A 57,671-nucleotide genomic window follows, 5' to 3' on the forward strand; every position below is an offset into this window, starting at 1 on the left:
GCGGATCATGGCGCGCACATTGAGGTTGAATGCGAAGGCGAGGTCCTCGTCCTTCATCTCCAGGATCGAGCCGGAGTGGACGAAGCCGGCGCAGTTGAAAAGCACATCGATGCGGCCGATTTTGGCGAAGGCGGCCTGCACGGCGTCGTCGTTCAGCACGTCGAGCTTGCGAGTCTTGATGACCGAGGTGTTGCCGAGCTCGGCCAGCGCCGCTTCATTTACGTCGGTGGCGTGGACGATCGCGCCAGCCTTGGCGAAAGCCAACGCGCTAGCCCGGCCGATGCCTTGCGCAGCGGCCGTTACGACCACCACCTTGCCTGTCAGATCAGCCATGTTGTTTTGTCTCCGTCTTCAGCCGAGCCGGGGGCGCCGCTCGACGATATAGATGTGATCGGCGGCCAGCACGACTTCGTCCCGCTGGTTCAAAACCTCGACGCGTTCGATGACGCGCCCGGAGTCCGGCCGCTTCGGATCGTCTTCCTTCGCGGCGATCGTCGTGCGCGTGCGGATCGTGTCGCCGATAAAGACCGGCTTGATGAAGCGCAGCCTGTCATAACCGTAGGAGAAGGCGACCGGGTTGATGACGCTCGCGGTCAGGCCGACGCCGACCGAGAACACCAGCGTGCCATGCGCGATGCGCTGGCCGAAGGGCGTCGTCTTCATGAACTCGGCGTCCATGTGGTGCGGAAAGAAATCGCCGGTGTGGCCGGCATGGACGACAAAGTCGGTCTCGGTGATGGTGCGGCCGCTGGTCAGCCGCGACGAGCCGATCTCGTAGTCGTCGAAATAGGTGACCTGTTCCATGCCGTTCCTTACGGTTTTGCGGTGAGCGGCGTCGCCGGCGCGGCGCTCGAATGATAGGCGGCTTCCACCAGTGCCATGGTGTTCCAGGCATCTTCGACGGAGCTGACCAGCTCTTTGTCTTCCCCGGAGGCGAAGCGCTGCACATTGGCCATGCGCCCGACAAAGGCGTCGGGGAACCATTCGCCGGTGAGCGGCACGCCGACCCAATCGGAGCCGCCTTTAGGGTGGATTTCCAGCACGTCGGGCTCACCGCGCGGATAGTCGAGATTGAGGCCAAGCTTGACGTAGGCGGCGCCCTCGGTGCCGCAGATACGGAACTCGCAGGCCTGATGCCGCCGTCCGAACTTATGATCGTGGTTGATCGAGAGCGCGCAGCGCACCGTGTCGCCATAGTCGAGGATGGCGCTTGTCCGGGTCTGCGCTACCTTGTGATTGGGATTGCCGAGCGTCTTGGCATGCACGCCCCTCGGGTCGCCGAGAAGCTGCCGGATCAGGTCGAGATAGTGGATCGAATGCATGGCGATCTCGACACGCGGCGCCGTAAGCAGGAATTCCCAGAGCTGCCACGGCGTTGCGAGCGCCAGCCAGGCATCGAAGTCGACGACCTCGCCAAGCCAGCCCTTGGCGATCGCGTCCTTCAGCGCCAGCATCATCGGCGCGAAGCGAAGCTGGAAATTCACTGCAGCCTTGAGCTTCTTGGCGCGACAGATTTCAAGGATCTCGGTTGCCTCGCCAAGGTAGTTGCCCATCGGCTTCTGGATCAATGCGACCGCGTCGTCGGGCAGGGCCTTCAGCACCTCGGCGTGCCGGCCGGGCGGCGTTGCGAGATCGAAGATCGCATCCTTGACGGCGGCCGCCTCGTCCACCGAGCCGAATGCCGTCACGCCCCATTGTTCGGCCAGTTTCCGAGCCTTGGCCTGGTCCGGATCGTAGAGACCCACCATTGGAAAACCAGCCTTGCGATAGGCCGGGAAATGCGCATCGCCGACGATCGAGCCGGCGCCAAAGGTGACGATCGGACGCGGCTTTGCAGGCCTTGGCCAGGATTGCGCCAGCGAGGCGGGATCGAAGGCATCAGTCATGGTGGAAGACTTCATCCATCGTCGCCCACCACTCGCCCTCCTGCCTTGTCGGCAAGGGTTCCTGGCATGGCATGCAGACCGACCACCATTCCTGGGTCTTCGGATCGGCGGCCATCTTGGCCATGTCGGCGGCATAGTCGGTGCCGTGATACTCGAAATAGGAGAACAGCAGGTTCTCCGGCCGCTTGAGGTAGATCGAGTAGTTCTTGATGTTGCAGGCGGAGATCATCTCGAGCACGTCCGGCCAGACGGCGGCGTGCAGGCGCACGTATTCCTCGACCTTTTCCGGCTTCAGGCCAAGCACCATGCCAATTCGCTGCATTCTCAGTTCCTCCGTTCCGTGACGGTGATGCTGAATTCGGCGATGCTCAGGGCCCTGATCGCATCGAAATCCCAGTCGATGCCGAGGCCCGGCTCGTCCGGCGCCAGCGCGTGGCCGTTTTCGATCACCATCTTCTTGCCCGTCAACTCATCCAGCTGCGAAATATATTCCACATATTTGCCGTTCGGCACCGCGCAGGCCAGGCTGACATGCAGTTCCATCAGGAAATGCGGGCAGATCGGCATGTCGAAGGCTTCCGCCATATGCGCCACCTTCAGCCAAGGCGTGACGCCGCCGATACGGCCGACATCGACCTGGACGATGTTGCAGCCGCCCTTCTGCATATATTCGCGGAAATGGCGGATCGAATAGAGTGACTCGCCGACGGCGATCGGCGTCGCGGTCGAATTCGATAGCCGCACATGGCCGTCTATGTCGTCGGCCGGCAGAGGTTCCTCCATCCAGGCGAGATCGAGATCGCGCAGCCGCTCGGCGCGCCGGATGGCTTCGTCGACAGTAAAACCCTGGTTGCAGTCGGTCATGATCTCATAGCCGTCGCCGACCGCCTTGCGCACGGCCGACAACCGGGCAAAATCCTCGGCGCCGTGCGGCTTGCCGATCTTGACCTTCGAGCCGGTGAAGCCTTTCGCCTTGGCGGCCAGCGCATCTTCGACAAGCGCTTCAGTCTCGATGTGCAGCCAGCCGCCTTCGGTGGTGTAAAGCGGACAGCGGTCCTTGGCGCCGCCCGCGAGCTTCCAGAGCGGCAGCTTCTGCTTCTTCGCCCGAAGGTCCCAGAGCGCAGTGTCGATGGCGGCGAGCGCGATGGCCGTGATGGCGCCGATGGTGGTGGCGTGCGTGGCGAATTCGAGATCGTGCCAGATCGCCTCGATCCGGTCGGCATCCTCACCGATCAGGCGGGGCGCGAGGTGGTCGGCCAGAAGCCGCATCACCGAAGAGCCGCCGGTGCCGATCGTGTAGCTGTAGCCCACGCCGACCGCGCCGTCGGCGTCGGTGATGGTGACGATCGGCGTCTCCTGGCTGACGAAACTCTGGATGGCGTCGGTGCGCTTCACCTTCGGCACCAGATCGACCATTGCAAGCTCGACTTTCTCGATCGTCGCCATCGTCAGACCCTCAATGATTTGCCGGTTTCCGCGGAGAAGAGATGCGCCTGCGACAGGTCGAAGCTCATCGCCACACGATCGCCCGCCCGCAAGGGCCTCGGGTTGAGCATCCGCGAAACCCAGTCGCGGCGATCGAATTCGGCGAACACCAGCGTCTCGTTGCCGAGCGGCTCGGTCACCGTCACCGGCAGCTCGATCTCGTGGACGTCAGCGGCATCGCCCGAATGCAGGCCGTGACCCACGGGGTAGAGGTCATCGGGACGCAGGCCGAACACTACCTTGTCGCCGGCTTTCACCTTGGCCTTGAAGCGGCCGGGCAGCGGCAGGCTCTGTCCGCCGGAAAAGACGATCTTGCCGTCGTCCACGGTCGCCTCCTGCAGGTTCATCGGGGGCGAGCCGATGAAGCCCGCCACGAAGCGTGTCGCCGGTCGCTGGAAGACCTCGTCCGGCGTGCCGACCTGCTCGATGTTGCCGTCGCGCATGATGACGATGCGGTCGGCGAGCGTCATCGCCTCGACCTGGTCGTGGGTGACGTAGATAACCGTGGACTTCACCTTGGCGTGCAGCTTCTTGATCTCGGTGCGCATCTGCGTGCGCAGCTTGGCGTCGAGGTTGCTGAGCGGCTCGTCGAACAGGAAGACGTCCGGATCGCGCACGATGGCGCGGCCCATGGCGACGCGCTGGCGCTGGCCGCCGGAAAGCTGGGAGGGGCGGCGCTCGAGCAGCGCATCGAGGCCGAGAATGGCCGAGGCCTCGGCGACGCGACGGTCGATCTCTTCCTTGGGCGCGCCGGCGATCTTCAGCGAGAAGCCGAGATTTTCGCGCACCGTCATGTGCGGATAGAGCGCGTAGGATTGGAACACCATCGAGATGTTGCGCGAACGGGGCGGCAGGTCGTTGACGATGCGGTCGCCGATCTCGATCGTGCCGCCGGAGATGTCTTCCAGCCCGGCGATCATGCGCAGCGTGGTCGACTTGCCGCAGCCGGACGGCCCGACCAGCGCGATGAATTCGCGGTCGGCGACATCGAGGTCGATGCCGTGCACGATCTCCATGTTGCCGTAACGCTTGGTCAGTTTCTTGAGCGAGACAATCGCCATCGGATCAACCTTTCACCGCGCCGGAAGTCAGGCCGCCGACGAGGTGTTTCTGGACGATGAAGGTAAGGAGCAGCGCCGGGATGATCATCACCACCGCCAGCGCGCACATGCCGCGCCAGTCGATGGTGAATTCGGCGGTGTAGTCGAGCAGCCCGACGGGGAGCGTCTTGGAATTGATCGAGCGCGTCAGCTGCGAGGCGAGCGCGAATTCGTTCCAGGAGGTAAGGAAGGCGAAGATGCCGGCCGACGCGATGCCTGGCCCGGCGAGTGGAAACTCGACCTGCCAGAAGGCCTGCCAGCGCGTGCAGCCGTCGATTTGCGCGGCCTCGGCGAGATCCTTCGGCACCTGGCGGAAGAAGCCGTCGATCAGCCAGATGGTGAACGGCACATTGAGCGCGACATAGGCGAGGATCAGGCCGAAATGCGTGTCGATGATGTCGAGCCGCGCATAGACGAAAAACAGCGGCAGCGACAGCGCGATGCCGGGCACGGTGCGGGTCAGCATCAGGCCGAGGAACATCGCCGACTTGCCACGAAACCGGTAGCGAGCGAAAGCGTAGCCACCGGCCATACCGATGGCGATGGCAATGACGGTCGAGGTCACCGAGATGATCAGGGAATTGCGGAAATAGTCGAAGACGGGAATGCCGCCCTTGCCGACACCGCTGAACATGGCGACGTAGGCATCGAGCGAGACCTGCTGCGGGATCCAGACCGGCGGCTTGGCCAGGATCTCGACCGTCGGCCGCAGCGAGGACAGCACGATCCAGATGCCGGGCAGGCAGATCAAAAGCATGGCGAGGAACAGGCCGACGCGGTGGGCGACGACGCCGGCGCGGCGCTGCAGACGGGCGGATGCGTTGGCGTCCATCCTCACCACTCCGCGCCGATCTGGGTCCGCGCCGCGGCGAGCTTCTTGAAGAAATAGACGGTGAAGACGATCGACAGCAGGATCGAAAAATAGGCCATCGCATTGGCCACGCCCATGCGCGCGTCACTGTATGCGGTGCGCGCAACCAGCGTCCACAACAGTTCCGTGCGACCGGCCGGGCCGCCATCGGTCATGATCTTGACGATGTCGTAGGCGCGCGCAACGTCGAGCGAGCGGATGGTCATGGCGATATAGGCGAAGGGCATGATGAAGGGCCAGGTCACATAGCGGAAGGTTTGCCACGGCGTGCAGCCGTCGACGCGCGCCGCTTCGACCGGCTCCTTCGGCATGGCGAGCAGGCCGGCGAGGATCAGGATCGCGAAGATCGAGGTCGACGACCAGATCTCCGCGACTGAAATGGCGATGAAGGCGAGATGGCCTTCGATCAGCCAGGGAATGGCGTCCCGCGTGATGCCTAGCGACTGCAGCGCGTTGTTCACCAAACCGATGTTGTCGTTGAACATGAACTTGAACTGGAAGCCGACCAGGATCGGCGAGAACATCATCGGGAACATCATGATGGTGCGCAGCAGCCGCTGGCCGCGGCTCGCCTTCTCGACCAGCAACGCGAGGCCGAGACCGAGCAGCATTTCGAGATTGAGCGCGATGGTGAGCAGGAGCACGGTGCGGCCGAAGGCCCACCAGAAATTCGCGTCGGACAGAATGTTGCGATAGTTGCGCAGGCCGATGAAGGTGAAGAAGGTTTCCGGCCGCGTCAGCCTGAACGGCGTGAAGCTCGAATAGAATGACAGGCAGAGCGGCACGACCACCACGGCCGCCAGAACGAGCACGGCCGGCAGCAGAAGAAGCGTTGGCGCGGAAAGCCGCTTAGCCCTCATGCAAAGTCCCAAAATTGTTTGCACGGCCGGCGATCCAATCGCAGGGCGGCCGCCTCGGTCAAAGCGGCGCCGGTCGCGACGACCGGCGCCGCTGGGAGGATAGTCCTTAGAGCTTGCCGGCGTCCTCGAGGATCTGCGTCGCCTTGGCGGCAGCGTCGTCGAGCGCCTGCTTGGAGGTCTTGTCGCCGAGGATGGCGGCCTGAAGTTCGGGATAGACCGCGTTGGAGATCTCGATCCATTCCGGCGTCTGCGGCACCGGGAAGGCGTTCTTGGCGGCTTCCTGGAAGGCCTGCAGCACTTCGGTTTTGTAAGGATCGGACTTGGCCTGCTCGAGGTCCCATTCCCACACCTTGGTGCGGGTGGGCAGCGGGCCGGCCGCGGCTTCCAGCTTCTGGCTGTCCTCGTTGGTCAGCCACCAGACGAGCGAGGCGGCGGCCTCCTTGTTGGCGCAGCTTTCGGTCACCGAGAAGCCATGCGCGCCGGACCAGCCCGAGCGCTTGCCGGACGAGCCCTTCGGCTGCACCTTGACGCCGACATTGCCGGCGACCTTGGACGACTTCGGGTCGTTGAAGAAGCCGGCCCAGCCCGGCCAGTCGAGGTTGAGCGCCACCGTGCCGGACGCGAACCCCTGGCCGAGATCATCCCACAAATAGTTGGTCGTGCCGGCGGGCACAGCCTTGGCCTTGTAGAGCTTGACGAACCAGTCGAGCGCCTTGACGCCGGCCTCGGAGTTGAAGGCAGGCTTGCCGTCCTTGTCGAGATATTCGCCGCCGTCGGCGATCAGCATCTCGTAAAAGCGGCCGTTGATCGCCTCTTCCTTGCCGGCATATTGCGTGCCGTAGAAGTCGGGCGGGCTGGCGAAGAATTCCGCCTGCTGGGCCATCTCGTCGAAGGTGTCCGGCGGGGCGAGCTCCTCGCCGTATTTCTCCTTGTAGGCCTTCTTCTTGGCTTCGTCCTGGTAGAGGCTCTTCTGGTAGTAGAGCGCCGAGACGTCGAACTGCGCGCGCGGCAGCATCACCAGCTTGCCGTCGAGCGTGCCGGCGGCGATGTTGGCCGGGACGAAAGCGTCGATCTCCTCCTTCGGCAGCAGCTTGGCGAGGTCGGTGTAGATGCCCGGATATTGCGGCGCGAACGAGGTGTGGTTGGAGCCGACGCACCAGGTGATCGAGTTGGAGGCGATGTCCGACTTGATCTCCTTGTCGAGATCGAAGTGGTTCTTCTTGGATACGACGTTGACCTTGGCGCCAGTCGCTTTCTCCCACTCGCCGATGCGCGCGTAGAGTTTTTCGTATTGCTGGCCGCCGATCAGCTTGGCGTCGATCGTGACGCCGGTGAACTTGCCCGGCAGGTCGGCCGCAAAGACCGCACCCGATGCCATGAGCAATGCGCCGGCGGCGACGCCGGAAAGCAGTCTGTTCATGAATATCCTCCCTGGAACGGCTGTAGGCCGTCGTGGCTGAAGCTCCATGCTTCATTCATATGCAAACAAATTATTCATAGGTCGTCAAGCCGAAACTTCTTCCCTATGAAGGCTGTCTTGCGTATATGAAGATCAGAATTCACCAGAGGGCATCGGGTGCAGGACGACGAGGAAGACCGCTATCGCGCGCCGGCACTGGACAAGGGGCTGGACATTCTGGAACTGCTCGCCAGCGTCGATGGCGGCCTGACCCAGGCCGAGATAGCCAAGCGGCTCGACCGCAGCCCGAACGAATTTTACCGGATGCTCGACCGTCTGGTGAAACGCGGCTACGTCACCCGGTCAGACGGCGACCGCTATTCGCTGACGCTGAAGCTCTTCGGGCTTGGCCAGCTGCATGCACCGGTGCGCAGGCTGGTCTCCTACGCCACCTCGATCATGCGCGAGCTGGCCGAGACCTCCTGGCAGGCAAACCAGCTCGTCGTGTTCGACCGTGGCAGCGCCGTGGTCATTGCCCAGCAGGAAGCGCCGCGATACTGGGGCATCTCGATCCGCGTCGGCTCGCATATCAGCCTGTTCGACACCGGCTCGGGACATGTGCTGCTGGCCTTCCGCTCGCCGGAAGAGCGCGAGATGATGATCGCCGAGCATTTGCGCAGCAACGAGGAGATGAAGTTGTCGCCCGACTTCTTCGCCCGCCTCGACCAGGTGCGCGATCGTGGCTACGAGATGATGGCTTCGTTGCAGACGGCCGGCGTCTACAATCTGTCGGCGCCGGTGCTCGGTTCCGACGGGCACGGCATCGCCGCGCTCACCATACCCTATATCACTCTGGTCAACGCGCCGGCAGCGCCCGATATCACCAGGACCATCACGCTGCTCCAGGCAGCAGCGGCCCGCCTGTCGCAACTCGCCGGGTCGGATGTCAGGTCAAAGGAATAATTCTTATTTGAATGGCGAATTCTCCGGTGAGATGATCGAGTCCATGTCTGAAGCATGTCGTTTGCGCAAAAGCCGCTGCGCAATTCGGGCCACGTGGATAGCGCGACAAGGGAGGAAGCCATGATCGTCGATACCCACCTGCATCTCATCGACAGGGCGGCGCTACGCTATCCCTGGCTGTCCGGCGTGCCGGCCCTCGACCGCGATTTTTCCCACGACGAATACGCCACCGAGGCGCGCCGCGCGGGCATAGAATTGGCGCTCCATATGGAGGTCGACGTCCACCCGGCAGATATCGCGGCTGAGACAGCCCTTGTCGAAGGACTGTCGAAGAAGCCGGGCAGCCTGGTGCGGGGCGCGATCGTGTCGTGCCGGCCGGAAGAACCTGGCTTCGCCGCCTGGCTGGACAAGGTGAAGGCCGATCCATTTGTCAAAGGATTCCGCCGCGTGCTGCATGTCGTGCCCGACGACGTCTCCGAGGGCGCCCTGTTCCGCGAGAACATCAGGCGCATCGCCGGCAGCGGGCTGACCTTCGATCTTTGCGTCCTGCCGCGACAGATGAGCCAAGCGATCGCGCTGGTCGATCTGGCGCCTGACGTGCAATTCGTTCTCGATCATTGCGGCGTGCCCGACATCCAGGGCAAGGCCGAGCATCCCTGGCGCGAGCAGATCGCCGAGATCGCCCGGCGCCCCAATGTCGTCGGCAAGATCTCCGGCGTCGTCGCCTATGCCGATCCGGCGAGCTGGACCGTCGAGACCCTGCGGCCTTATGTCGAGCACACGATCGGCAGCTTCGGCTGGGATCGCGTCGTGTGGGGCAGCGACTGGCCGGTCTGCACGCTCGGTGGCGGGCTGCTCGGCTGGGTAGCGGCGACGCACGCGCTCCTTGCCGGGGCGAGCGAAACCGAGCGCGCGAAACTGCTCTCCGGCAACGCGAAGAAGCTCTGGCGGCTGTGAGCCGCAAGGCCGATGCCCGACTGTATTAGCGGGGCGCCGCGAAGCTCTGCCGGAACAGGCGATTGATGTCGGCGACGACGCGGGGGGCGTCCTGCCGGCCGGCAAGACCCTCGTTGAGGCGATCGGACGCCGCCTGCTGAAACGCCATGTAGCCGTAGTGGCGCGGGCGCACCCAGGCGCCTTCCAGCGTCGCCCGCGTGCCGCGGTAGAAGTCGCCCGTCGCGACATTGACGGCTTCGTCCTCCCAGGCGGCGGCATGGCCGGGCTGGCCGCCGGCGGCGGCATAGAGGCCGCGCTGCACGTCGCCGCTGGCGATCCAGTAGGCGAAGTCGATCGCTTCCTCGCCGGCAGCGGAAAAGGCGGAGACGGCGATGCCGGTGCCGCCGAGCGCGGAGCCGACCGGGCCGTTGCCGCCCACAGTCGGCATGTCGCAAAAGAAGAGCCGGTTCGGCCGGAAGCCTGCAGTGGCATAGGGCACGTAGCCATAGATCAGCGGCGCGCAGGCGATGCGCGAGCCGGCCTCGGCCATCTTTTCGAACACCGCAATCGGATCCATCGTCAGGCACTCGGGATCGAGGAGTGCCGCGATCTCACGCAGCATTTCGAAGACGGTCTCGCCGGTATCGGGATCGATCAGATCGCTCGGGCTTTCGACTGCACATGGCCGGCCGAGATCGGCGGCAAGCGTGAAGAAGCACATCAGCGAGTGCGGCGGCCTGAGCGGCAAGAGCACGCGGCTACGCTGGGCAAGCTCCAGCACTTCGGTCCAGATCTTCGGCGCGGCGTCTATCAAATCGGGTCGCCAGGCCTGCACCTGCGTCGCGGCGTCGATCGGAAAGGCCCATTGCCGGTCCTGCCAAGTGTAGCTCGGATAGGACCGGCCGACGCTTGCCTTCGCCAGCGCTTCGCGCTCCGCCTCGCGGCCGGGCACGTCGAGCGGGGCCAGGCACTTCTCGGCGGTGATCTGGCCGACATGCGGATGATCGATGACGATCAGGTCGTAGGCGCGGGCGAGTTCTTCGACAGAGAAGGACTCGAAGTCCTGCAGCGAGCGCTTCTCCCACTCGATAGAGACTCCGGTCTTTTCCCGCCAAAGCCGGGAGCAGGCGACCATCGGATCATAGCCGCGCGGATGGTTCCAGGTCATGCCCTTGAGTGTCGTCACAGGCCGAACTCCTTGCGGATTTTTGCGCTGTGCTCGCCGACGCGCGGCGCCGCATGCTCGACTTTGGCACGCATGCCGTCGATCCTGAGCGGTGACCGGGTGGTGTCGATCGAAACACCGTCCTCGCGCGTCACGGTCTGCAGCAGGTCGAGCGCCTTGAAGCCGTCGCTTTCCAGCACCTCTTTCCAGTTCAGCACCTTCGCGCACCAGATGTCGGCGGGCTCGAGGATCGCCAGCCATTCGTCGACCGACTTCTGCGCGATGCGCTGCGCGATGATCGCCTTGATCTCGTCGCGCGCCGTGAACCAGGTCGCCGGCTGGTCGCGATAGGGCGCCAGCGCCTCGATCTCGAGCAGGTCGGCGAGCTTCGGGATCGGCGTCATGGCGATCGCCAGGAAGCCGTCCTTGGCCGGATAGACTCCGTAGGGCGCCGCCAGATAGGCGTGGGCGCTATGGAACGACGAACGGCGCGGCAGCCGCCGGCCGTCATTGAGATGCGTCGTCAGCACCTCGAACTGGAGGTCGATCAGCGCTTCGAAGAGGCTGGTCTCGATATGGCCGCCCGCGCCGGTGGTGCCGCGCCGGACCAGTGCTGCAAGGATGCCTTGCGCACAGGCGGCGCCGGCCAGCATGTCGGCGATTGCCAGGCCGAACGGCACCGGACCCTGATCTTCGTCGCCGTTCAGCCACATGACGCCGGAGCGCGCCTGGGCAAGCAGGTCCTGACCCGGACGCTTTACCCACGGGCCTTCCTCGCCATAGCCGCTGATCGAGGCGTAGACCAGGCGCGGATTGAGCGTCCGCACATGCTCGTAATCGAGGCCGAGCCGCTCGATGACGCCGGGCCGGAAGTTCTGGATCAGCACGTCGGCCTTGGCGAGCAGCCCGCGCAGCGCTTTAAGGTCGTCCTCGTTCTTCAGATCGACCGCAAAGCTTTCCTTGGCACGGTTGATGGCGTGGAAGATGGTGGAATCACCACCGATCTCGGTGTCGCTGAGATAGAGCCGGCGCGACAGGTCGCCACCATCGGGCCGCTCGATCTTGATGACGCGGGCACCGAGGTCGAGGAGCCTCAGCGAGCAGTAAGGTCCCGACAGGAACTGGCTCATGTCGACGACGACAAGGCCGGACAGCGGCAGGTCGGCGGCCATCATTGCTTCTCCGTCTTGCCGGCGAAGTCGGCCGGGTCCTTGTATTTCACCGTCTGCAGATGCTCGCAGTAGAGCACCAGCTCGCCTTCGCCCTTGAACACTTCATAGCTGGCGCGGATCAGCCCCATTTCCTTGTAGCGGGGCTTCTTTTCCATGTTGGTGCGGATCGAATAGATGGTGTCGCCGATGAAGACCGGCTTTATGAAGCGGAGCTTGTCATAGCCGTAGGAAAAGGCATTGACGCAGTTGGTGGCGACTAGACCGAGCCCGGCCGAGAAAACGAACGCGCCCGCCACGAGGCGCTTGCCGAAGATACCTTCGCGCTCGGCGAACATCTGGTCCTGCACATAAGGGTGGATGTCGAGCACCAGGGTGTTGAAGAGATGACTGTCGCCTTCGGCCATAGTGCGCCGGAGCGAGCGGATTTTCTGGCCGATTGGCCAATCTTCATAGAACCAGTTTTCGGCATTCCATACCGGCAGCAAGGCGTGATCGGGCGGCATGTCGGCAGGGCAGGTCGAAGCGACGCCGACGGTGGGCGGGAAGCTGGTCATTGCGCTGTTCGTCCGCTCCGGGAGAATGGCCGCACCGCTCCGGCAAGCCGGAGTCGGACGCGATCGATCCTCCAAATCTTCTTTTGTGAATACTATATTCACATATGAGATCTGCGCACAAGCCGGTCAGGTGAAATTTTGCCTGCACGATCGAACTGGGAGTTGCCTTGGATGCAGCAGGCACAGCGCCAGGCGCGGCTACTTCCGGCAGTTGCCAGCGGACTTCCGGGTCACGGCGAACGCCGCTGTGCCGGCCGGGATGGCGAGGCGCTTCTGCCAGGAAGGACCGCCACCGGCCCGAATCATACAAAACCAATGATTGTTTTAGTCAATTCTACAATTGTAACCCGCCTAAGGGTAATGCGACGATCAATTGTAGGCGGAGGAGCACTGCACGATCCCGTCAAATCCGGCCAATAAAATTAGCTTCGATAGCGGTGTAATTCGTTAGTAATCGATCGTCAGGATACCCCGGACCTCGACATATTTGGTGCCTTTTTCTTGAGTCGATTATGGCGGTTCTCGGCGCATTCCCTCCCGGTATCGGTTGCCGGCCCTTCGACGAGAGGGATTGGGGAGGCGTGGCGGATTGCCTGCACCGGGGGTTTCCGGAGCGCAGCAGGAGCTATTGGATAGAAGCGCTGACCCGCCTGGCGCAGCGGCCAGCGGTCGTCGATTTTCCGCGATATGGGTTCGTCCTGGAGAAGTCGGGCCGGATCGTCGGCGCGGTGCTTACGCTCTATGCCAAGCACAGAAGCCTGGAAGGCGATGAAATCCGCTGCAATCTCTCGAGCTGGTCCGTGGACGCGGAATTCCGGCCCTATGCCAGCCGGATGATCGCGACGGTTATCCTGCGCAAGGATGTGGTCTACACCAATATTTCTCCATCGCCCGGGACAGTGAGGCTCAACAAAGCCTTCGGTTTTCGCCTGTTTTCCGGCGGACAGATCGCCTTCTTGCCCATTCTGAATGGTATGCCGCGTCCGGACCGGGTGTTGGAAGCCCATGCGGACCTCGCCGAAATGGCTGAACTCACCGACAACGAAAGATACATATTGCTCGAGCACGCCGCGTTGGGCTGTCTTTCGCTGATCTGCGTCTGCGACGGTCTGGCGTTGCCGCTTGTGCTGAAGCCGCGCCGGATATTGCATGGGCTCGTGTCGTGCTGCCAGGTCGTCTACTGCCGATCCCACGCGGATCTGGTCAGGTGCGCCGGGGTCGTAGGCCGCTTTCTCCTGCGGCGCGGACAGCTGCTTTGCCTCGTCGATGCGATGGGCCCGGTTCCCGGTCTGTCCGGCAGGTATTTTCCGAACAAGGGGATCAAGTATTTCAAGGGTCCGAAATCGCCTTCTCCGGGAGACCTGACGTTCACCGAAATGGTGCTGTTCGGTTCCTGAACGAAATCGTGAAGCCGGTCTGGAGCCCAGCCGATCCGAAGTCAGTCCGCCGCTTCGGCTCTTGCCGCCATGTGCCAGCGTGTTCCCAGCGAGACGCCCACGAGCAGCAGACAGAAGGCGAGGGCAAGAGGGGAGTAGAAAGCCTCCTCCTGTAATACGGCATTGGCCGAAATGGTGACGATGCCGACAAAGCCGAACAGGAAATCCGGGTCGCCGGTCTGGATAAGCTGCCGTCGCAATGCCACGGCCAGCGCCGCCAGGAAGCCGAAGAAGACGAGGCTCCCCACGCCCATCTGGTAAAGCATGACACCGACCGCGCTCTCGACCGGCACGGAGGCGGCGCCTTCGGCCTGGGCGGTTTGCCAGTTGAGATTGATGCTGGTGCTCGACAGGTTGCCGCCGAGACCCAAGCCCTGGCCGAGCGGATCGGCCAGGAAATCGCGCATGCCGGCAATCAGACCGAGGACGTGATAGTCGCCATGGGTGGCGCCATATCCGATCGCCGCCGTCGTCCAGACCACGGCCAGGGCCATCGCGCCCATGAGCGCCAGACCGGCGCGGGAGGGACTGTAGATCAGCCGCACGGCAATTGCGACGAAAAGCATGAAGGTCGCGCCCTTGGAGCCGATGACGAGCAGCAGCGGCAGAGCCGCGAGAGGCAGCACCCATCGTCCTTTGAAGAGCAGCCAGGCCGAAATGATGCTTAAGGCGTAAGCATAGCTGATCGGATGGAAGTTCGGGCCGCCGATGCGGAAGACGCTTGGCAGGATGTCGTTGAACAGGGGCGTGTTGAAGAAGGTCGTGGTCATCACGTCTTCGATCCCACGGTAAACGAAACCGGTTTCCTGAAGCGCTTTTTCCCACACGCCGGTCTCGACCTGCCGCGAGATGCTGCGCTCGACATATTGGTCGCCGTGGAACAGTCCGAGGAAATCCATGGTGAAGGTCAGTTCCGCATAGCCATAGACGATCGCGCCGGCGCCGAGCCACAGCATGCTCTTGCGCAGATCGACGGGATAAAGGCTGGCGGCGAGGACCGCGACGTGGAAGCAGGCGAGCGGCGTGATCGTGTTGCGGAAATAGACGACCGCGTCCTTGGGGTCGCCATGCACGACGCCGAGAGCGAAATAGAAACAAATCGTTCCGCACAGGACCATGCTCAGCAGCAGCCACGGGCGCAACTCGGTCAGCGCGCGGACGCGGTACTGAAATGAGGCGGCCAGGAAAATGCCGAACGCTGTCATCAGGATGATGAAGTTGGTGCCGCGCAGCGCGTCGAACGTGTCGTTGTCGGGAATGTAGGGGGTGAACCAGGCGACCACGAGGTTCTGAAAGAGAAAGGCGCAGATGATCAGCACCGGAACGCCCGCCGGCATCGCGTTCGAAACGATCAGCGTCAGCGCGAATGTTGCGGCAATCCCGAACGGCGTCCACACGGCAAATGCGGAGACGGCCAGCGCAACGACAAGCAAGGCCGTGCCGACATGCAGCAAGGTTTCGGGCGTATCCCTGCCCGGCAAACCCAGTCCGACGGGCCAAGAGACCTGCGTCGTGCTCATCGCTGATCCGCTCCGCTCGTCACTTGTCCCAGCAAGCGTAGATGGCGCCTGTCGTCCATTTCCGGCCTAACCTCCAAGGAGCGCGGCAATCATCGAGCCGTCGAAGCCCTCGACGCTCTGCCTGCTCCTGATGAAGCCGAAGCCCTGATCGAGCTCCCAATAGGTCCATGCCACATGGTTCGCTTCAGCCGCCTTGCGCACGGCGCGCACCCAGGAGGCGCGGCTTTCGGCATCCACGCAGAAATTGAGCACACCGAATTCGTTCAGCATGACCGGGCAGCCGTTGGTCGTGGACCAGCGCGCCAGATCGGCAAAATCGGAGCCGATCCGCGCGGCCGTCCAAGGCGCCGACAATTCCTCTTCAACGAGGCCGGCGGCTTCTTCGTCGCCGGCCGACCGCAGTTTGGAGATAAGCCGGCTCACCTGGGCCATTTCCTTGCTTGCGGGAAAGGGCAGGTCCGCGATGCGGGCGAGCGGCGAGGCATCCCAGGTCTCGCACTGGTGGGTGAAGGCCAAGGGGGCGTAATAGTGAACGGCGGCAATCTGGTTGTCGTCGGCGAGCGGCGGCGCGTCGGCGATTTCCCAGATGCCCTGAAACCGTGCCGGTCCCCAGACCAGCGTGTGGCGCGGACATTTCGCCCGCAGCGCCGCGGCGATCCGTTCCCGCAGCGCCAGCCAGGCGCTCCGTTCCATCGGTGGCTCGTTCAGCAGCTCGGGATAGACCCACTCCGCAGGCAGATCGGCAACGACGGCACGCAACGCCGTCCAGGCCTGAAGCACTCTTCCTGCAGCCGCCTCGGGATCGTTTCGAAAAACTCCTACAAGCTCGCCAGAAGGATGCATGTCGAGGAGGACCGAAAAGCCCAGCCCGACAAGATCCCTGATCCCGTTCTGGATGCGGCGAAGCGTTGCCGGGTCGCCGCTGGAGACGAGATCGCCGTTGACCGGCAGCCGGATCGTGTCGAAGCCTGATTGGCGCAGCTTCTCAAGCGTGGCCGTGGCGGGAGCAAGCCCATCGTTTCGGTCGAGCCATCCGGGAAGGTTGAAGCCGCGCGACGGAACTTGGCCGGCCGTCGCGAGCGCAGCGGATTGCGGCAGAGGGGAGGCGGCGAAAACGGCTCCGGCGGCAAAGGCCAGCGCCTGTCGCCTCGACACCTTGGGCGGCGATGTCATCGATGCACCGCCTCCACGGTCTAGCCCCGAACGGTGGCGCTGCGGCGCTGCTCGCCGGCCGCTCGCGGACTGTCGATCGCCGTGGCTGGCCGCGCGCTTTCCGCCGCGACGACAAGAGTGGCACTGCGGCCGATCTGGCCGGCACCGAATTTTTGCGCGAGCAGCCTGGCGGCTTCCGAAGGCTGCTCGGAGGGGCTGAGCGCCAGAAGCGCAAGATCGGCTTTGGCGAAGAGCTCCGGATTCCAGCCGTTCTCATTGAGCGAGGGCGCGATCACGACGACGAAATCGAACGCGCTCCCGGCTTCGGCCAGAATGCCACGGAACGAGTTGCGATCGGCAACGCCAGGACTTTTTTCCGCCACTGAGCTGCACACGACAGTCTGCAGACCGGTCGCGCCATCGATGAACAAACCGGCTCCGTCTGTCGTCGCGCTGGACAGACGATCGCCAATTTCCACCATCAGCACGTTCTGATCGGCTCGTTGCATTCCGATGCCCAGCATCGCGCCCGCAATCCTTGCCTCGAAACTGCTGTGGATCGAAGACACGAGGATGACGAACGGTTTGCCGTGGTCGTTCAGGTGCAAGACCATCTGCCGCATGATCTTCAGGACGGCGAGCGACAGCGTTTCGTTTCCGGTCTGGAAGAGCTGTTTCCTGATCGCCTTGATGTTTGAGTAGGCGGTCCCACCGGCGACGCCGGGCAGACGGTACTCGCCGAAATTGGCTGGCATCGGCAATGGCCGGGGGCTGACCGGCGCGCTGTCCTTACGGTCCACGACCGGCTCCGGCACGGCCGCCTTCGGCGCCTGCGGGTCCTCTTGCGGCTGCGGGACCGGACCAAGCGCCAGAGCGAGGCCGCATCCGGCGAGGAGCCCCAGAACGGCGCTCACCAAGAGAAGCAGGACCGGCTTCGGCCATGTCGGCTGGACAGGCGGCGAAGCCACGCCGATCTTGCGCGCTTCGGAAGTCTGCACGCCCTGCATCTGCGACGTTTCCTGTGCACGCTTGAGATAGTCGTCGAGCACGGCGCGCGCCGCCTGGGCTTTCGATTCCAGCTGCCGCAGCTGTACCTGCGCGATGTTCGAGTTCGTCGACTGTTGGCGCAGGGCTTCGAGCTTGTCCTGCAGCTTGCCGACATTCTGCACGGCGAGATCATAGCTGGCCTTCAACTGCTGCCTTATGCGATCCGCCTCGGCGGACATCAGCCGCTTCAACCGCTCCAGCTCGGACTGCAGCCGCCCGATGGTCGGGTGGCGCGGCCCGTACATGGTTTGCAGGCTGGCAAGCTCGGTGGCGCGCTGGTTGTAGTCGTCGCGCAATTTGATGGCCGAGGTGGAGGTAAGAATATCCGCAAGCTTGGCGAGCCCGGCCGGCGAACTGCCCGCAGCCAGCGCCTGATTGTAGCGGTCCTTGGCCTGGTCGGCGTCGCCCTGGGCGGCGATCAGCTGCGTCGTCAGCTGATCGAGCTGCGACTGCAGCGTGCCGCCGTCCGTCGAATTGACGATATTGTGTTTCGTCTTGAAGTCTTCGACCGTCCGCTCGGCGTCGCTGACGTCCTTTTGCAGGCCGGAGATCCTGTCCGTGAGCAGCGTATTCACGTCGCTGTTGGCGCTCTCGCGTTCTCCCACCAGGCCTGCCCGGTACTGATCGACGATGGCATTGGCGATGCGCGCGGCCTTTTCCGGCGACGGCGACGTGAAGCTGACATTGATGACGTAGGTCAGCCCTTCGCGCTCGACAGAAACCTTGCTCTGGAAGCGCTTGAAGGCGGCGTCCTGCGGCGCGCTGGCGCCGGCTCCGAACAGACGTGAAGCAAGGCCGCCGCCGGCGAATTCCGGATCGCTGTCGAGCTTCTGGCTTTTGAAGACGGCGCCGAGCAGGTCTGGCGACAGGATGACGAAGACTTGGCTGGCGATAGCGGCGCTGTCGGAGCCGATCCCCGGAAGCACGTTGTTGAAATTGGTCGCGCGCGTGTCGCGGGGGTCGATCAGTATCGAGGCCGTTGCGGTATAGCTTGGTTTGGTCACCGCAAGATAGGAGAGCGCCAGCAGCACTGCCGCGCCGGCGATGGCAAGCACCATCACGCGTCGCGTCCAAAGGATGGCCCACACTGCACCTATGTCGAACAACGGCGTAAGAGTGCGCTCGTCGATACTGGCTGGCTTCATCGATTTTCCTCGTCGAGAGCCGCGACTTCACGACCTCACTCGTCTCCACAGTATTAAGGATTATCGTTAGCCATCCGTTAAGCTTGGCGGCGTGACGATGCGCTCGGCGCTGGCGATGCCGGTAACCATGCGAAGCGTTCGCGCTGGCGCGGTTGCGGCATTTTGCTTATGCAGGATCGGGTTTTGAGCGTCGTCGTAGGTGCGGGTAGCCCATCGCCGATCGTCTCAGGAGGCGAGGTTGAAGGACACTAAAGGGAACCGCGAGGCCGCCCCCGGGGCAGGGGCCAGCCCGGCGACCGACATGCGCATGTCGGTCACGGCGCTTGCCAAGAGCGGCGCCGTGGCCGGCATCATCAAGCTTGCCAGCGCGGGCCTGTCCTTCCTGATGTTCGTGGCCGTGGCGATGGTGACGAACGAACGCGAGTTCGGTCTTTACAGCGCTACCTATGCCGGCGCGAGCCTGGTTTCCTTCTTCGCTTCGGTGGGCCAGCAGAGCACCGTGCTCAGGTTCTGGCCTCAATATGCCGGGCTGGGCGATCTCGGCTCGGCTCACGGGCTGATGGCGCGTGCCATTCTCGTGGCGCTGGCCGGGCTTGTCGGCACCAGCCTGCTCATCATCGTGGTGGGATTCCTGCCCTTCGTCGGCAGGGGAACGCCGGAATGGCTGCCGCTATGCGTGGCGGCGGCGGTGCTGTCGTTCTCGCTCGGCTGGTCGGAGTTTACCTCGGGCGCCTTCCGGGCCAAGAACGCGCTGATATCGGGCCTGCTGCCGCGGGACATCATTTGGCGCGCGGCGACAATCGCCGCCGTTGCGGCGCTGCACTTCATGCAAGTGAAGATCGATGCGATCGCGGCGACATATCTGACGGCGCTGCTGCTCATCCTGTCGGTCGTCCCGCAAACAATTGTGCTGTTGCGCGACACGGCGCGGGCAGATCGCGGTGGTCTCACGGAAGGGCAAAAGCAGGAATTCAAGACGGTGACGCTTGGCCTGTGGGGCGTCACCTCGCTGCCGCCCGCGCTCGGCCAGGTCAGCACCCTGCTCGTGGCGATGATCCTGGGGCCAGAGGCGGCAGGCGCGATCTTCGTGGCGGACCGGACCACGCGCTTCGTGACCCTTGCCCTCAACGGCATCAACCAGGCGCTGGCGCCGCAGATATCGGCGGCCTTCTACAGCGGCGACAGGGCTCACGTGCAGCGCATCACCAGCCTCGCCGCGCTTGGCGGCTCGGCCATTGCGCTGTGCGTGCTGGCGTCCTTCTGGATATTCGGCGACTTCATCCTGTCCATCTTCAATCCGGCCTATGCGACGCCGACCATGAGGGCGACGCTCGTCATCTTCGGCATCGGGGCGACGTTCGGCACCGCTTGCGGCCCGATCGAAGTCCTGTTGCAGTTGACGGGTCTGCAGCATGCGCTCTTCAAGGTGCTGGTCATCGTCAACGTTGTCGGACTTTGCGTGACGGCCGTGGCAACTTACTACCTCGGGTCCATAGGAGCGGCCCTCAGCATTGCCGGAACCGTCATCGCATGGACGGCTTTCGGGGTATTGATCGCCCGGCGCAGAATCGGCATCAACCCGTCGATCCTCGGCTTGTCCCTGGACAGGATCGGGCTGGTGCCTCATGCCCTCCTGAAGGGGCGCACGTGAAGATCGTCCAAGTGCAGACCCAGGCGGAAGCAGCGGGGGCGCAGCGCATCTCCGACATGGTGGGCGAGGGCTTGCGGGCGCGCGGGCACGAGGTGCGCACCGTCTTCATGTACCGCAAGACCGAAGCCTATGACCGCGATCCCAATGTGGATTTCGTCCTGACGGACAGACCGCGCGGATTGCCCGGGCAGATCCGGGCGACCGTCCTCTTGGCGCGATATCTGCGCGCGGCAGGCCCCGACGCAGTCATCACTTACCAACACTATGGCAATATCTTCGGCACGATCGGCGCCCGGCTGGCCGGCGTCAGGCACATCGTCGCAAACCAAAGCGGCGCCCCGCAAAGCATGGGCGTCATGGGGCTGCTCTCCCAAATCGACAAGCTGATGGGCACGGTCGGCCTTTACCAGGCGAATGTCGTCAATTCCGGCTGGACTCAAGCGCAGTTCGATCGCTATCCGCGCTCCTATCGGCGGCGCATGCGTCGCATCGATCACGGCGTACCCGCGCCGGGCGAGGAATTCGACAAGGCAGCGGCGCGCGCCGCCTTCGGCCTGCCGCAGGACGTTTGGCTGGCCGTATCATCGGGCCGACTGACGCGGATGAAGAACCAGATCGCGCTTGTCGGCGCGCTCGTTCGACTGCCCGACGTCCATGTCGCGCTGGCAGGCGCGGGGCCGGAGCGCGAAGCGCTCGTCGCCTTTGCCGAAAGCCGCGGCGTTGCCGACCGCCTGCATCTCGTGGGCGAGGTTCCGCCGACGCGCATCTTCGAATTCCTCGCGGCCGGGGATGCCTATGCGTTTGCCTCGATGACGGAGACCTTCGGCCTCGCCTGCGTCGAAGCAGCCATTTCCGGGCTGCCGGTTGTGGCCAGCAACCTCGACGTCTTGCGCGAGGTGCTGACCGCGGAGGACGGCTCTCCCGCCGCACTCTTCGTCGAGGCCGACGCTGCCGGCATGGCTAGGGGCCTTGGCGATCTGTTTGCGCGGCCGGAAGCCAAGGCCAGGCTTTCAGAGGCGGGACGGCGGCTGCGGGATAAGTATTCGCCGGCCAGGATGTGCGCGGGCTACGAGGCGCTACTGCTTGCCTGACCGCTTGCGCACGGCGGCGATCCCGTCGATCACTTCCAGGCGCCCGGCCCGATTGAGTGTGTGGATTTTCGGATAAGGAAAGTCGCCAGCCGCATCGATCGGCCGCGGCGGCGACAGCCGCACCGTCTGCTGGTTGAGCTCCAGCAGCTTCGACAGGCCCAGCCCGCCGCCATAGCCCAGCGTTCCGTCCTGGACCGGAAGAAGCACGCGGCCGTCGCGGTTGCGCACGAAGGCTCCGCCGGGGCGGGCCATGCGGTGGTCGATCAGGATCGGGTTCGCCGGATGCGGCCGCCACGGACCGGCAAGCGCGGGGGCGGAGAAAATCACCAGCGTGTCGGAAGTGCTTCCATGGCCGTCACGATCCGTGGCGAACAGCCAGAGCATGCCTTCATGCTCGAACAAGGTGGCATCGGAAATCTCGCCTTCGACCAGCACGGTCTCGGCAAGCCAGCTGTCCGGGAAGCCCGACGCGCGGTAGAGTGTGAGCTTGCCGCCGGCGCTCGCCTCCGGCAGCATCCAGATCGCGCCGTCGCGCTCGAATACCTGCGGGTAGGAGAGGTGGTGAGCCTCCTCCAGCACGACCCGAGGCTCGCCAGGAACGCCATCCGCGTCGAACGGGACAACGGAAATGACCGCCTTTCCGGTCGCGTGCGGATAGTCCTCGACGAACACAAAGGGCTGACCCTGCCACCAGAAGGGGAACGGGTCGGCATAGAAATGATCGCCCGGGTCCGGCAGCACCGACCAGCCGGTGCCGAGCTTGCCGGTATCGGCGACGCCCAGGGCATCGGTAAAGCGATAGCCGACACGCCAATGCGCGTGGCGGAAGCGCGCGCGCCGAAGCGCTTCCCGGCCGAGCCGCGGCAGCGCCGCGCGGAGATAGGCGGATGTGAACCCGCCTCGCTCGCCACGACCATGGATTTCAGCCACGGCCTCTCGTGGCAGCCGGTCCGCCGCGAACGCGCGGGTGACCGACTGAACCAGAGTAATGGCGCGGGCGAACACGTCCTCGGTGCCGAGTGCGGTGGATTCCCGCTTGTCGACCATGGGCCGCGCCTGGCCGACTACCGTCTTCCTGTCGAGCACGGCCTCGATCACCGGGAGCCTGCCGGCCGCGACGGCGATTGCAGCCGACAGATCGGCGCTGGATCCGTCGAAGCGAAGGCCGATGGTGGGGACATTCGACAAGGCCGCATCGCCGGCAAGATCGAGCCTCAGCGCGGCGGGGCGCCCGCCGGGCCGTGCCGGGATTGCTTGCAGCGCGGAGCCGAGAAGGGGTCCGCGCCGGCGGAAAAGACGTTGCTCGAACTGGAAGGCGGCTTTTGCCGCGGCCGGCCAGGTCGACGGCCCGGGCTGATGCGCCACCGCGACATCGTGGCCGTCCGCCTCCAGCCGCTCTATGGCGAGCTGCTGCCAATGGCGGGGCGCCGATTGCGGAACGATGACCTCGATCGCCAGCATGTCTTGCGCGACTATGTCCTGCTCGGATTTCCAACAATGAGGAACGAGAGACTGGCTGAAAATACTTACATCGGCGTTACACGCAGAACCGGATTTCTACTTTTTCGGCATGATTTTCGACTTGCGATCCCGAAGCGGTTGTGGTCGTCCGCCCGGCCTGCCACGCAACGCGAGATTAGCGGTTTCGGCATATACCAAGATTCCAACAATCGCGGCGACCGGTCTTGACCTGGAACGTAAGAAGTCGTGGATAGCCGCTGTCCCTGCCGGTTCGGATCACATGTTTGAAGTCACTGCCGAGGATGCGTTCGATTTCCGTTCGACGGAGTACGCCGAGCTCTTCGCCAGCTCGGCGGCAACCGCTTTTCAGCATCCGATTTGGCTCGCGCAACTTTATGAGAGGCTCGTGCGGCGAGGCGCCGCCACGCCACTGATCATCGTCGTCCGCGTGCGTGCGAGCGGAAGGCTCGCGATGGTCCTGCCGCTGGTGAGGCGCCGCTACACGCTGCTGAAGGTCGTGGAATTCGCGGATATGCGGGTTTCGGACTATGTCTCGCCCGTCGCCGACGAGGAGACCTTCTCCCGCATTCTTGCCGACGCCCGCACCGTCGCCGCCATCCGCAAGCATCTGCGGCCATACGATCTCCTGCGCATCGGCAAGCTGGCGGACCGCTCCCTGGCGATGGAGCGCCTGCTTGGCGTCGACAAGCGCGACAGCATGGGCATGAGCGCCTATTCCAGCGAGCTGGAGCCGACATTCGCCGGCTGGCGCGAGCAGCGGCTGGACCAGTCCTATCGCAAGGAGCTGGACAAGAAATCCCGGCAGCTCAACCGCATCGGGGAGGCGCGCTTCGAATGCGTTGACGGCCCGGCCGCGGTCCGCACGACATTCGATGCCCTCAAGCTCTATCGCGGCAAACGCTTCGACGGCAGCAACGGTCCGGCCGACCTTTTGCAGCTGCCTTCCTATTTCGATTTCTACCTGGCCGTGGCCAATGAAGGGTGCGGCGGCTTCGCCCGCACCTATGCATTCTGGATGAACGGCCAGCCGATCGCCGGCGCGCTCGGGCTCGAGCACCGCGGCTCGCTCCTGGTCATCCTCGGCGGTTTCGACGAGGCCGGCTACCGGAAGCAGTCGATCGGCAGCCTGATGTTCGAGCAGATCGCCCGCGATTGCATCGAGCGCGGCGATCAACACCTCGATTTCACCATCGGCGACGAGCCCTACAAGCGCGTGTTCGGCGGCCGGCCTTCACCGATGTGGCAAATCTACCGCGCAGGGAGTCCGCTCGGCTATGCGGCGCATCTAACGGTGCAGAAATTGCCGGCGGCCAAGGCGCTGGCGCGGCATATCCTTGAGGCCGCGCATGTCAAGAAGGCCAAGCCTTCGGCTGTCATCGTGCCGCCGGCTGCCGATGAAGCCGCCGAGTCGTCCTAGTTGAAGCGGGTCGGTTCGGACGCCTTACGCTAGCTTCAGGCGGTCGCGCACGCCTATGCCGAAGCGTACTTTGAACGAAATGCGCCGGCTTACCCGCAATCAGGTCACGGCTTCCACTTGCGGCCGCTTGAGACCGCGCAGCCGCGCGGCAAAGCTCGGGCTGAACTTGTCGATCTCGTGCAGGATGCGGCGACGGCTGAAATGAACCTGCCGGCGCGCGCGCCAGCGCAGGTCCGTGTCGATGGTCAAGCTGCGGCGGAAATTCGCCAACTCGAGCCCCCGTTCATCCATCGCCTGCTTCGTGGGATCATCATAGAAGGTGGCGATCTTCGCCGCCGCCATGCCGGGCGAGGCCATCCACTGCGGCACGTGCACCATGCACAGGCGCTCCACATCGGTGAGGAGGCGGCTGACGCCTGTTCCGGCGGCCGGACAGGATGTCTGATAGGCGTCTCCGATCAGGACGACGCCGTCGCGCTTGCAATTTTCGGCGACGGTGATGTCGGTGAGCCAGCTCGAAACGCGGTCGATGACCTCGAAATCGCCAAAGGTCTTGAGGAGTCCCGGAAGCGTTTCAATGAGCGTTTCGCGCGGGCGGTCGCGCAGCGCCTTGACCCACGGGTCGGTATGCTCCCGGAAAACAAAGAGGTTGGCGCGGGTAACGCCGCCGGCCGGGAAGAAGTTGAGGTAATCGATGCCGTCCGAAACGCGTTCGCCGTAATAGGTCAACGCCGGATGCTTGAACGCGTTTGCTCCCGCCGGCCGGACATTGAAACCGAAAGTCAGCGATTGGCGCTGGTGGACGAACCGGCGCTCGATGCCGACGTCGCGCCGCAGGATGTCGCCCATGCCGGTGGCGAGCACAAGCAGGCGAGCCGTCACATCCGGCTGCCCGATGATCGACACACGCTGCCGCTCTGGGCCGGCCTCCACAGCGCTCACCCTGCCGGCGACGAAGCGTACGGCCTTGGGCAGTTCGGCCCGCATCGCCGCGACGAGGTCGTCGTAAAAAATGCCGTAGTGGCGGGCTCGCGTGCGGTCGAGTACTCGCCCCTTGCGCACGTTGACGATCTCGTCGAATGCCGCGGCCGCCGTGGAAAGACTGTCGAGGAGGCCGATCCGGCGCAGCTTGTCGATTTGGTCGCCGGCGATCTTCTCGACACGGAACTCGCGCGGAAAAACGGGGTGGCGGTCGATCAATGTGACACGGTAGCCCGACCGGCCGAGGAGAGTCGCGGCAAGTGTCCCGGAGAGCCCGCCGCCGACGACAGCGATCTCCGTGTCGGTTCCCTCCGGCAGCGGACGAAGCGAATGTTCGGCTGTCATTGGGAATACCTCAACAGGGCATAAAGGGCACGCGGATTGGTGGTGAAGTAGCGCCAGAACAGCCGGCGCGGCTCCATCAACATGCGCCACAGCCATTCGAAACCCGCCTTCTGGACCCAGAGGGGGGCGCGCCGGACCTTGCCGGCAATATGGTCGAACAGCCCTCCGGAAGTCTTGATCACACCGACATTCGAGAGCCGCGAGCCAAAATCGCGGACAAAGATCTGCTCGCGCGGCACGCCGAGGCCGAGCCACAATATGTCCGGTGCAAGCGCGTCGATCTCTTCGAGCTTTTTCTCGAGCGCTTCGCCGGTGAGGTAGCCATGGCTATGGCCGACGATGCGCAGGCGCGGATAGCTGGCTTTGATGGCGGTCACGGCCTTGGCGTTCCCGGCCTCAGTCGATCCAAGCAGATAGAAGGTCGCGGCCTCGTTCTCGGCGAGCTTCGCCACATCGTGGAACAGATCGGTGGTGGCCACCCGTTCCGGCAACCGCGTGCGGCACAATAGGCGCGAGGCGAGAACAAGCGGCTGGCCGTCGGCGAAGATCTGGTCGGCTTCGCGGAAGAGGGCGGCGATCTCAGATTTCGCGCGAACCTGGGCGATGACGTCGCCGTTGGCGGAGGTGAAGTAGTAGGGACGGCTGCCATGGCGGTGCTGCCGCGCCGCCGCGAGCATCAGGCGGGCGGCGCCCTGCCGATCGATCACGGTGACAGGCAGCCCGCCAAGCTGCACCGTCGGCAATGCAGGCAGGTCCTGCCGGGAAGGGGCTGCTTCCAGCGCTGCCACGGCGGTCACGCTTGGACGTCCGGTCGAAGTCTGGTGCTGCAACCGGGGAAAACGAGAGGTCTCATGGTTCGCGGACGTCAGATGTTGGCTGGAGTGGAGCGGATCCGATCCGCCGGTCGTAGCGCTGTGTTGTTCAAAATCTCTTTTTGAAGTTTCTAAAACTTTTCGCATAGGAGAAGTCGCCCCACTCTCCGGTAGTTCAAACTACCTCCTTCATGGCACCATACCTAAAAAAATCAAAAAGTTAAGCGACATGTTAATAGTTAGTTAATATGGACAATTTGAATCGAAATATAAATCAGTTTAACCTTTTGACCTCGACTTCACTTGCTTTTTGGATGACTTTGAAGCTGCGTTTTCAACACGAATGCGATGCGATCGCCACTGGTGCGACCACATTGCAATGCCAACAAGCTCCTGATCTATCCTGGGTGATCCTGGGCCACGAAATAGTTGGTGAGGCGGGCAGCGACATGCATGGCGCCCGCCAGACGGGCAAAGCGGAAATCGTCCGGCGTCAGCTACTCCGGCAAAGGCCAAGACCGATCTTCATGGCTCTATTTCACACCGATGCCGGCGGTCAGGCCGCCGTCTATCTTGTAATCCGCGCCGGTGCAGAAGCTCGCTCTGGAAGAGCACAGAAAGGCGATGAGTTCGGCCACTTCTTCCGGTTCGCCGATGCGGCCAAGCGGATGCGCCGCACCGAAGCGCCTGTACGCTTCCTCGACATCGGCATCGCTGCCGGTTTCGCCACGCGCGGCCTTCTCCAGGATCGGTGTGCGGATCGAGCCTGGGCTGACCGAATTGACCCGGATGCCAGCCGCCGCGTAATCCAGCGCCAGCGAACGCGTCAGCGTGTGGATTGCGCCCTTGGTCGTGGCATAGGCGGCGACGTTCTGCTGGCAGGCGAAACCCTGCACCGAGGCGACATTGACGATGGCGCCGCCACCGCGGCGGATCATTTCGGGGATGCCGAAATGCGCCGTCAGGTAGATCGAGCCGACATTGACCGTCATCGCTCTGTTCCATGTTTCCCAGTCGGTCGTGGTCGCGGTTCCGTAGGGATGGACGGCCGCCGAATTGACGATCACGTCGAGGCCGCAGAACCGTGCGACCCCGGCAGCGACGGCATCGCGGACCTGGTCCGCCACGGAGACGTCGGTGTCGACGACCAGCGCGCCGGCTTCGGAACTTTCCAGCTCCGCTCTCATTGCCGCATTGGCCGAGCGGTCGATGCCGCAGGCGATGATCGCAGCACCCCCCGCGGCGAGGCGCCTGGCGGTTGCCAGACCGATTCCCGTGGTCCCCGTCACCAGGGCGACCTTGCCAACAAAATCCTTCATTGCGGGAACTCCTTCAGTCACGTGTCGGAACTCGGCTCTTCCGGCAGGAATCGCAGGGCGAAATCCAGATGGCGGCTCATCAGGTAGGCGTAGGCCACCCTGTCGCGCGCGCGCAGGGCGGCGACGATCTCGCCATGCGCGGCGCGGGTGTCGGCCAGGACCGGGCGCATCTCCTTGCCGATGGTCATGATCCGCAGGATCACCGGGGAAAGGAAGGAATACATGTCCGACAGCATGCGGTTGTCCGCCAGCCCGATCAACGCCATGTGGAAGTCGAAATCATTCTCGGCGGCTTCCTCGATCGAGCGGCTCTCGACGATCCGCGCGTTGACCGCGTCGAGCGCTTCGATCTGCTCGTTGGTGGCGTTGAGCACGATGTGGTCGCCGATGCCGACTTCAATGATGCGCCTGAAGCCTTGAATGTCGGCGAAGGAGGAGCGCGAGACATCCATATGCGCGGCAAAGAAATTCTGGATGGCGATGCCATGCCCGTCGGCGAGCACCGCCCCGACGCGGGGTTTAGGTTCGATCAGCCCGTAGGTCCGAATGGCGCGCAAAGCCTCGCGCACGGTGTTGCGACTGGTGCCGGTGATCTCGCTGAGCTCGCGCTCTGTGGGCAGCACGTCGCCGACATTCAGCTGCCGCGAGCGGATGAGATCGAGGATAAGCCCGGCCGCGGCATCGACCGCCGAACTGCCGCCGGGGTGCCGGCGGGCGACGCTCTCGCGCACGGCCTGAGAATTTTCCAATGACGATCTCCCAAATTGTTGGACCAGAATATCGCAAGATTCCGGGAAAACAATCGAGTTGGATGCGGTCTCGATCAGTTTGCCGGGCTACCTGTCGGCCATTAGGGCGTCCGATAAAGCCCAAATTGTCATTGACTCTCATCGTGGTCCAACAATAACTTGCCGCTCCCTCTCAAAGGAAGGCAGAAAATGGAGCAGTGCTGGCGTTGGTATGGCCCGGACGATCCGGTGACGCTGGATCACGTCAAGCAGGCCGGGGCGACCGGAATCGTCTCGGCGCTGCACGACATCTATGACGGGCGCGCCTGGCCGCTGGAAAACATCCTGGAGCGCAAGCGGATCATCGAGGCGGCGGGGCTGACCTGGTCGGTCGTCGAGAGCATCCCCGTCCACAACTCGATCAAGATCGGCTCGCCGGAACGGCTGCGCTATGTCGGCTTTTACAAGGATACGATCCGAGCGCTGGCGAAGGCCGGCATCGCGACGATCTGCTACAATTTCATGCCTGTGGTCGACTGGACCCGCACCGATCTGGCGTATCGCCTTCCGACGACGGGTTATGCATTGCGTTTCGACGCGATCGATTTCGCGGCCTACGACCTGTTCGTGCTGAAGCGACGGAATGCCGAGGCCGGCTACAGCGCCGCGCGCATCGCCGAAGCGGAAGCGCGATTGAAAGAGCTCAGCGACGAGAAAATCGACCGGATCGAGCGTAACCTTATCGCCGGACTGCCCGCCACCGAGCGCAGCTACAACCGGGACACTTTTCGCGAGGCCTTGGCCGAGTACGATTCGATTGGGCCAAGGGAATTGCGCGACAATCTCGCCTGGTTCCTGCGCGAGATTATTCCGGTCGCCGAACAGGAAGGGGTGCGCATGTGCATCCATCCCGACGATCCGCCCTTCTCGCTCTACGGCCTGCCGCGCATCGTTTCGACAGCTGAAGATGCGCGGTTCATTCTCAATGCCGTGGAGAGCCCGGAAAACGGGCTGACATTCTGCACAGGCTCCTACGGCACGCGCGCCGACAACGACATCGTTGCCATGGTCAAGGAGTTCGCCGACCGCATCCATTTCGTCCATCTGCGCAACGTCACCATCGAGGATGACGGCTCTTTCTATGAGGCCGAACATCTCGAGGGCGGCACCGACATGGCGCATGTCATCCTCGCCCTGATGCAGGAGGAAGCGCGCCGTCGGAAGGAAGGCCGCGCCGACTGGCGCATTCCGATGCGACCCGATCACGGACATCTACTCGCCGACGACATCGGCAAGACCAGGATCAATCCCGGCTATTCGCTGATCGGCAGGCTGAAGGGCCTCGCCGAACTGCGCGGCATCATGCGGGCCGTCGAACGGTTCGGGCTGGCATAGAATCGAAACTTTCCACCCACATTACCGGCGAGCGCAATTCGCTGCATAATGACCGCGCTGGCCGAGAATCGGTGTTCGGCAAGCCGATCCTCCACGGCGGCGTCAGTTCTGGTATTCTCAATGCCCTGGTCGCGGAGGATTTGCCCGGGCCCGGGACCGTCTTTCTCGAAATCGCATGGAAGTTCGTCAAGGCGGTCGGCGTTGAGTAGGCGATCATCGGACGCGTGGAGGTCAAGAAGTTGCGCCCCGACAAGCCGATCTGCAAGATCGAGACCAGCCTACGCAACGGCCAGGGGAGCTTTGTCCCACCGGCGCGGCGACCGTGTTGACCGTCCCGCTGCAAGGCGCATGAGCGCGGTGAGCGGCAGCCCGCTTGGCATGGCCGCCGACAGCGGCCGCTGGCGCGTGCTGTCGCTGCTTTGCCTGGCGGTCGTTCTGTCGCTGACCACCTGGTTTTCGGCGACCGCCATCCTGCCCGAACTGAGGCAGGAGCTTGCGCTCGGCGCCGGCGGGGAGGCCTGGCTGACCAACGGCGTTCAGGTCGGCTTCGTGATCGGCGCGCTGGGGGCGAGCCTGGTCAACCTTCCCGATTTGGTGCGGCTCAGCCGGCTGATGGCGGCCGCCGCTTTTGTCGCCGCGCTCGCCAATGCGAGCCTGCTGTTTCATCTCGGGCCGGGCGGCGTGATCGCCGCGCGTATTGTCACCGGCGCAGCACTTGCCGGCGTCTATCCGCCGGCGCTGAAGCTCGTCGCCACCTGGTTCACGCGCGACCGGGGGCTGGCGCTCGGCGCAGTCATAGGCGCGCTCACCATCGGCTCGGCGCTGCCGCATCTTTTTCGCGCTGTCCTGACCGCGCTCGACTGGCGGCCGGTGGTCGCGGCCGCCAGTCTAGCAACGACGGTCGGCGCGCTCCTGTTTCTCTTGTTCGCAAGGGAGGGGCCCTATCCTTTCGGCAAGGCGGTGTTCGAGCCATCGCGCATCGGGCAGGTGTTTCGCGAGCGGCCGCTGCTCCTGGCCAATCTCGGCTATCTCGGCCATATGTGGGAACTCTACGCCATGTGGGCGTGGCTGCTTGCCTATACGCGCTCGGCATTCGAGGCGCAGGCGATCGGATCGGCCGCTGCCGCCTCGCTTTCGACCTTCTTCGTCGTCGCCTCCGGCATCATTGGCTGCCTGTTGGGCGGCTATCTGTCGGACCGCATCGGCAGAACCGCGACCACCGCCGGCATGATGATCGTCTCGGGAAGCTGTGCGCTGCTGATGGGCTTCCTGTTTGCCGGGCCGCTTTGGCTCTTCATGCTGGTCGCCGTCGTCTGGGGTATTTCGGTGATCGGCGATTCGGCGCAATTCTCAGCCGCAGTGACCGAGCTCGGCGATCGCCGCTTCGTCGGCACGGCGCTGTCGGTGCAGCTTGGCGCTGGCTTTGCGCTGACGGTGCTCGCCATCTGGCTGACGCCGCGCTTCGCCGACTTCATCGGTGGCTGGCGCTGGGCCTTCCTGCTGCTGGTGCCGGGTCCGCTTCTTGGGGCGGCCGCTATGCTGTGGTTGCGAAACTTGCCGGAGAGCGAGAAAATGGCCGGCGGCCTCCGCTAGCGCTCTTGCTCCTCGACTGTCTAGCGCTGGAGCCGATTGAGAACTTCGTCGCTACGCAAATCGCCAGCGCACGGCCCGCGCTGCTCCGTTGGGCGTAAGGTTGGCGATTGCACATTTGCCGGGAACAATGCAGCCTAGCTTCGAGGCTCGAAAGCTGCCTCCCGGAGCGGGGCCATGCAGGCAGGATACGCGGCACAGTTACTGGTGCAGATGTCATGACACGCGCCCAGTTGGCCGGCGTCACCCTGGGTCTGTCGCTGGTCGCAGCGCTTACCATTGTCCGGGCGAGCGACCCGCAGCCGTTGAGACTCGCCCGCGAAGCGACGTTCGACCAGTATCAGAGGCTGGCACCTCGCCGCTTCGAGTCGATGCCCGTCCGCGTGGTGGACATCGACGAGGCCTCATTGCAGCAGTTCGGGCAGTGGCCGTGGCCCAGGGATCGCATGGCGGCCCTGGTCGAAAAGCTGACGGAGCTTGGTGCGGCAGCCATCGCATTCGACATTCTTTTCGCCGAGCCCGACCGTCTGTCGCCTCGCACTGTCCTCCGCGACGTGCCGGGCATCGATCCGGCCCTGCTCGACCGCCTGCCCGACAATGACGAGATCTTCGCCGGGTCGATCGCCGGCAAGCCAGTTATCCTGGGCTACGGCATCTCCAACGAAGGGAACTATCGGCCGCAAATCAAGGCTGGCATTGCCTTTATGGGCGAGAGCCCGATCGCTGCTCCTCCACCTATCAAGGCAGCCACGCCGCTGCGGCCGCAGCTTGAGGCCAATTCAGCCGGCATCGGACACATCAGCCTCAATCCCGGCAGATCGACCGCTGTGGTGAGGACAGCCCCACTCTTTCTGACTGATGGCGAGCAGCTTTATCCGGATCTTGCCCTCGAAGCCATAAGAGTAGCGCAGGGGGCCTCCACCTACCTCATTGCCGGCGCGCCGGATCGGCAGGGCATAATGACCTCCGTCAAGATCGGCGACTTCGTTATCCCGGTGACCTCGGCCGGCGAACTCTGGCTCTATGTCAGTCCCGACAGGGCCGAGCGTTATGTTTCGGCGAAGGACGTGCTTGCACCCGGCGGCGTCTCGTCCGAAACGAGGGCCGCGATCGAAGGCAGCATCGTGTTTGTCGGCACTTCGGCCGCCGGGCTGCAGGACATTCGTGTCACCGCGCTCGGTGAGAACGTGCCGGGCGTCTCGATCCACGCGCAGATCGTTGAACAGGTGCTGTCCGGCCACTATCTGTCTCGGCCTGATTGGGCAAACGGGCTGGAAATCGCGTCGATCGCGATGCTCGGCAGCCTCCTGGTGATTCTGACGATTTTCGTAAGCCCCGCGATTGCGCTCGCCTGCGGCCTTGCGATCACGGGACTGGCGCTCGTCGCATCATGGTTTGCCTTTTCGCTTGCGGGACTGCTGTTCGACCCGTTTGCGCCGATCCTCATGGGCACGATCACGCATTTCGCGACAACCTCTTTCCGCTTCCTGGTGACTGATCGAGAGCGGCGCGCGATCCGGCGGGCCTTCGGTCAGTATTTGTCGCCATCGCTTCTCTACCGGATCGAGCACACGCGCGACGCGCTTCGTCTTGGCGGCGACGACCGAGAGCTGACCGTGATGTTTGTCGATGTGCGAAACTTCACGGAGATCAGCGAAAGACTGCCGCCCACCGCCGTCGTGCGGTTTTTGAACACGCTTCTCGACGCGCTCAGCCGTCATGTCACCGCCAATGAAGGCACGCTCGACAAGTTCATCGGCGATTCGATCATGGCCTTTTGGAATGCCCCGGTCGACGTCACCGATCATCCCCGCAAAGCCGCTCGCGCGGCATTGGCGATGCGCGAGACGATTGCCCGCCTCAACGAAAGCGATGCATTCGGATTCGGGGCCGGGCAGACGGTTCGCATCGGTATCGGAATCCATACCGGCGTCGCCTGTGTCGGAAATATGGGCGCGGAATCGCGTTTCAACTATTCGGCCGTTGGCGACGCGGTGAACATCGCAGCGCGTATCGAGACAACGTGCAAGACGGTGAGTTTCGATATCCTCGCGTCCGACGACACAGTAAGATCGCTGCAAGGCTGGGCCTTGCTCGACGCGGGATCGCTGGAACTCAAGGGAAAGAGCACGAGGACCAGAATCAATGCCGTCGTAGGCGATGAAAACGTTGGGTCGTCGCCGGATTTTGCCGAATTGCGGCTTCTCCACGGCAAGCTCGTGGAGGCGTTGCAATCGCGCTTGCCAGGCACCCGAAAGATGATCGCGGCGGCCAAAGTCAAGGCTGCGGGCCTGCCGACAGGGTTGCAGGAATTCTATGGCCGGATCTCGCGCAGAGCGGATGATTTTGTTGGCAAGCGGGCGGGAGCGGCGATGGAAGCGAATGCCGGCTATGCGGAGCAACAATTCGGCTCCGGTTCCTGACCTTCATTGATGTAGGGCGGTCGACCGCTCGACTCGGTGGTGTTCAAGGGCAACAATTTCGTCCACCCCGACGTAGGGGCGAGTTGGCCCAGACCGGTTGGCGAAGTCAGATACGGACGCGCCGAGAAAAAGAGCGGCTATCCGCTGCTCTTGCCACTGCCGGCCACCCCTGCCGCTACTTTTTGCCAGGACCCTTGGATTTTCCGGGATTGCTGGGATCGTGCTTGCCCGGATCATTTCCATGGCCGTTGTTGCCGTCATCTTTGTCGCCCCGCGGCGGGCTCGGCGGATCGGGGGTGCCCGGACTGGGTGGTGCCGGTGAGTTGCGCCGCTCCGGCCGCGCCGTATGCTCCTGCTGAATGGCAGCCGTAAGCCCGCAATTTCCGCCGATTGCGTCAAAGCCTCCCGAGAGCTGCTGATTGCCGGTCAGAAACGGCAATGCCCGCGAGGTGCCGAGTGTGGTGAGCACAGATCGATTGACCTTGATAACGTCGGACATCGCGCCTGACGGCGTCGCGACCACGCAATCGCAGCGCCGCTTCAGTTCCCTGCATCCGCCGCCGCTGCAGAATCGGGCCGACCCCTTCAGCAGCACGACGGCGGTTTTGCCGTTGGGCGCGATGTGGACATCGAATGCTGTTCCCCGCACGCCTATTGTGCCTGCGGGCGTCACAATCTGGTAGGCGGACGAAGGCGAGTTCCCGCTTATCCAGCGAAACGTTCCCTTGGCAGCGCGGATGGTGAGCTTCTTCACCGAATTATCATCGTTGAAGACGTATTTGTCGAGGACGACGGAAGAACCCCACCCCACCGCCAGCTTGGTGCCATCCCGGAACACGAATTGGCCAAGCCCGGTATTGGATGTCCTGATTCGTTCGTCCCGATGAACGGGTGCGCTGACCACCAGTGGTCCGGTTGCGCCGGTAACGGCAGTCTTGATCACGACTGCCTGGCCCACTGCTTCGGCGGCTATGGTCGGTGTCGCATTGATGAGATTCGCGGCAAGCGCGACAACTGCAGCCCACCTCAAGGACGGCATGGCATCCTCTCCGAAACGGCTTTATTAGCACATTCTTGAAAGACTGTCCCCGCGGAGTCATACCTCAATTTGAGTAGGATATGGCTCTTTCGCTTGGGCGACGCTCGAAGGCACAATCGTCGACGTTAGGTCCTGCGCTTGGGTGGGCCGCGCGGGTTGCCCCCTCGCTCATCGGGTCGGAGGTGGGATAACGCCAATGCTGTTACTGAATTCGTCTGGCTGAGGGACAAGGCGATGTTCTGCGTGGGCGGCGCGAGAGCGCCCGCATCTGGGGCATCGATCATGGTTTGTGTCGGCGCGCTGTCTTTGAAGATCTTCAGCCCATTCTTGGGCAGTTTAGCCGCGTCGGCCACGAGGGAGGAGCGCCATCGCCCTGGCCGCTTTTCTGAAAGCAAGCAATCGGCCAGCCCGCGACCCGTCTCGATACAAGTGCATGTATCCGCCGTGATCTATCTGCAGCGCACGAGGCCGACAAGGCAAATAGGCTGGGCATCGCATCCAATGTGCATAGCAGCTGAGCAGACGCTGCTCAGCATATGAACCCTCTTGGGTAATATAATTTGAAAAAATTGCTCCCTCATGTTCAAAACAGGTCGATAGACCTGCGAGACATGGGTTCGAATCCTGCGGGGGCCCGCGGTCCTCAGGCGAGAATTCTAAAGAGGTTCGACAATGACCCAGCACGTACAAGATGCTCGAATTCTCATGTACAGCCACGACACGTTCGGGCTCGGCCACTTGCAGCGCTGCCGCACGATCGCGCATTCCCTGGTCGAGGATTTCCACGGACTTCAGGTGCTTATCATTTCGGGCGCGCCTATCGCCGGCGCCTTCGACTACCGCGCCCGCGTCGACTTCGTGAAGATCCCGAGCGTCATCAAGTTGCGCAACGGCGAATACACCTCGCTGGAAAAAGATATCGATCTGCATGAGACGCTAAGAATGCGCCAGTCGATCATTCGCCACACAGCCGAGACGTTTCGGCCGGATATCTTCATCGTCGACAAGGAACCGCTCGGGCTGCGCGGTGAGATCGAGGACACGCTGTCCTACCTCAAGACGCGAGGCACTACGCTGGTGCTTGGCCTGCGCGAGGTGATGGATGCGCCGCATCTGCTGGAAGCAGAGTGGGAACGCAGGGATGTGATGCGCAAGATAGGCCTGTTCTACGACAAGGTCTGGGCCTACGGTCCGCCGGATTTTTACGATCCGTTGACCGGCCTGGATGTGCCGCCGGCTATCAGGGCAAAGATGAAGTTCGTCGGTTTCCTGCAACGGAGCCTGCAGAAGAACGAGTTGCCCGGCCACCGCCCCGAGGGCGACTATATCCTCGTTACGACCGGTGGCGGCGGCGACGGCGCCGATCTGATCCACAACGTTATCGATGCCTATCAGCAGGATCCGCAATTGCAGCATAGGGCGTTGATCGTGCTTGGGCCCTACATGCCGGCGCGCAAGCGCAACAAGTTTCTTAAGAAGGGGTCCAAAATCCCGTATATCAAGATCATCGAATTCGACAACCGCATGGAAGAGCTGATTGCCGGCGCCAAGGCGGTAGTGGCGATGGGCGGTTACAACACCTATTGCGAGATACTGTCCTTCGACAAGCCGGCGCTGATCGTGCCGCGCATCAAGCCGCGCGAGGAGCAACTGATCCGCGCACGGCGAGCAGCCGAACTCGGTCTCATCAAGATGCTTTCGCCGGAAGAAGCCGAGGATTCCCAGCGGTTTGCCGATACACTGAAGGTGCTGCCGGATCGGCCCCGCCCATCGCAGAGCAATCCGCATCTGAGGCTGGAAGGGCTGCCTCATATTTCCGCGATCGTCGCGGAACTGCTCGACAGGCAGGCCGGCCATCATCTTTCGGTCATTGAAGGCATCAACTGAGTTGCAACATCGCAAGATCGTCGTGGTTCTGAAGGGTTATCCGCGGCTGTCGGAAACCTTCATCGCGCAGGAACTGCTCGGGTTGGAGCGAGCGGGGTTCGACCTGATACTCGTTGCGCTGAGGCGGCCAACCGACGCAAAACGCCATCCGGTGCATAACGAGATCAAAGCGCCCGTCCATTATCTGCCGGAATACCTGCATGAAGAACCGCTGCGCGTGGTTCGCTCGCTGTTTGCTTGTCTGCTGCGGCCAGGCTTCTGGCGCGCGTTCGGATCGCTGGCTGCCGATATCCCCCGCGACTTTACGCGCAATCGCGTGCGCCGCTTCGGGCAAGCGCTCGTGTTGGCGGCCGAATGGCCGGAAGATGCGGGCTGGCTGCATGCGCATTTCGCGCACACACCGGCATCGGTGACACGCTATGCCAGCCAGCTTCGCGGTCTGCCGTGGAGCTGCTCGGCCCATGCCAAGGACATCTGGACTTCGGCTGACTGGGATCTGGCTGGCAAGCTTTCCTCGGCCCGCTGGACGGTCACCTGCACGAAAACCGGCTTCGACCGTCTGAAAAAACTCGCAAACGGCAACTCGTCTTTGCATCTGAGCTATCATGGGCTCGACCTTGATCGCTTCGGCAGCTTCCGCGGGGCGCGCAAACCGCATGACGGCTCGGCACCGGACGAACCGGTTATCGTTCTGAGTGTCGGGCGCGCCGTTGAAAAGAAAGGTTACGATACCTTGCTGGAGGCGCTTGCCCTCCTGCCTGGTGATTTGGCGTGGCGTTTCGAGCATATCGGCGGTGGCGACGAACTGGAACGGCTCAAGGCGCTGGCGCAAAAGCTCGGCCTGGATGGTCGCGTCTCTTGGAGAGGCGCGCTTGCTCAGGAGGAGGTGCTTGAGCACTACCGCCGCGCCGACATCTTCGCCCTGGCCTGCAGGATCACCGCAAATGGCGACCGGGACGGTCTGCCGAACGTTCTGGTTGAGGCGGCCAGCCAGCGGCTCGCCTGCGTGTCGACCGATATTTCCGGCGTGCCGGAGCTTTTATCTCCGGATGAAACCGGGCTGCTGGTCCCGACAGAAAATCCAATTGCCCTGGCACAGGCGCTGGAGCGCCTTATCCGTGATCCCGTGCTGCGCGCCCGCCTCGGTGACGCTGCAGAGTGGCGCGTGCGCGCCAATTTCGATCATATGACAAGCATTGGGCAGCTCAAGGAACTCTTCGAGCGGGAGTGGCGGACCGCCGAATGAAGCGACTGCGCGCCTTCTTCTATGTCCAGCACCTCCTCGGTATCGGCCATCTTGCGCGCGCCAGCCGCATTGCGGCGGCTCTGGTCGATGACGGGTTTGACGTAACCGTGGTGACGGGCGGCGCGCCGATCGCGGGGTTTCCAGGATCGGGCGTCAAATCTGTATCTCTGCCACCCGTCACCTCCGGCGATGAGGGATTTTCCGGACTTGTCGACCTGCAGGGCAAACCCATCGACGATGCTTTCAGGAGATGGCGTTCGGAGATGCTGTTGCAGGCCTATCGGGATTGCGGGCCCGATATCGTCATTGTCGAGGCGTTTCCATTTGGACGCCGGCAGATGCGTTTCGAACTCCTGCCGCTGATCGAGGCCATCGACGCGACATCACCCAGACCGCTGCTGGCGACGTCCGTCCGTGATATCCTTCAGGAGCGCGTCAAGCCGGGCCGAAACGAGGAAACGGTCGATCTCATCAACAGGCATTTCGACCTTGTCATGGTCCACGGCGATCCGGCTTTCGCGACCATCGACAAGACCTTTCCACTGGTCGGGGCGATCAGGGCCAAGGTCGCCTACACTGGGCTCGTTGCCGCGCCGCCACCGCCCGCGGTCTCCGAGCGCTTCGATGTTCTGGTGTCGGTTGGCGGCGGGGCTGCCGGAAAGAGCCTCGTTAGTGCCACTGTTGCAGCGGCGCGGAATGCCAACAGCGCTTGGAAATGGTGTTTGATCACCGGTCCCAACCTGCCGAAAGGCGATTTCGACGCGATCGCACGCGATGCCACGCCGGGCCTGTCCGTCTTCCGGTTCCGCGAGGATTTCGCCAGCCTGCTGACCGGCGCCCGCCTCTCGGTCTCGCAGGCGGGTTACAACACGGTTTGCGACGTGCTTCGCGCGGGTTGTCGCTCCCTACTCGTTCCATTTGCAGCGGGCGCGGAAACCGAACAGACGGTTCGCGCCCTGATGCTCGAAGAACTCGGTCTTGCAACGGTGCTGACGGAAAAGGACCTAACGCCTGAAGGTTTGGCGCGAGCGATCGAACAGGCGCTTGCTGGACCGAGGCCGTCCGCGCATCGTCTCGATCTGGAAGGCGCGCGTCGCTCGGCCCAAATCCTGCGCGAGCGACATCGAACATGGTCCCTGAAAACGGAACTCTAGCTAACGCGCGTCGCCCCGGTGAGATTCGCGCGACGTCGTTATTCGACAGCCGTCACGCTTCTTTAGAGCGAAATGCGTTAAACAGTTCCAATCAGCATGAAACGCGTATAATTTTTGGTCGGCAGTTCGCCCGCGAACCGCACCTCCCGTAGGGGCGCCATTGCTTCGAAGGCTGCCAGTGAAGCCACGCAGTTGACGTGCGTCGGCTCGCTGAAATAATCGTTGGATTGCAGCAATACATTCGTGCCCCGCGGAAGCAGGGCAAGCCAGGCGCGCAGATCGACTATGTGTTCGCAGCTCGTATTGACCACCAGGTCGGGCTGCGCGGCCACATAGTCAACGGCGTACATATCTGCCGTCAGCGCGCGGAACCGGTCAACGGCATCCCGGTTGAGGGTCCGGGCGACCGGCGCGACTTCAGGATCGATGTCGATGCTATCAATCGCTCCGATGTCGAAGCGAGCATCGTTGAAAAGCATTGCCGGCAATACGCCGTACCATCCACCCAGAACCCATATGCGCCCGAACCGGCCGCCGCAGCTATCGAACAGCTTGTCGAGTGCCCACATCTTGCAGGCGACCTGCTTGTGGTTGAAGGCGTTGGCGATATCGGCCTGCGGATGCCTGGCGATGACGCGCGCCAGCCCTGCCACGAGAGGGTGGTTGACATAGGCGGCAATTCCCCGCGTGAGGTCCAAGGCCTGTTCGTGCCCGTCCATGCCCGCATTGCGTGGTTGCGTGACATCCATCATACTCGTCTTGTAGGTTGGGATTTCGGGCGACACAACGCAATCTTGCCCCGGCAAGGCTGGTTGGTTCGCGGACGTTGATCATGCTGCACGCCGCTTCGCCATTGCCCCGTGCCGGAGAGGGGCTGTCGCATCAGTCCGGACCATCGGCGTTCATGCGCCAGCATCAGCAGCGCAGCTGTGGCGGCCGTTCGCCAAAACGCCACGGCAGCCGTCAATCGTTTGGCCAGCTGCTTTCTTCGCTAATCAACAATGCCCGTGTTGCGGTCATCGACCATGCGCCTGAACTGGATCGCGCCGCCTCGCAGCGTCCTTTCATCGTTGAGCGCAGGACAATCACGGTGCACTGTGGCTCGAAGCATGTCGTTGGCGACGAAGAAATTGCCGATGCGCCATTAGCCAGCAGGTGCTTCTATGTCCTGCAGCCTTGCAATTGAACGGTCCACGGTCGGATGGAACCCAGTTTAGCCCGCTATATCTGGACGCACACCAAGAAGCAGCAGGTCTGGATATTGATGATCGTCGTGCTTTCGATGATCCCGTATTTCATATCCTTCGATCTGCCGAAGCTGATCGTCAACGGCCCCATCCAAGGTAAGGGTTTCGGAGAACCCGGTGCGACCCAGCCGTTCATGAGGCTGCACTATGACCTGCCATTCATTGGTGAGGTGCAGTTCTTCTCCGGCTTTCAGCTCGACCGCACGGAGACGCTGTTTGCGCTGAGTATTGTTTTCCTTTTGCTAGTCATCATCAACGGCCTGTTCAAACTCTACATCAACACATACAAAGGCCGACTTGGCGAGCGCATGCTGCGGCGTATCCGTTTCGATCTGATCGATCGCGTGCTGCGGTTTCCGCCGATTTACTTCAAACGCGTGAAATCCGCCGAAGTGGCGACCATGGTGAAGGACGAGGTGGAGCCGCTGGGGGGCTTCATCGGCGATGCCTTCCTGCAGCCGGTGCTGCTCGGCGGTCAGGCGCTGACGGCCATGCTGTTCATCATGGTGCAAAACTTCTGGCTCGGAACGATTGCGGTCGTGATCGTGGTGATCCAGATCGTCCTCATCCCGCGCATGCGGCGGCGGCTGATCGTGCTCGGGCGCGAACGGCAGTTGACGGCGCGCGCGCTCTCGGGCCGGGTCGGCGAAATCGTCGACGGCATCGGCGCGGTTCACGTCCACGACACATCAAACTACGAGCGCGCCGACATAGCTGCCCGGCTCGGCCTCATTTTCAAGATCCGCTTCGATCTTTACCAATGGAAATTCATGGTGAAGTTCCTCAACAATTTCCTGGCGCAGCTCACGCCCTTTCTGTTCTACATGATCGGTGGCTACCTGGTCATCCGGGGGCGGCTGGACGTCGGCCAGCTGGTGGCCGTGATCAGCGCCTACAAGGACCTGCCCGGACCGATGAAGGAACTGATCGACTGGGATCAGGCTCGCCAGGATGTCCAGGTCAAATACCAGCAGGTCGTTGAGCAATTCACCGTCGAGGGTCTCATTGCGCCAAGAATTGGGGCGTTGACGATCGATGCTCCCGGTCCGATGACCAACCCGCTGTCGGCGATCAATCTGTCCATAGCGGACGATGGCGGTGGAATGCTCCTCGACCGGATCTCGCTCCAGGTCAAGCCGGGTGAGACGGTGGCGCTGGTCAGCACCGCAACAGGTGGAGCGGAGGCGCTTGCGGAAGCCTTCGCGCGGCTGAACTGGCCGGACAGCGGAAAGATCGCTTCGGGCGCCGACGACCTGCTTGAACTTCCCGAAGCGGTGACCGGCCGGCGCATGTCCTACGCCTCGTCGGATGTTTTCCTGTTCCATGCAAGCCTCCGCGATAACCTGCTCTACGGGTTGAAGCATGCGCCGCTGACATCAGTGCCTTATGAGGGTGCTGCGGCAGACCAGCAGCGCTGGAACATTCACGAGGCGCGGCGGTCGGGCAATTCGGACCTCGATATCCGGAGCGACTGGATCGACTATGCTTCCGCCGGCGCCACCGGCCCGCACGACCTTTTTGAGGCGGTGCGCCGGGTGCTCGACGCGGTTCTTCTGTCGCGCGACATTCTGGATCTTGGCTTGCGCTCCTCGGCTGACCTGACGCGTCACACGGAACTCGCCAGGCGCATCGTCGAACTGCGTGCGGCGCTTCGAACCCGGCTGGAACAGGAAGGGCTGAGCGGACTGGTGGTTCCTTTCGAACCAGGCGCCTACAACAAGGAAGCATCGATCGGCCAAAACCTGCTCTTCGGCGCCGCCGCCGGCCCCGAACTGGCCGACAAGGCGCTAGCGGCCAATCCCTATTTTGCGTCTGTGCTGAGGCAAGCCGGCCTCGACCGCACGCTTTTCGAGATGGGCATGGAGATCGCCGAACAGGCGATCGAGCTGTTTGCCGACCTGCCGCCCGATCACCAGTTCTTCCAGCAGCTCGCCTTCATGGGCGCCGAAGAGATACCCGCCTACGAAACCTTGTTGCAACGGCTCAAGAACCGGCCCTATGAGGCAGTTTCGGAGAACGATCGCGCCATGATCGTTACACTGAGCTTTGCCTATATCGAGCCCCGGCACCGCTTCGGTCTGCTGAGCGAGGATCTGATGAGCAAGATCGTCGCTGCACGCAACCGGTTCTATGAAACCCTGCCGTCCGAGCTGCAAAATGCGATCGAACGCTATGATCCTGCCAAATACATTGCCGCGGCCAGCGTCATGGATAATGTCCTGTTCGGGCGTGTGGGCAACAACCATCCCGACGCGCCGGATCGCATCCGCTCCATCGTCTATGACATTCTCGACGAATTGGGGCTTTATGCCGAACTTCTGGATGTTGGCCTGGACTTCAACGTCGGCGCCGGCGGCAGGCGGCTGACCGCTGGCCAGCGGCAGAAGCTCGATGTTGCCCGGGCCCTGCTCAAGCGTCCCGATTTTCTCATTCTCAACCGGCCGCTGTCGGCGCTCGACCAGCGTGCGCAGGACAAGGTGCTGCGAAACGTGCTCGACGAAGCCAGGTGCGACGGCCATTCGCCGGCAATTGTGTGGGTTGTGACGAATCCGGCAATGGGGATGATGTTCGATCGCGTTATCGTCTTCGACTCGGGTAAATTGGTGGAAGACGGAACGCTCGAGACACTTTTGGCAGGGAAGGGTATCTTCAAGGAACTGCTGTCTTAGACCAACGGGCATTGAGATGGGATCGTTCTGTCGGTGGGAATTGGCTGCAAGGCCACGGGATACGGCGCCTGGCAAACGCGAATTTTGAGAAGGTTTGCGACAATGCTGCTCAAGGATGAAGTTGGAATGCTGCAACGCGTTCCCTTGTTCTCCGGCATCGAACCGACAAAGCTCAAGCTGCTTGCGTTCACATCCGATCGTGTGAGCTACAGCGCCGGCCAGATCCTTTTCCGGCAGGGCGACGAGGGAGATGCCGCCTATGTCATCCTCTCAGGCAGCGCGGATGTTCTGGTCGATTCCGACAGCGGGCCGATAAAAGTTGCCGAACTGGCGCCGAATTCGATCGTTGGCGAGATCGCCATCTTGTGCAACAGCTCCCGCACTGCCACCGTCAGAGCGGCAAGTCCGCTGGAAGCCTTGAAAATCAGCAAGGATCATTTCCTGAGGCTTATGAAGGAGTTCCCGGAGATGACCATCGAGATATTGCGGGTTCTTGCCGATCGTCTAAGCCATACGACCGCGGACCTGATCGACGCACGAAACGCCTAGCAGCAGTTGTTTGGCCACGACGGGCGAAGGAGCAGCATGGATTTCCTGGTCAGGTTTTGGGGCGTGCGCGGCAGCATTTCGGTATCGGGACCAGAATTCTCTCGCTATGGCGGCAACACGAGCTGCATTGAGATGCGATGCGGCAAGCATATGCTTCTGTTCGACGCCGGCTCTGGCCTAGGGCTTGCCGGCAGAGCGTTTCGGGCCTCGGGCGTGACCGATTTCGAGCTGTTTTTCACCCATTGCCATTACGATCACATCATCGGGCTGCCGGCTTTCAAACCGATCTATGACCGGAGCGTCAAGGTCAGGCTTTGGTCCGGCCATCTTGCGGGACGCATGACGACCCGTCAGATGGTCGATGAATTCATGCGGCCGCCGTGGTTTCCGGCCAAGCTCGACATCTGCAAGGCAAGCATCGACTGCCGCGATTTCGTATCCGGAGACGTTCTAAGGCCGCGCGAAGGAGTGGTCGTCCGGACCGGCAGTCTCAACCATCCGGGAGGCTGCATAGGTTACCGCGTCGAATGGGGCGGCCGCGTCGTGGCCGTGATCACAGACACTGAGCACGAGCCGGGTAAGCTCGATCAGGCGGTGCTCGACCTGATCGAAGACGCCGACCTCGTCATCTACGATTGCACCTACACCGAGGACGAAATGGAAGACCGCCGTGGCAACGGGCACTCGACATGGCAGCAGGGCGTCAAACTCTGTGAGGCAGCCGGTGCCCGAGGGCTTGGGCTGTTCCACCACGATCCGACACGCACCGACGACCAATTGGACGAGATCGAGAAACTGGCCAAAGCCAGGTTTGCCGGCGCTTTTGCCGCGCGGGACGGCCAGACGCTCAAATTTCCAGTCTCATTGCACAAAAAGCGCTGAGCTATTTTGCTCTATCTTATTGTTTTGACGCAATTCCGGAGGAAAATCGCTCACACTTTTCCTGGAATTGCTCTACCGCCGCTACGCCCGATCAATGTCCGGATCGGAAGCCATGCGCAGGCTTCAGTCTGTGCGGCGACTGTGAACAGCCGTTCGAGAAAAAGCCAGGCCGATTCATCGTGGACGAGATGATGGGTGAGCAGGCCGACCGGTTCGCCACCGTCGAAGGCATGCTGCAATTGCGCAATGATGGCCTGAACCAATGGCCCATGATCGCGACAGCCGCGCGTGCCATGCCAATCGATGATGTCGACATTGCTGTTGATGACCGGCACTGAGGCCGGCTTCGGCGGCCCAAAGACCGACAATGCCGCAAATCCTACCGATCCAAGCTCCGATACCAAGCCGGGGTCGATTCTATTCCAGGGTGGCACCAGCATCGGAACGGCACGCGCGCCGTGCAACCCGGTTAGGCGCGACAGCCCGCGGGCCAGATCATCGAGCACCGCCTGGCGTGGCCGATGCGCGCCGAGTTCCTGCTTTTTCTGGTCCTGCGGCGCATAATTGCGGTGCGCCCAGCCATGGATGGCGACGGAGGCATGCGGCGCCTCGTCAAGCCGGACGACAAGCCTCTCGTCGGTCAGCGCCGGAATGACGGCCAGAGTGAGCGGAACCTCGAATGCACGGGTGAGGTCCAGCAGCCGATCAAGCGCAGCCGTCGGATCCACAGCGTCGTCGTCGCGCAACCAGAACTCCGCCTTGCGGTCCGCCCGTCGCCAGCACGCCAGTTCTTCCACCAAGGGCTGCCAGATCTGATCGAATGTCATGCAACCGCGATCTTCGCAAGAAGTTCGGAAAGACGCGCCGCTGCAGTACCGAGAGAGCGTTCTTCGAGGATGAAACGTCTGGCGTTGCCGGCCATGGCGGTTCTTTCGTCGTCACGGACCAGAAGCCTTTCAATGGCAGACGTGAACGCTGCCACATCGCCCGGCGGGGTGAGAAATCCGGTCTGGCCATCCCGCACGACCTCCGGTACGCCGGCGATGTCCTGCGCCACCACCGGAAGCCCGGCGGCCTGTGCTTCAAGATAGGCAACGCCATAAGCTTCGCCGCAACCCGGCCAGACGTAAATCCCTCCACTGTAGAGGACATCCGGCACGGCGGCTGGCTCGATCGCGCCAAGCCATTCGATCCGGTCGGCGGGAAGGCCGGCGAATTGCCCTTTGACCTCGTCACGGGCAGGCCCGTCCCCGACGACCGACATGGTCCAGGGCAGGTGGCCGATCGGAGCGAGGGCTTGCGCGAGCATGCGATAGCTATCGACCTTGTCGCCCGGTCGCATCATGGCGACTGTAACGAGACGCGTCGGACAACCACGCGCCGGCAGTTCCCGGAATACCGATGTGTCGATGAAGGGCGAAAGCATGCCGAAAACGGCGTCTGGAAGAGCGTCTGTCAGTCCCCGACGATCCCTTTGCGTGAAGCAGATGTTCAGCGCCGCCTGTTCGACGGCTCGCGCCACCAAGGCTTGCATATCGGCCCAAAAACCGACGTTGCGCCGCTTCGAATAGGAGGCTTCCGCGGTCACATAGGGGATGGCAAAGGCCGACGCCAGCTCGGGCCCGATCAGGTCGGGCGCCTTGTAATAGAGATGATAGGAGAACCAGAGGTCGGGCTTGCCGTCACGCTGCCAAAGCTCTGTCAGCCGCGCGACTTCCTCTCGGGCTTCGACCTTGAGCGCATCGAAACTTTTCGACTCCGGTTCGCGTAGATAGAAGCGCAATTCGGATGCCAGATCGACGCGATGCCCTCCATGCTCAAGCGCCTTGATCAACATCCGTGCCATCTGACGGTCGCCAGAGGCAACGGCATGATTGGGCGACTTCAGCGGCGCGTAGAAGGCAATTCGCATCGCCGGAGCCTATCATTGGAAAGCCTGCGCAAGTCAATTTCGAAGCATGATCGAGTTTCACCTTCAAGCAGTGGAATGTGCTATTGCATGCTCATGGAAACAGCCGCAGCGTCCGACCCGTTCGTCGCTTCCTTGCCGGTGTTCGCGAAGTTCGAAAGCGTTGCCGACATCGACAACTATCGGCCGCTTCCCGATGGCTGGGCGCTGGCCACCGCCGACATCGTCGGCTCGACCAAGGCGATCGAGGCAGGGCGCTATAAAACCGTGAATATGGCCGGCGCCAGCGTCATTTCGGCGCTGCTCAATGCGCTGGGTCGGCAAGATCTTCCCTTTGTCTTCGGCGGCGACGGCGCGCTCGTGGCGTTTCCGAGTTCGGCGCTGGAGATCACGCGCAACGCCCTGGCGGCCGTACAGCGATGGGTGGCGGACGAGTTGGCCCTGACCTTGCGCGCCGCAATCGTGCCGATAGAGGATATAAGAGCGCAAGGCCTCGACGTTCGGGTAGCGAGGTTCCGGGCCTCCGAAGCGGTGTTCTATGCCATGTTTGCCGGCGGCGGCGGCAGTTGGGCGGAAGCCGAGATGAAAGCGGGGCGCTACCTGATCGATCCTGCGCCGGCCAACGCGCGGCCGGATCTGACCGGTCTCTCCTGCCGCTGGAGCCCGATCGAAGCCCGGCATGGCGAAATCGTCTCGATCATAGCCGTTCCGGGGGCCTCGCGCGATGTGAGCGGCTTTCAGGTTCTGGCTTCCGACATCATCGCCCTTGTCGGTCGACAGGAACGCGATGGCCATCCGGTGCCGGTGAACGGGCCGGCCTACGGTTTTTCGCCCGCCGGCCTCGATCTCGAGGCCCGGGCCGTCGCGCCAGCGGGAAGGCGGTGGTTGTCGAAGCTGTGGATAGTGTTCCTGTTGTCGCTTGCGGCTGTGACCGATCGATATGGCTGGACGATCGGGAGGTTCGATCCGAAGATCTACAAACGCGACGTGGCCAGCAATTCGGATTTCCGGAAGTTCGATGACGGCTTGAAGATGACCATCGACGTAGATGCGGATTTGTTGCAGCGGATCGAGCACCGGCTGCAGCAGGCCGAAGAGGCGGGCATTTGCACCTATGGCCTGCACCGCCAGCAATCGGCCTTGATGACGTGCCTCGTCGCCTCGCCGCTGCAGCGCGATCACGTTCATTTCATCGACGGCGCCGCCGGCGGTTATGCGATGGCTGCCGCAAGCCTGAAGGCGAAGGTGTCGGCCTGACGACGGCTTGCGGAGATCCATTTTCCGCAATATGCCTCGGGGTTGTTGGGCCCACATTAGCCTCGCCGTGGAAGCGGGCAGTCTGTCCATATTGAGGAAAACAGATTTTTGGACGCCTCACGATCGACATATGACAGTCTGCTGAACCGGATTTCGACGCGCACCGCGCAAGTCGGGGTGATCGGACTGGGTTATGTCGGATTGCCGCTGGCGGTCGCGGTAGCACGCGCCGGCTTCCCGGTTTTCGGCTTCGACATTGAAGCCCAGAAGGTCGAGAATCTGAACAGCGGGCAATCCTACATCGAGGCGGTGACGTCCACTGCCCTTGCCGTCGAGGTGGCGAGCGGACGGTTTCGCGCCACTGCGGATTTTACCGAACTGGCCGCCTGCGATGTCATCGTCATCTGCGTTCCGACGCCGCTGACGAAAAACCGCGAGCCAGACCTCTCCTTTGTCAGGAACACGGCAGGCACCATCGCGAAGCATCTGCGTCTCGGCCAGTTGGTCGTGCTGGAATCGACCACCTATCCCGGCACCACCGACGACGTGATCAAGCCCATCCTGGAACAAACCGGCTTGCAGTCGAAGATAGACTTCTTCCTTGGCTTCTCGCCCGAACGCGAGGATCCCGGCAACCGCAGCTTTGAAGTCGCGACGATCCCCAAGGTCGTGGCAGGCGACGGCATTGAAGCGGCGGCGCTCGTGAAGGATTTCTACCAGGGTGTGGTCAAGACCGTCGTTCCGGTTTCCACCACCGCGACCGCCGAGGCGGTCAAGCTGACGGAAAACATCTTTCGCTCGGTCAACATAGCCCTGGTCAACGAGTTGAAGGTCGTGCTCGGTGCGATGGGCATCGACATCTGGGAGGTGATCGAGGCGGCAAAGAGCAAGCCCTTCGGCTACATGCCGTTCTATCCTGGGCCCGGACTTGGCGGGCACTGCGTCCCCATCGATCCTTTCTACCTGACGTGGAAGGCGCGCGAATACGAACTGCCGACCCGCTTCATCGAACTGGCGGCAGAGATCAACACGGCTATGCCGCGTCATGTGGTCGATGAACTGGCCAGGGCGCTGGACCGGCGTTGCGGCAAGGCGCTCAGCCGCTCGCGCATTCTCATCATTGGGCTCGCCTATAAGAAGAATGTGCCGGACATCCGCGAGAGCCCTTCATTGCGGCTCATTGAACTCATCGAGGAATGGGGCGGCAAGGCCGAATTCCACGATCCGCACGTCAGAGAAATTCCGGCGACACGGGAGCATATGCCGATCAAGGGGCGTCGGTCTGTCGAATTGAGCGAGGGGACCTTGAAGGATTTCGATGCTGTCGTCGTTGCAACCGACCACGACGCGATCGACTATCAGGCGATCGCCGATCACGCCCTTCTGATCGTCGACACGCGCAATGTTTTCGGCCGCCTCGGGCTAGCCCGAGAGACGGTGGTAAAGGCCTGATGGCGGTCTGAGCCGGCGAATTCTTTGCTCGATGTCAGGATCGTGGTTGCACTCGGCCGGCAGCGTCGACACATAATGCCGCGAGTAAATAGATACAGTTAGCCTGTCGCTCGCCCGCACGGACAGCCAGTTGCGAAGTTCTTCGCCGGCTTTTCCTGCCAAAGCTGGCTTCATTGACTTCGGGGATCTCTTCTTGGGGTCGTTGGCGGACTGTGTTGTGGGCGGATCAAAGGACAATGCCTCGTCTTCGAGGAGTTTCGAGATAGCATGAGCACAACGCAAGCAGAAATTTCCACCATTCTCATGGATAAGGTAGCCGATTGGCTGAACCAATCGGTACTTGCCGGCAACGACCTGGAAACATTGGTAAAAGGCTTTTGCGAACGGCTGGCTGCTGCCGGCCTGCCGTTGAAGCGGGTGCATTTGAGCTTTTCGATGCTTCATCCGCTTTATGATGCGCTTGGCTTCACCTGGGTTCGCGGCCGAGGCTTAGAAATCGAAAGCTTCCGCAATGAGCCCGGCGCGCCGTCCGACAGGTTCCTGACCAGCCCATACTATCATCTGCTCAGCAACAAGCTCGACCACCTGCGACGCCGGCTCGACCCGTCGCTGCCATCGGAGTTTCCTGTTTTCGATGATCTCAGGCTTATAGGCGTCACCGACTATTTGGCTTTCGTGCATTCCTTCAACGGCAACGCCAGTCAGGGCATGATGGGGTCCTGGTCCACCGACAGTGCCGCAGGATTCAGCGACAGCATGATTTCGGCGCTGCTGCGCATCCAGAACCATCTCGCTATGGCAACCAAGATGGCGGTTCTCACCAAGCTCGCCGACAACATGATGACCACTTATCTCGGCGGCGACGCCGGCAGGCGCGTGCTTGACGGTCAGATCAAGCGCGGCGAGGGCGATACAATCCGGGCCGCGCTGGTCATGGGCGACATGCGCGGGTCGTCAAGGCTTGCCGAAACCTCCGGCCGTGAAATCTATATCGATACGCTGAACCAGTTTTTCGACGCCGTTGCTGCACCTTTCAATCGCAAAGGGGGGCAGATCATGAGTTTCATCGGGGATGGTTTCATCGCCGTTTACCCTTGCGAAAGGCATCGCTCGCAGTCCGAGATCGCCTGCCAGGCTGCTCTTGCGGCAGCGCGCAGCGCCACAGCGCGCGTGACGGATCTCAATCTGCGCAGAAAGGAAAAGGGGCTAACCGACATAAAATTTGGTATCGGCCTACATGTCGGCAATGTGATGTTCGGCAATGTCGGGCTTACCGACCGGCTCACATTCTCCGTCTTCGGCTCGGCTGTAAACGAGGTCCAGCGCCTCCAGGTACTGACCAAGAAATATCCGCACAGCATTCTCGCCAGCAAGGAATTCGCCAGCTATTGCGGCGCCAGCAACTGGCTGACGCTCGGCAGCGAGGAACTGGCTGGCATCAAGCAGAAGCTGACGGTGCTCTCACCCGATCTGTCGGGTGCTCTCGCAGTCGATGAAGACGGTGCGCTGGAGCCGGTTTATGACCGAAGATCGGACGCCGAGCAGGTCATGTTGCTTCACCGCGATGCCGCGCGGCTGTCGGCGGGCGACCCGAGCAAGCTCCAGTAACCGCCACGACCTGATCCGAAGGGCCCCAGATAGACAGTCCGCTCGCCGGTTCCGCCGCTGGCGACCGTTCCGAATCCAAGTTGCTCTAAGCTGGCAATAGGTTAGTCTCGCTTCCGAACCTGCCAGATTGGGGCTGGTGTGGAATGAATTCGGGTGTTGATCTGCTGCGGATCGAGGATGTTGGCATCTCTTTTGCCATCATCGGCGGACCGTTGCATGCCGTCAGGCGCGCAAATCTTCGCGTCCTGCCCGGCAAGGTTACCGCGCTTGTGGGCGAGTCCGGCTCCGGAAAATCGGTTCTCAGCCAGGCAGTGATGGGCATTCTGCCGGGATCAGCCCATGTTCGCGGCCGTATCCTGTTCTCCGATCCTGAAAGGCCCGGCACCACGCAAGATATCCTGAAGATGCCACGTGACGGACCCGAAATCCGGGCATTGAGAGGCAGCCGCATCGGCAAGATCTTTCAGGAGCCGATGACATCGCTGTCGCCGCTGCACACGATCGGCAACCAGGTCAGCGAATCCTTGCAGATTCATACCCCCATGGCTCGGGCGGAGCGCAAGGCGCGGACCGAGGAAATGCTCGGTCTTGTCGGCTTTCCGAGTCCCAAACGCGCCTATGATATGTATCCCTTTGAGCTTTCAGGAGGATTGCGTCAGCGCGCCATGATCGCCATGGCGCTTATCTGCCGGCCCGCCCTGTTGATCGCCGACGAGCCGACGACGGCGTTGGACGTCACCATCCAGGCGCAAATCCTACATTTGCTGCGCGGCCTTCAGACCAAGCTGAACATGGCGATGTTGCTGATCACCCACGACCTCGGCGTGGTCGCCAACGTCGCCGACGAGGTCGTGGTCATGTACCATGGCGAGATCATGGAAGCGGGACCTGTCGAGGCGATATTCCGCCGACCAGGTCACCCCTACCTGAAGGGCCTGATGGCAGCCGTTCCGCATTTCGACCTGAAGCCTGGCGAAAGGCTAAAGGCGCTGCGCGAGGTGCCGGTGAATGTCGAGAACCTGCTCGGCAAGCAGACGGCGCCGCCGTCGAAGGGGCCAGACGATATCCTGTTGTCGGTCAGGGATCTGAAAAAGACCTTCACAATCCGCAAGTCCGGATTGTTTGGCGGGGATCACCAAACCACGGTTCGCGCCGTGGGCGGCGTGAGCTTCGATATCAGGCGCGGCGAGTGCCTGGGGCTGGTCGGCGAAAGCGGCTCCGGCAAAACCACGGTCAGCAAGATCCTTATGCGGGCTATCACCCCTAGCGGCGGCTCTGTGACGTTCAACGGCCGCGATGGAGCGATCGACGTCTTGCAAGGCGAGGGAGACGCCCTGCGCATGCTGCGCGCCAAAATCCAGATGGTCTTCCAGGATCCGGTTTCATCGCTGTCACCTCGCATGACGGTGGAGAACATCCTGAGCGAGCCGCTGGAGATCCATCAACGTGGCGATGCCGCGTCCCGACTCGCCACTGTCAAAAGCCTGATGCAGGCGATCGGGCTCGATCCGCGCTTCATCAAGCGCTATCCCCACAGTTTCTCCGGCGGGCAGCGTCAGCGTATCGGCATCGCGCGCGCGTTGGCGCTGGGCCCTGAACTGCTGATCTGCGACGAGCCGGTTTCGGCGCTCGACGTCTCTGTCCAGGCGCAGATCTTGAACCTGCTGAAGGACCTGCAGAAGGAACTGGGCCTGACCTACCTGTTCATATCGCACAATCTGGCGGTGGTGGACTACATGGCAGACCGAATCGCAGTGATGTGCGGCGGGCGTATCGTCGAGCTTGCGCCACGCGAAACTCTGCTGAGGAAACCGATCCACCCCTACACGCGCTCACTCGTCGCCGCAGTACCTTTCCCCGACCTCGACAGGCCGATGGATTTCAAGACGCTGAAGCTCAGCGGCGCTTCCGACACCAGCGCATGGGGACCGCAATTCCGCGACGAGGGCGACGAGGATGTATTGTCGCCGCTCGATCTTGGTGGCGGCCACCTCGTGTTGGCCCGACGTTCGGCCGATGTCAGCGAGCTACGCCATTGATCAGCCGGCGCACCGTCCTCGGACTCATGGCTTCGGCGGTTTTGCCGGGCACATTGCACGCAGGCGATCTGGAGCCGCAATTTCTTCAGCCGCTGCTGAAGGCCCTGGCGCTGCCGGCACTCTCCGAGCGCTTGCCCAAGAACCCGCGCGTGTTGAATCTCGCTGCGATGGGGCGGCAGCCCGGCCAGTATGGCGGCACGCTGCGCACGATCATCGGCAGTCAGAAAGATATCCGGATGATGACGATCTACGGATATGCTCGCCTGGTCGGCTATGACCAAAAGCTCAACTTGCAAGCCGACATTCTTGAAAGTTTCGAGGTAGCGGACGATCGCGTCTTCACTTTCAAGATACGGGAAGGACATAAATGGTCTGACGGTAGCCTGCTGACGCCGGAGGACTTTCGCTATTGCTGGGAAGATGTCTGGCTGAACGACGAACTTTCGCAAGGCGGGCTCGCCCCGGCCCTGCTGGCCGACGGCAAGCCGCCACGCTTCGAGATCGTCGATGCGTTGACGGTCCGTTATAGTTGGGATGCGCCAAATCCCGACTTCCTGCCCAAGCTCGCGGCTGCTTCGCCGTTATCGCTTGTTCTGCCGGCCGCCTATCTCAAGCAGTTCCACAAGAAATACCAGGATCCATTCCGGCTCGCCGGCCTGATGGAGGAGAACAGGGCCAAGAAATGGACGCTCCTGCATATCCGCATGTCGCGGCAGTATCGCCCGGAGAACCCGGAACTGCCGACGCTCGATCCCTGGCGGAACCGGACCAAGCCGCCGGCTGAGCAGTTCGTCTTCGAGCGCAATCCGTTCTTTCACCGCATAGACGAGAATGGCCGGCAACTACCCTATGTTGACCGGATTGTCATGAATGTGAGCTCGTCGGCGATTATTTCCGCCAAGACCGGCGCGGGCGAGAGCGACCTGCAATGCATGGGAATTGATTTCAGCGATTACTCCTTCCTGAAGGACGCGGAGAAGCGCTACCCGGTCAAGATGCATCTCTGGAAACGCACACAGGGTTCGCGACTGGCGCTGCTGCCCAATCTGAATTGTGCCGACCAGGTCTGGCGTGGCCTTTTTCGCGACGTGCGCGTGCGTCGTGCACTTTCGCTCGCTGTGCACAGACGCGAGATCAATATGGCCGTGTTCTATGGATTGGCGCAGGAAAGTGCCGATACGGTCCTGCCGGAGAGCCCGCTCTACCGGCCCGAATTCGCGAAAGCCTGGGTCACCTACGATCCTGATCAGGCCAATGCCCTGCTCGACGAGGTCGGGCTTCAGGCGCGTGACGATGACGGCCTGCGGATACTTCCCGATGGACGCCCGGCGCAGATCGTCGTGGAAACGGCCGGCGAAAGCACGCTGGAAACCGATGCGCTCGAGCTCATCAGCGATCACTGGCGCCAGATCGGTATCGCCCTGTTCATCCGGACTTCGCAGCGCGACATCTTTCGCAGTCGCGCGCTTGGCGGCCAGGTCATGATGTCGATGTGGTCGGGCATCGACAATGGCGTGCCGACCGCCGACATGAACCCGTACCAGCTGGCCCCCACCATTGACGACCAACTGCAATGGCCGCTCTGGGGTGCTCACTACTTGTCTCGTGGCAGGCTCGGCGAGGCGCCCGATCTTCCGCCGGTGGTCGAGTTGATGACCTTACTCAAGCGCTGGAACGCATCGACCGAAGCCACGGAGCGCGCTGAAATCTGGAATTCAATGCTGTCGATCTACACCGATCAGGTGTTTTCGATCGGCACGGTGAACGGAACATATCAGCCGGTTCTGGCCTCCTCGCGGCTGCGCAATCTGCCTGACAAGGCGCTCTACGGCTACGACCCGACCGCCTATTTCGGTGTCTACATGCCCGATACATTTTGGCTTGGAGAGTCCTGAGCGTGCTTCGATATATTGTCTGGCGCCTCGCCGTAATGGTTCCAACGCTGCTGATCATATCGGCGCTTGTGTTCACGATCATCGAACTTCCCCCAGGCGACTATTTCGACAGCTATGTTGCCGAGCTTCGGGCCCAGGGCGAAGCGGTGGATTCCGACCGCATCGAGATGATGCGGAAGGACTATGGTTTCGACAAGCCGCCGGTCATTCGCTACTTCTACTGGGTCGGCGGGATGCTGCACGGCGATTTCGGCTATTCCTTCGAATATGAGCTGCCGGTTCGCGACGTGATCGGGGACCGAATGTGGCTGACCGTGCTGGTTTCCTTCGTGACGATCCTCTTCACCTGGCTCATCGCCTTTCCGATCGGCATGTACTCGGCCACGCATCAATACAGTTGGGGCGACTACGGCCTGACTTTCTTCGGCCTTCTCGGCCTTGCCATCCCGAACTTCATGCTGGCGCTGATCCTGATGTATTTCGCCAATATCTGGTTCGGCACGTCCGTCGGCCATCTCATGGACCAGCAATATCTCGGCGAGCCGATGAGCTGGGCCAAGGCGAAGTCGATCCTCGCCCATCTCTGGATCCCGGTCTTGATCATCGGCACCGGGGGCACGGCAAGCATGATCCGGCGGCTGCGCGCCAATCTGCTCGATGAGCTTCACAAGCAATATGTCGTGACGGCGCGCGCCAAGGGCCTTCATCCCTTCAGGACCCTGGTCAAATACCCGCTGCGCATGGCGCTCAATTTCTTCATTTCGGACATCGGCTCTATCCTGCCGGCCATCATTTCCGGTGCCGAAATCACGGCGATCGTGCTGTCTTTGGAAACGACCGGGCCGATGCTGATCAAGGCGCTGCAAAGCCAGGACATGTATCTGGCAGGGTCGTTCCTGATGTTCCTCGCCTTCCTGACGGTCATCGGCGTGCTGATTTCCGATCTGGCGCTGGCACTGCTTGATCCACGAATTCGTTTGCAGGGCGGCAGTACCAAATGAACACGCAATCGCCACTTCCCGCTCCGGGTGCTCCGCTGCAACACTATGTTTCCATCGCGCCCTTTGACCTGCAGTCGGTCGAGGCAATGACGCCGGAGCAGTCGAAGGTCTTTCAGGCGTCGCAGTTGCGGCTGATGTGGTGGAAATTTCGACGGCACCGGCTTGCTCTTGTATCCGGCATATTCCTGGCGGTGCTCTATTTCGCGATACTGATCTGCGAGTTCCTGGCGCCCTACAATCTGCACACGCGCAACATGGACTACATCTATGCGCCGCCGCAGCGGGTGCACCTGTTCCACAACGGCCAGTTCGTCGGGCCGTTCGTCTACGGCCGCCAAATGACGCTGGATATGGACACGCTGAAGCGGAACTACATCGACCAACAGGATGATGTTCAGCGGATCCGTTTCTTCTGCAAGGGCGACAGCTACCGGTTCTGGGGCCTGATCGAAGGTGACAGGCATTTTGTCTGCCCTGCCGAAAACGGCCAGCTCTTCCTGGCCGGCACTGACAGGCTGGGGCGCGATGTGCTCTCGCGCATCGTCTATGGTGCACGCATTTCACTGACGATCGGCCTCGTCGGCATCAGTTTCAGCTTCCTGCTCGGCATAGTCATCGGCGGACTGGCCGGCTATCACGGCGGCATCTTCGACCTGATCGTTCAACGGATAATCGAAGTTCTGCAATCGATCCCCAGCATTCCGCTATGGCTGGCTCTGGCGGCGATCATGCCGATAACTTGGAGTCCGATCCTGATCTATTTCGGCATCACCGTCATCCTCGGGCTGCTCGACTGGACCGGATTGGCGCGGGCCGTGCGTTCAAAGCTTTTAGCGTTGCGAGAGGAGGATTACGTTCTGGCCGCGCAATTGATGGGCGCCAGCAGCGGCCGCATTATCCGGCGGCACCTCATTCCGGGCTTCATGTCGCATCTGATCGCGACGGCGACGATCTCCATACCCGGCATGATCCTGGGCGAGACGGCGCTGAGCTTCCTCGGGCTCGGGCTGCGGGCACCGATAACCAGTTGGGGCATCCTGCTCACCGAGGCGCGCAGCGTCAGCGTGATCGCGTTTTATCCATGGCTACTTTTGCCGATCCTCCCCGTCATTCTCGTCATTCTGGCGTTCAACTTCCTCGGCGACGGCTTGCGGGACGCTGCAGACCCCTACAAGTGACATCGCCAGTCCGCCGCCCGCCAAGCCGCAGACTCCACCCGGTTCGTCGTCGGCCTGTTCGGTTGTTGCTGTGTTGAACGTTCGCCTCTATATGCGGCGACGCCGGATCGGGCTAACACGTTGCTCGGGTTTCATCCTGGTCGCGGGCATTGCCGGTCTCTTGAGCTGGTTCAGGACACACAGACGCATATGAGTCGCCTCGAAAGTTTCATCCGCAGGCTGACGGCACAGCGCGACATTCTCGATCAAGTCTGCGCGGAGGTGGCGAAGATCGAGGGTCCCATCCTTGAGCTCGGCCTCGGCAATGGCCGGACGTTCCACCATCTGCGCGAGCGTCTGCCCGGCCGACGGATCGTGGCGTTCGACCGCGCACTTGCCGCACACGCCAGCTCAATTCCCGAAGCTGAAAACCTCGTGCTCGGCGAAATCCGCGAGACGGCGAGCAGGTTCATCGGCATCGAGGCCGCTCTTGTTCATGCCGACATCGGCACCGGCTATGAAGATCGCGATGCAGTGACCTCTACCTGGCTCCCCGAACTGACCGCGCGCCTGCTTCGCGTCGGAGGCATTGCGGTCAGCGGCACGCCGCTCGATCACCCGCAGTTGCAAAGCCTTCCACTGCCGCCTTCGGTACCCGCCGATCGCTATTTTGTCTGCAGGCGCGTCTGAGGTCCCCAACGCCCAAGTCTTCAGGGGATCGTGTATACCGCTATCTTCTCCCTCTCGATGCCGCG

50 protein-coding genes (2 of these 50 running past the window's edge) are annotated in these 57,671 nt (G+C 62.4%); 25 read left to right on the forward strand and 25 right to left on the reverse strand.

What is annotated here, in order from left to right:
* The 9 genes from P9254_RS26240 to P9254_RS26280 all read right to left on the reverse strand — a co-directional run.
* A protein-coding gene (locus tag P9254_RS26240; RefSeq protein ID WP_278054626.1) for an SDR family oxidoreductase crosses the window boundary here: on the reverse strand, positions 1-333 show its start. The gene continues 399 nt to the left of window position 1, outside the view; only the first 333 of its 732 coding nucleotides appear in the window; it begins with the start codon at positions 331-333; its stop codon lies beyond the left edge, outside the window.
* A gap of 18 nt (positions 334-351) precedes the next feature.
* A complete protein-coding gene (locus P9254_RS26245) occupies positions 352-804 on the reverse strand; it encodes a MaoC/PaaZ C-terminal domain-containing protein (RefSeq protein WP_095777210.1) in 453 nt (150 codons plus the stop codon).
* 8 nt (positions 805-812) lie between these two features.
* Entirely contained in the window at positions 813-1,886 is a 1,074-nt protein-coding gene (locus P9254_RS26250; RefSeq protein WP_278054727.1) for a Gfo/Idh/MocA family protein, read from the reverse strand.
* Entirely contained in the window at positions 1,879-2,208 is a 330-nt protein-coding gene (locus tag P9254_RS26255; protein ID WP_278054624.1) for an L-rhamnose mutarotase, read from the reverse strand. The genes P9254_RS26250 and P9254_RS26255 overlap by 8 nt, the downstream gene beginning before the upstream one ends.
* A gap of 2 nt (positions 2,209-2,210) precedes the next feature.
* The gene (locus P9254_RS26260) at positions 2,211-3,332 is read right to left on the reverse strand and encodes a mandelate racemase/muconate lactonizing enzyme family protein (protein WP_278054622.1); all 1,122 of its coding nucleotides are present in this window, start codon (positions 3,330-3,332) and stop codon (positions 2,211-2,213) included.
* Positions 3,333-3,334: 2 nt separating this feature from the next.
* The gene (locus P9254_RS26265) at positions 3,335-4,432 is read right to left on the reverse strand and encodes an ABC transporter ATP-binding protein (protein WP_278054621.1); all 1,098 of its coding nucleotides are present in this window, start codon (positions 4,430-4,432) and stop codon (positions 3,335-3,337) included.
* Positions 4,433-4,436: 4 nt separating this feature from the next.
* Positions 4,437-5,303 carry a carbohydrate ABC transporter permease gene (locus P9254_RS26270; RefSeq protein WP_278054619.1) on the reverse strand — a complete coding sequence of 289 codons (867 nt, stop codon included), beginning with the start codon at positions 5,301-5,303 and terminating at the stop codon, positions 4,437-4,439.
* A gap of 2 nt (positions 5,304-5,305) precedes the next feature.
* Positions 5,306-6,202 carry a carbohydrate ABC transporter permease gene (locus P9254_RS26275; protein ID WP_278054618.1) on the reverse strand — a complete coding sequence of 299 codons (897 nt, stop codon included), beginning with the start codon at positions 6,200-6,202 and terminating at the stop codon, positions 5,306-5,308.
* A gap of 106 nt (positions 6,203-6,308) precedes the next feature.
* Positions 6,309-7,622 (reverse strand): ABC transporter substrate-binding protein, encoded by a 1,314-nt coding sequence (locus tag P9254_RS26280; protein ID WP_067326227.1) that lies wholly within the window; start codon positions 7,620-7,622, stop codon positions 6,309-6,311.
* A gap of 156 nt (positions 7,623-7,778) precedes the next feature.
* Here P9254_RS26280 and P9254_RS26285 point away from each other — a divergent pair, with 156 nt between their 5' ends.
* Together P9254_RS26285 and P9254_RS26290 are read left to right on the forward strand one after the other, a co-directional pair.
* On the forward strand, positions 7,779-8,564 hold the full coding sequence (locus P9254_RS26285) for an IclR family transcriptional regulator (protein WP_127246035.1): 786 nt from the start codon (positions 7,779-7,781) through the stop codon (positions 8,562-8,564).
* A gap of 120 nt (positions 8,565-8,684) precedes the next feature.
* Positions 8,685-9,521: an amidohydrolase family protein gene (locus tag P9254_RS26290; RefSeq protein ID WP_095823575.1), complete on the forward strand. Its 837-nt coding sequence runs from the start codon at positions 8,685-8,687 to the stop codon at positions 9,519-9,521.
* 25 nt (positions 9,522-9,546) lie between these two features.
* On the opposite strand, the gene P9254_RS26295 is transcribed toward P9254_RS26290, so the two are convergent.
* Genes P9254_RS26295 through P9254_RS26305 form a run of 3 tightly spaced genes read right to left on the reverse strand, consistent with a single transcriptional unit; the run spans position 9,547 to position 12,391 of the window.
* Positions 9,547-10,668, reverse strand: a complete 1,122-nt coding sequence (locus tag P9254_RS26295) for an extracellular solute-binding protein (RefSeq protein WP_278054726.1) — start codon at positions 10,666-10,668, stop codon at positions 9,547-9,549.
* A gap of 14 nt (positions 10,669-10,682) precedes the next feature.
* Positions 10,683-11,840, reverse strand: a complete 1,158-nt coding sequence (locus tag P9254_RS26300) for a CaiB/BaiF CoA transferase family protein (RefSeq protein ID WP_127215204.1) — start codon at positions 11,838-11,840, stop codon at positions 10,683-10,685.
* Positions 11,837-12,391: a MaoC family dehydratase gene (locus tag P9254_RS26305; RefSeq protein ID WP_127215205.1), complete on the reverse strand. Its 555-nt coding sequence runs from the start codon at positions 12,389-12,391 to the stop codon at positions 11,837-11,839. The genes P9254_RS26300 and P9254_RS26305 overlap by 4 nt, the downstream gene beginning before the upstream one ends.
* 512 nt (positions 12,392-12,903) lie before the next feature.
* Between P9254_RS26305 and P9254_RS26310 the strand changes: the two genes are divergently transcribed.
* Positions 12,904-13,788, forward strand: coding sequence for a hypothetical protein (locus P9254_RS26310; protein WP_245322265.1), 885 nt, complete (start codon positions 12,904-12,906; stop codon positions 13,786-13,788).
* Positions 13,789-13,829: 41 nt separating this feature from the next.
* On the opposite strand, the gene P9254_RS26315 is transcribed toward P9254_RS26310, so the two are convergent.
* The 3 genes from P9254_RS26315 to P9254_RS26325 form a co-directional block, all read right to left on the reverse strand.
* A complete protein-coding gene (locus P9254_RS26315; protein ID WP_278054616.1) occupies positions 13,830-15,347 on the reverse strand; it encodes a hypothetical protein in 1,518 nt (505 codons plus the stop codon).
* Positions 15,348-15,413: 66 nt separating this feature from the next.
* Entirely contained in the window at positions 15,414-16,520 is a 1,107-nt protein-coding gene (locus P9254_RS26320) for a glycoside hydrolase family 5 protein (protein WP_278054615.1), read from the reverse strand.
* 20 nt (positions 16,521-16,540) lie between these two features.
* Positions 16,541-18,691 carry a GumC family protein gene (locus P9254_RS26325; protein ID WP_278054614.1) on the reverse strand — a complete coding sequence of 717 codons (2,151 nt, stop codon included), beginning with the start codon at positions 18,689-18,691 and terminating at the stop codon, positions 16,541-16,543.
* Between the two features lie 238 nt (positions 18,692-18,929).
* Between P9254_RS26325 and P9254_RS26330 the strand changes: the two genes are divergently transcribed.
* Positions 18,930-20,342 (forward strand): lipopolysaccharide biosynthesis protein, encoded by a 1,413-nt coding sequence (locus P9254_RS26330; RefSeq protein ID WP_067326253.1) that lies wholly within the window; start codon positions 18,930-18,932, stop codon positions 20,340-20,342.
* Positions 20,339-21,433 carry a glycosyltransferase family 4 protein gene (locus P9254_RS26335; RefSeq protein ID WP_278054613.1) on the forward strand — a complete coding sequence of 365 codons (1,095 nt, stop codon included), beginning with the start codon at positions 20,339-20,341 and terminating at the stop codon, positions 21,431-21,433. Before P9254_RS26330 ends, P9254_RS26335 begins: the two co-directional genes overlap by 4 nt.
* Here the strand turns inward: P9254_RS26335 and P9254_RS26340 are convergent.
* Positions 21,419-22,894, reverse strand: a complete 1,476-nt coding sequence (locus P9254_RS26340; RefSeq protein ID WP_278054611.1) for a glucosamine inositolphosphorylceramide transferase family protein — start codon at positions 22,892-22,894, stop codon at positions 21,419-21,421. The two genes, P9254_RS26335 and P9254_RS26340, sit on opposite strands and share 15 nt — an antisense overlap.
* A gap of 280 nt (positions 22,895-23,174) precedes the next feature.
* Between P9254_RS26340 and P9254_RS26345 the strand changes: the two genes are divergently transcribed.
* Positions 23,175-24,332 (forward strand): GNAT family N-acetyltransferase, encoded by a 1,158-nt coding sequence (locus P9254_RS26345; RefSeq protein ID WP_278054610.1) that lies wholly within the window; start codon positions 23,175-23,177, stop codon positions 24,330-24,332.
* A gap of 99 nt (positions 24,333-24,431) precedes the next feature.
* Here the strand turns inward: P9254_RS26345 and P9254_RS26350 are convergent, their stop codons facing one another.
* The 4 genes from P9254_RS26350 to P9254_RS26365 form a co-directional block, all read right to left on the reverse strand.
* The gene (locus P9254_RS26350; RefSeq protein ID WP_278103908.1) at positions 24,432-25,754 is read right to left on the reverse strand and encodes an FAD-dependent oxidoreductase; all 1,323 of its coding nucleotides are present in this window, start codon (positions 25,752-25,754) and stop codon (positions 24,432-24,434) included.
* Positions 25,655-26,446 carry a WecB/TagA/CpsF family glycosyltransferase gene (locus P9254_RS26355; protein WP_067327088.1) on the reverse strand — a complete coding sequence of 264 codons (792 nt, stop codon included), beginning with the start codon at positions 26,444-26,446 and terminating at the stop codon, positions 25,655-25,657. The genes P9254_RS26350 and P9254_RS26355 overlap by 100 nt, the downstream gene beginning before the upstream one ends.
* A gap of 557 nt (positions 26,447-27,003) precedes the next feature.
* A complete protein-coding gene (locus P9254_RS26360) occupies positions 27,004-27,789 on the reverse strand; it encodes an SDR family oxidoreductase (protein ID WP_278054608.1) in 786 nt (261 codons plus the stop codon).
* Positions 27,790-27,806: 17 nt separating this feature from the next.
* On the reverse strand, positions 27,807-28,538 hold the full coding sequence (locus tag P9254_RS26365) for a FadR/GntR family transcriptional regulator (protein WP_278054607.1): 732 nt from the start codon (positions 28,536-28,538) through the stop codon (positions 27,807-27,809).
* A gap of 189 nt (positions 28,539-28,727) precedes the next feature.
* Here P9254_RS26365 and uxuA point away from each other — a divergent pair, with 189 nt between their 5' ends.
* The 4 genes from uxuA to P9254_RS26385 all read left to right on the forward strand — a co-directional run bounded on the left by uxuA (position 28,728) and on the right by P9254_RS26385 (position 33,925).
* Positions 28,728-29,912: a mannonate dehydratase gene (uxuA, locus tag P9254_RS26370; protein ID WP_278054605.1), complete on the forward strand. Its 1,185-nt coding sequence runs from the start codon at positions 28,728-28,730 to the stop codon at positions 29,910-29,912.
* A 71-nt stretch (positions 29,913-29,983) separates the two neighbouring features.
* Complete coding sequence (locus P9254_RS26375) at positions 29,984-30,121, forward strand: MaoC/PaaZ C-terminal domain-containing protein (RefSeq protein WP_206628220.1); 138 nt, start codon at positions 29,984-29,986, stop codon at positions 30,119-30,121.
* A 139-nt stretch (positions 30,122-30,260) separates the two neighbouring features.
* Positions 30,261-31,505, forward strand: coding sequence for an MFS transporter (locus P9254_RS26380; RefSeq protein ID WP_067326274.1), 1,245 nt, complete (start codon positions 30,261-30,263; stop codon positions 31,503-31,505).
* Between the two features lie 215 nt (positions 31,506-31,720).
* Positions 31,721-33,925 carry a CHASE2 domain-containing protein gene (locus tag P9254_RS26385; RefSeq protein WP_278054603.1) on the forward strand — a complete coding sequence of 735 codons (2,205 nt, stop codon included), beginning with the start codon at positions 31,721-31,723 and terminating at the stop codon, positions 33,923-33,925.
* 175 nt (positions 33,926-34,100) lie between these two features.
* Here the strand turns inward: P9254_RS26385 and P9254_RS26390 are convergent, their stop codons facing one another.
* Complete coding sequence (locus P9254_RS26390; protein ID WP_278054601.1) at positions 34,101-34,964, reverse strand: FecR family protein; 864 nt, start codon at positions 34,962-34,964, stop codon at positions 34,101-34,103.
* A 672-nt stretch (positions 34,965-35,636) separates the two neighbouring features.
* Between P9254_RS26390 and P9254_RS26395 the strand changes: the two genes are divergently transcribed.
* Genes P9254_RS26395 through P9254_RS26405 form a run of 3 tightly spaced genes read left to right on the forward strand, consistent with a single transcriptional unit; the run spans position 35,637 to position 39,251 of the window.
* On the forward strand, positions 35,637-36,851 hold the full coding sequence (locus P9254_RS26395) for a glycosyltransferase family protein (RefSeq protein ID WP_127216455.1): 1,215 nt from the start codon (positions 35,637-35,639) through the stop codon (positions 36,849-36,851).
* 1 nt (position 36,852) lies between these two features.
* Positions 36,853-38,097: a glycosyltransferase family 4 protein gene (locus P9254_RS26400; protein ID WP_278054599.1), complete on the forward strand. Its 1,245-nt coding sequence runs from the start codon at positions 36,853-36,855 to the stop codon at positions 38,095-38,097.
* Complete coding sequence (locus P9254_RS26405; protein WP_095823334.1) at positions 38,094-39,251, forward strand: glycosyltransferase family protein; 1,158 nt, start codon at positions 38,094-38,096, stop codon at positions 39,249-39,251. Before P9254_RS26400 ends, P9254_RS26405 begins: the two co-directional genes overlap by 4 nt.
* 77 nt (positions 39,252-39,328) lie before the next feature.
* Here P9254_RS26405 and P9254_RS26410 read toward each other — a convergent pair whose 3' ends face one another.
* Entirely contained in the window at positions 39,329-40,003 is a 675-nt protein-coding gene (locus P9254_RS26410) for a class I SAM-dependent methyltransferase (protein WP_442920343.1), read from the reverse strand.
* Positions 40,004-40,083: 80 nt separating this feature from the next.
* Here P9254_RS26410 and P9254_RS26415 point away from each other — a divergent pair, with 80 nt between their 5' ends.
* The 4 genes from P9254_RS26415 (at position 40,084) to P9254_RS26430 (ending at position 44,598) form a co-directional block, all read left to right on the forward strand.
* On the forward strand, positions 40,084-40,437 hold the full coding sequence (locus P9254_RS26415; RefSeq protein ID WP_095800379.1) for a hypothetical protein: 354 nt from the start codon (positions 40,084-40,086) through the stop codon (positions 40,435-40,437).
* Positions 40,438-40,452: 15 nt separating this feature from the next.
* Complete coding sequence (locus P9254_RS26420) at positions 40,453-43,167, forward strand: ABC transporter transmembrane domain-containing protein (protein WP_095781213.1); 2,715 nt, start codon at positions 40,453-40,455, stop codon at positions 43,165-43,167.
* A gap of 102 nt (positions 43,168-43,269) precedes the next feature.
* Positions 43,270-43,716 carry a cyclic nucleotide-binding domain-containing protein gene (locus tag P9254_RS26425; RefSeq protein ID WP_067326300.1) on the forward strand — a complete coding sequence of 149 codons (447 nt, stop codon included), beginning with the start codon at positions 43,270-43,272 and terminating at the stop codon, positions 43,714-43,716.
* 36 nt (positions 43,717-43,752) lie between these two features.
* Positions 43,753-44,598 (forward strand): MBL fold metallo-hydrolase, encoded by an 846-nt coding sequence (locus tag P9254_RS26430; protein WP_067326303.1) that lies wholly within the window; start codon positions 43,753-43,755, stop codon positions 44,596-44,598.
* Positions 44,599-44,648: 50 nt separating this feature from the next.
* Here the strand turns inward: P9254_RS26430 and P9254_RS26435 are convergent, their stop codons facing one another.
* A complete protein-coding gene (locus tag P9254_RS26435; protein ID WP_095800378.1) occupies positions 44,649-45,425 on the reverse strand; it encodes a polysaccharide deacetylase family protein in 777 nt (258 codons plus the stop codon).
* Positions 45,422-46,510: a glycosyltransferase family 4 protein gene (locus P9254_RS26440; protein ID WP_095800377.1), complete on the reverse strand. Its 1,089-nt coding sequence runs from the start codon at positions 46,508-46,510 to the stop codon at positions 45,422-45,424. Before P9254_RS26440 ends, P9254_RS26435 begins: the two co-directional genes overlap by 4 nt.
* Positions 46,511-46,585: 75 nt before the next feature.
* Here P9254_RS26440 and P9254_RS26445 point away from each other — a divergent pair, with 75 nt between their 5' ends.
* The 8 genes from P9254_RS26445 to P9254_RS26480 all read left to right on the forward strand — a co-directional run bounded on the left by P9254_RS26445 (position 46,586) and on the right by P9254_RS26480 (position 57,606).
* Positions 46,586-47,764: a DUF3095 domain-containing protein gene (locus P9254_RS26445; RefSeq protein WP_206519893.1), complete on the forward strand. Its 1,179-nt coding sequence runs from the start codon at positions 46,586-46,588 to the stop codon at positions 47,762-47,764.
* Positions 47,765-47,872: 108 nt separating this feature from the next.
* Positions 47,873-49,216 (forward strand): nucleotide sugar dehydrogenase, encoded by a 1,344-nt coding sequence (locus P9254_RS26450; RefSeq protein WP_067326315.1) that lies wholly within the window; start codon positions 47,873-47,875, stop codon positions 49,214-49,216.
* A 267-nt stretch (positions 49,217-49,483) separates the two neighbouring features.
* Positions 49,484-50,824, forward strand: coding sequence for an adenylate/guanylate cyclase domain-containing protein (locus P9254_RS26455; RefSeq protein WP_067326319.1), 1,341 nt, complete (start codon positions 49,484-49,486; stop codon positions 50,822-50,824).
* A 143-nt stretch (positions 50,825-50,967) separates the two neighbouring features.
* Entirely contained in the window at positions 50,968-52,863 is a 1,896-nt protein-coding gene (locus P9254_RS26460; protein WP_067326322.1) for an ABC transporter ATP-binding protein, read from the forward strand.
* On the forward strand, positions 52,860-54,758 hold the full coding sequence (locus P9254_RS26465) for an ABC transporter substrate-binding protein (RefSeq protein ID WP_278103910.1): 1,899 nt from the start codon (positions 52,860-52,862) through the stop codon (positions 54,756-54,758). Before P9254_RS26460 ends, P9254_RS26465 begins: the two co-directional genes overlap by 4 nt.
* Positions 54,759-54,760: 2 nt before the next feature.
* Complete coding sequence (locus P9254_RS26470) at positions 54,761-55,759, forward strand: ABC transporter permease (protein ID WP_066994096.1); 999 nt, start codon at positions 54,761-54,763, stop codon at positions 55,757-55,759.
* Entirely contained in the window at positions 55,756-56,937 is a 1,182-nt protein-coding gene (locus tag P9254_RS26475) for an ABC transporter permease (protein WP_127240909.1), read from the forward strand. The genes P9254_RS26470 and P9254_RS26475 overlap by 4 nt, the downstream gene beginning before the upstream one ends.
* A gap of 189 nt (positions 56,938-57,126) precedes the next feature.
* On the forward strand, positions 57,127-57,606 hold the full coding sequence (locus P9254_RS26480; protein ID WP_066994102.1) for a class I SAM-dependent methyltransferase: 480 nt from the start codon (positions 57,127-57,129) through the stop codon (positions 57,604-57,606).
* A 20-nt stretch (positions 57,607-57,626) separates the two neighbouring features.
* Here P9254_RS26480 and P9254_RS26485 read toward each other — a convergent pair whose 3' ends face one another.
* Positions 57,627-57,671, reverse strand: the 3' end of a protein-coding gene (locus P9254_RS26485) for an adenylate/guanylate cyclase domain-containing protein (RefSeq protein WP_278054592.1). The gene runs 1,374 nt beyond the window's last position; 45 of the gene's 1,419 nt are visible here — the last part of the coding sequence; the start codon falls outside the window, past its right edge; its stop codon occupies positions 57,627-57,629.

Origin of the sequence: Mesorhizobium sp. WSM4983, assembly GCF_029625765.1 — a bacterium.
Taxonomy (GTDB): Bacteria; Pseudomonadota; Alphaproteobacteria; order Rhizobiales; family Rhizobiaceae; genus Mesorhizobium.

Excerpts from the sequence above, each read along its gene's own strand:
- P9254_RS26245 (WP_095777210.1), bottom strand. The coding sequence starts at position 804 with ATGGAACAGGTCACCTATTTCGACGACTACGAGATCGGCTCGTCGCGG.
- P9254_RS26250 (WP_278054727.1), bottom strand. The coding sequence starts at position 1,886 with ATGACTGATGCCTTCGATCCCGCCTCGCTGGCGCAATCCTGGCCAAGG.
- P9254_RS26255 (WP_278054624.1), bottom strand. The coding sequence starts at position 2,208 with ATGCAGCGAATTGGCATGGTGCTTGGCCTGAAGCCGGAAAAGGTCGAG.
- P9254_RS26260 (WP_278054622.1), bottom strand. The coding sequence starts at position 3,332 with ATGGCGACGATCGAGAAAGTCGAGCTTGCAATGGTCGATCTGGTGCCG.
- P9254_RS26265 (WP_278054621.1), bottom strand. The coding sequence starts at position 4,432 with ATGGCGATTGTCTCGCTCAAGAAACTGACCAAGCGTTACGGCAACATG.
- P9254_RS26270 (WP_278054619.1), bottom strand. The coding sequence starts at position 5,303 with ATGGACGCCAACGCATCCGCCCGTCTGCAGCGCCGCGCCGGCGTCGTC.
- P9254_RS26275 (WP_278054618.1), bottom strand. The coding sequence starts at position 6,202 with ATGAGGGCTAAGCGGCTTTCCGCGCCAACGCTTCTTCTGCTGCCGGCC.
- P9254_RS26280 (WP_067326227.1), bottom strand. The coding sequence starts at position 7,622 with ATGAACAGACTGCTTTCCGGCGTCGCCGCCGGCGCATTGCTCATGGCA.
- P9254_RS26290 (WP_095823575.1), top strand. The coding sequence starts at position 8,685 with ATGATCGTCGATACCCACCTGCATCTCATCGACAGGGCGGCGCTACGC.
- P9254_RS26295 (WP_278054726.1), bottom strand. The coding sequence starts at position 10,668 with ATGACCTGGAACCATCCGCGCGGCTATGATCCGATGGTCGCCTGCTCC.
- P9254_RS26300 (WP_127215204.1), bottom strand. The coding sequence starts at position 11,840 with ATGATGGCCGCCGACCTGCCGCTGTCCGGCCTTGTCGTCGTCGACATG.
- P9254_RS26305 (WP_127215205.1), bottom strand. The coding sequence starts at position 12,391 with ATGACCAGCTTCCCGCCCACCGTCGGCGTCGCTTCGACCTGCCCTGCC.
- P9254_RS26310 (WP_245322265.1), top strand. The coding sequence starts at position 12,904 with ATGGCGGTTCTCGGCGCATTCCCTCCCGGTATCGGTTGCCGGCCCTTC.
- P9254_RS26315 (WP_278054616.1), bottom strand. The coding sequence starts at position 15,347 with ATGAGCACGACGCAGGTCTCTTGGCCCGTCGGACTGGGTTTGCCGGGC.
- P9254_RS26320 (WP_278054615.1), bottom strand. The coding sequence starts at position 16,520 with ATGACATCGCCGCCCAAGGTGTCGAGGCGACAGGCGCTGGCCTTTGCC.
- P9254_RS26325 (WP_278054614.1), bottom strand. The coding sequence starts at position 18,691 with ATGAAGCCAGCCAGTATCGACGAGCGCACTCTTACGCCGTTGTTCGAC.
- P9254_RS26340 (WP_278054611.1), bottom strand. The coding sequence starts at position 22,894 with ATGCTGGCGATCGAGGTCATCGTTCCGCAATCGGCGCCCCGCCATTGG.
- P9254_RS26345 (WP_278054610.1), top strand. The coding sequence starts at position 23,175 with ATGTTTGAAGTCACTGCCGAGGATGCGTTCGATTTCCGTTCGACGGAG.
- P9254_RS26350 (WP_278103908.1), bottom strand. The coding sequence starts at position 25,754 with ATGGCTGTGGCGCATGTTGATGGAGCCGCGCCGGCTGTTCTGGCGCTA.
- P9254_RS26360 (WP_278054608.1), bottom strand. The coding sequence starts at position 27,789 with ATGAAGGATTTTGTTGGCAAGGTCGCCCTGGTGACGGGGACCACGGGA.
- uxuA (WP_278054605.1), top strand. The coding sequence starts at position 28,728 with ATGGAGCAGTGCTGGCGTTGGTATGGCCCGGACGATCCGGTGACGCTG.
- P9254_RS26380 (WP_067326274.1), top strand. The coding sequence starts at position 30,261 with ATGAGCGCGGTGAGCGGCAGCCCGCTTGGCATGGCCGCCGACAGCGGC.
- P9254_RS26385 (WP_278054603.1), top strand. The coding sequence starts at position 31,721 with ATGACACGCGCCCAGTTGGCCGGCGTCACCCTGGGTCTGTCGCTGGTC.
- P9254_RS26390 (WP_278054601.1), bottom strand. The coding sequence starts at position 34,964 with ATGCCGTCCTTGAGGTGGGCTGCAGTTGTCGCGCTTGCCGCGAATCTC.
- P9254_RS26395 (WP_127216455.1), top strand. The coding sequence starts at position 35,637 with ATGACCCAGCACGTACAAGATGCTCGAATTCTCATGTACAGCCACGAC.
- P9254_RS26405 (WP_095823334.1), top strand. The coding sequence starts at position 38,094 with ATGAAGCGACTGCGCGCCTTCTTCTATGTCCAGCACCTCCTCGGTATC.
- P9254_RS26410 (WP_442920343.1), bottom strand. The coding sequence starts at position 40,003 with ATGATGGATGTCACGCAACCACGCAATGCGGGCATGGACGGGCACGAA.
- P9254_RS26415 (WP_095800379.1), top strand. The coding sequence starts at position 40,084 with ATGCTGCACGCCGCTTCGCCATTGCCCCGTGCCGGAGAGGGGCTGTCG.
- P9254_RS26420 (WP_095781213.1), top strand. The coding sequence starts at position 40,453 with ATGGAACCCAGTTTAGCCCGCTATATCTGGACGCACACCAAGAAGCAG.
- P9254_RS26425 (WP_067326300.1), top strand. The coding sequence starts at position 43,270 with ATGCTGCTCAAGGATGAAGTTGGAATGCTGCAACGCGTTCCCTTGTTC.
- P9254_RS26430 (WP_067326303.1), top strand. The coding sequence starts at position 43,753 with ATGGATTTCCTGGTCAGGTTTTGGGGCGTGCGCGGCAGCATTTCGGTA.
- P9254_RS26435 (WP_095800378.1), bottom strand. The coding sequence starts at position 45,425 with ATGACATTCGATCAGATCTGGCAGCCCTTGGTGGAAGAACTGGCGTGC.
- P9254_RS26440 (WP_095800377.1), bottom strand. The coding sequence starts at position 46,510 with ATGCGAATTGCCTTCTACGCGCCGCTGAAGTCGCCCAATCATGCCGTT.
- P9254_RS26445 (WP_206519893.1), top strand. The coding sequence starts at position 46,586 with ATGTGCTATTGCATGCTCATGGAAACAGCCGCAGCGTCCGACCCGTTC.
- P9254_RS26455 (WP_067326319.1), top strand. The coding sequence starts at position 49,484 with ATGAGCACAACGCAAGCAGAAATTTCCACCATTCTCATGGATAAGGTA.
- P9254_RS26460 (WP_067326322.1), top strand. The coding sequence starts at position 50,968 with ATGAATTCGGGTGTTGATCTGCTGCGGATCGAGGATGTTGGCATCTCT.
- P9254_RS26475 (WP_127240909.1), top strand. The coding sequence starts at position 55,756 with ATGAACACGCAATCGCCACTTCCCGCTCCGGGTGCTCCGCTGCAACAC.
- P9254_RS26480 (WP_066994102.1), top strand. The coding sequence starts at position 57,127 with ATGAGTCGCCTCGAAAGTTTCATCCGCAGGCTGACGGCACAGCGCGAC.